The sequence below is a fragment of the Rhodococcus sp. NPDC056960 genome (assembly GCF_042674125.1).
In the GTDB taxonomy this organism is placed as follows: Bacteria; Actinomycetota; Actinomycetes; order Mycobacteriales; family Mycobacteriaceae; genus Rhodococcus_F.
The window spans coordinates 94,518-151,784 of the sequence record NZ_JBHURF010000023.1 but is presented as its reverse complement, the minus strand read 5'-3'; the positions used below and the strand labels follow the sequence as shown (position 1 = coordinate 151,784).

The window sequence follows — 57,267 nt, the reverse complement described above, 5'->3', positions numbered from 1 at the left end:
AGTGGTCGCGGTCGTTCTGCTCACGGCGTCCGCGGTCCATCTCGTCCGCGCTCGGAATCCTCTCGTCGACGTCCGCGTCCTCCGTGTCCGGACGTTGCGGACCACCGTCACCGGAGGTTCGCTCTACCGGCTGACGGTGACCGCCGTGCCGTTCCTGCTGCCGCTGCAATTCCAACTCGGGTTCGGCTGGACGCCGTTTCTCGCGGGTCTGCTGGTCGCGGCGCTGTTCGCCGGCAACATCGCGATCAAACCCTGCACGACGCCGCTGATGCGGCGGTTCGGCATCCGGCCGATCCTGCTGGTCAACGCCCTGTTGTCGGTTGGTTGCTTCGGGTTGCTCGCCGCGTTGAGCGCATCGACGCCCCTCCCCGTCATCGCCGCGGTCCTCTTCGTGAGCGGCGCTCTGCGGTCGGTCGGATTCACCGCCTACAACAGCCTCGCGTTCTCCGACGTCGATCGCGCCGACCTCACGCACGCCAACACCCTCAACGCCGCCGTCCAGGAACTCGCGGCCGGCCTCGGCATCGCGGTGGCGGCGCTCGCCCTCACCGTATTCACGCCGGTGGCGACCGCGTCCGATCAGGGGTTCGGGTCCGAATATTCCTGGGCCTTCGTCGTTCTGGGGGTCCTGATGCTCTGCACGGTGGTCGACACGCTGCGTCTGCCGCGCAACGCCGGGGCATCGGTCACGCGCTAGCAGCGCCTCGCACGTCCGCACGTCGGCTCGATTTCCGGGACCGCGGTGGTGACCCGTATGTCAGCTCATTTGATATGTGGTCCTAATGTCCAGACAAACTATTGACTTTCGGGTGTGACGCGTATTACATCTAAGGCACACGGCCAAGACGTCAACGGGCCGTTCGTCCCCCCGAGAGGAAAAGCAGATGAACTTCCCCAACCGGCGTCGTGCGGTAGTGCTGGCATGCGCGAGCGCCCTTGTGGTGAGCCTCGCGGCGTGCTCGAGCACCGGTGGCAAGCCGGACAGCAGTGGGTCCGGGATCGGTGCGGGTAGCGCCGACACCCCGCGCATCACCATCGCGATGGTCACCCACGCGGCACCGGGCGACACGTTCTGGGACCTGATCCGCACGGGCGCACAGGACGCCGCGGACAAGGACAACGTCGAATTGAAGTACTCGTCCGATCCGCAGGCCCCCAACCAGGCCAATCTCGTGCAGACCGCCATCGACTCCAAGGTCGACGGACTCGCCCTTACCCTCGCCACTCCGGAAGCGATGGCTCCCGCCGTCAAGAGCGCGCAGGACGCGGGCATCCCGATCTCCGCCTTCAACGCCGGCTACGGCGCCTGGAAGGACATGGGCGTCACGCAGTACTTCGGCCAGGACGAGACGATCGCCGGCCAGGCCGCGGGCGACCGGCTGAACCAGGACGGCGCCAAGCACGTCGTGTGCGTCATCCAGCAGCAGGGGCAGATTCAGCTCGAATCCCGTTGTGCCGGTGCCAAGCAGAACTTCCGCGGCACGTTCGAGACGCTCAACGTCAACGGTGAGGACATGCCGTCGGTGAACTCGACGATCGCCGCGAAGCTCCAGCAGGACCCGTCCATCGACGGCGTTCTCGCCCTCGGCGCCCCGATCGCACTCACCGCCGTCCAATCCGTCGGGAACGCGGGCAGCCCGGCCAAGGTCTACACGTTCGATACCAATGCGGCACTCGTCGACGCCATCTCGGACGGCAGCGTGCAGTGGGCCATCGACCAGCAGCCCTACCTGCAGGGCTACCTCGCCATCGATTCTCTGTGGCTGTACCTGAACAACGGCAACGTCATCGGGGGCGGCGGCCCGACACTGACCGGACCGTCCTTCATCGACAAATCCAACATCGACCGGGTCGCCGAGTACGCCAAGGCCGGAACCCGCTGAGCACGGCACTGACGGCGTAACGGAAGGAAAGTCATGTCCACACAGCAAGATCTGGACCTTGCCAGTCACAAGGTCGTCACCGACGAACGGGTGAAGGAGCAAAAACGCCTGCAACGGCTGCTCGTCCGCCCGGAAGTCGGATCCCTCTTCGGTGCGATCGCGATCTTCGTCTTCTTCATGATCGTCGCACCCCCGTTCCGCAGCCCCGAAGCCCTCGCCACCGTCCTCTACGCCAGCTCCACCATCGGAATCATGGCCTGCGCGGTCGCGCTGCTGATGATCGGCGGCGAATTCGACCTCTCCGCCGGCGTCGCCGTCACCACCAGCTCGCTGGCCGCGTCGATGATCGCCTACAACCTGCACCTGAACCTGTGGGCCGGCGCCGCCCTCGCCCTCGTCGTCTCGCTCGCGGTCGGGTTCTTCAACGGCTACCTGGTGATGAAGACGAAGATCCCCAGCTTCCTGATCACCCTGAGCTCGTTCCTCATGCTCACCGGCATCAACCTGGCCGTCACCAAACTGATCACCGGACAGGTCGCCACCCCCAGCGTCTCCGACATGCAGGGCTTCGACTCCGCCAAGAAGGTGTTCGCGTCCTCGTTCACCATCGCCGGGGTCTCCGTCCGGATCACAGTGCTGTGGTGGCTGCTGTTCACCGCCATCGCCACCTGGGTGCTGTTCAAGACCCGGATCGGGAACTGGATCTTCGCCGTCGGCGGCAACCAGGACTCCGCCCGCGCCATCGGCGTCCCGGTCACCAAGGTCAAGATCGGGTTGTTCATGACCGTCGGGTTCGCCGCCTGGTTCGTCGGCATGCACCTGCTGTTCTCGTTCAACACCGTCCAGTCCGGCCAGGGCATCGGCAACGAGTTCCTCTACATCATCGCCGCGGTCATCGGCGGCTGCCTGCTCACCGGCGGCTACGGCACCGCGATCGGCGCCGCGATCGGCGCGTTCATCTTCGGCATGACGAACCAGGGCATCGTCTACGCCGGCTGGAACCCGGACTGGTTCAAATTCTTCCTCGGCGCGATGCTGCTGTTCGCCGTCATCGCCAACAACGCCTTCCGCAACTACGCCGCCAAGAGGTGACCGCATGAGTACCATCGAACAGATGCCCGTCGATACCGAACCCGATGGGGGCGGCAAGATCCCGCTCATCGAACTCAAACACGTCGGCAAGCAGTACGGCAACATCATCGCCCTCGAAGACATCAACCTGCGGGTGCGGGCCGGTGAGGTCACCGGTGTGCTCGGCGACAACGGCGCCGGCAAATCCACCCTGATCAAGATCATCGCCGGCCTGCACCAGCAGAGTTCGGGTGAGCTGCTCGTCGACGGCGAACCCCTCACCTTCGACTCCCCGAAGGAGGCCCTGTCCAAGGGCATCGCCACCGTCTACCAGGATCTGGCGGTGGTGTCGCTGATGCCGGTGTGGCGGAACTTCTTCCTCGGCCAGGAACTGCGGAAGGGGCCGCTGAAGTGCCTCGACGCCAACGCGATGCGGGCCACCACCAAATCGGAACTGTCGAAGATGGGCATCGACCTGCCCGACGTCGACGCCCCCATCGGGTCGCTGTCCGGCGGCCAGCGCCAATGCGTGGCGATCGCCCGGGCCATCTTTTTCGGCGCCCGGGTCCTGATCCTCGACGAGCCCACCGCCGCCCTCGGCGTCAAACAGTCCGGGATGGTGCTGCGCTACATCTCCGCCGCCAAGGAACAAGGCTTCGGGGTGGTGTTCATCACCCACAACCCGCACCACGCCTACATGGTCGGCGACCACTTCGTCCTCCTCAACCGCGGCCGCCAGAAACTCGACTGCACCTACGACGAGATCAGCCTCGAAGAACTCACCCAGCAAATGGCCGGCGGCGACGAACTCGAAGCACTCACCCACGAACTGCGGCGTTAGGAACCGACAGAACGATGCGCCCGGCACGAGTGCCGGGCGCATCGGTCGTTGTAGGGCAGACCAGAGTAGGGCCGATCAGACCTTCGTCTTCGCTTTCGCCTGAGCGAGCGCGACGTCCTCCTTGTCGAGATCCAGCAGCGGGGTGCGGGAGTTCTCCTTCGCGGTGGACGCCGACGCCGCGGCGATCAGCGCGCAGACGGCGGTGAAGATCGCCACCGGCACCCAATTCTTGGGATCGGAACCGCGCAGGGCCTGGGCGATGGTGGGCGCGAACCCGGCGAGAGCGAATCCGAGCTGCGTGCCGATCGCCATGCCGGAGTACCGAACTCGCGACGAGAACATCTCGGCGTAGAACGCGGGCCAGATGGCGTTGGTCCCGGCGTAGACGCCGCCCATCAGCAGGATGCCTGCCAGGAAGATCAGTGTGACGTTGCCGGTGCCGATGGCCGAGAAGTAGAGGAAGATCCCGGCGGCCGAGCCGATCGCGCCGCCGATGAACACCGGCTTGCGGCCGATTCGGTCGGACAGCATGCCGAGGAGCGGCTGAGACACCAGGGCGACGGCGTTGGCGGCGATCGCGACCCACAGCATGGTGGTGCGGCTCATCCCGATCTCCGGAGTGGTGGCGTACGCGAGGCCGAACACGGAGAACACGGTGCTGACGACGGCGATGAAGGCGCAGAACACGACGCGGAGAACGTCGCGCCAGTGCGTGCGGAAGAGGTCGACGACGGGCAGCGGGGCGGGGGCCTCGTCCAGGGCTTCCTTGTTGGCGATGAAGATCTCGGGCTCTTCGAGCTTGCGACGCACGATGTACGCGACGACGAGGACGAGGAGGCTGCACCAGAACGGGACGCGCCAGCCCCAGCTGTAGAGGGTCTCGTCGGGCAGTGCCGCGACGGGGATGAACGCGAGGCTGGCGACGATGAAGCCGGCCTGGGTGCCGGTGAGCGTCCAGCTGCAGAAGAAGCCGCGACGGTGGGCGGGGGAGTGCTCGAGGGTGAGCGATCCCGCACCCGACTGTTCGCCGGCCGCCGAGACGCCCTGGCAGATGCGCAGGAGCACCAGGAGCGCCGGGCCGACCATCCCGGCCTGTTCGGACGACGGGAGACAGCCGATCAGGAAGGTGACGACGCCCATGAGCACCAGGCAGAACATCATCACCTTCTTACGTCCGGCGCGGTCGCCGAAGTGCCCGACGAACACGGCGCCGATCGGACGCGCGACGTAGGAGATGCCGAAGGTGGCCAGCGACAGCAGCAGCGGATTCTTCGATCCCTCGAAGAACACGTGCGGGAACACCAGCGCTGCAGCCGAGGCGAAAATGTAGAAGTCGTAGTACTCGAGCAGGCTGCCGAAGAAGGCGGCCTTCGCGGCCTTCTTCGCGTTGGTCGGATCGGCGTTGGGGTCGACGGGGGAGCGGCCCTTGCCGTCACCGTTTCGACCGGAGACTCCGGTGCCGTAGTCGATGGTCATCGATACTCCTGGGGAGCGAGGAATGTGAACACTGGCGGCTCGAATGAGCAGGTGTCCGTAGGTCGTGTAAGCAAGGTAACCCAGGTCACAGCCTTACGTCAATAATGGTCGAAATAGTTAGTTCAAACCTTTCCGGGCTGCTGTAGGTAGGCCAGGACGACGTCGCCGATCATCGCGCGCAGGTGGGGGCGGTTCTCCGCGCCGGTCAGATCCCAGTCGAACAGCGCCTTGAACGTGTACCGATTCGCCACCCGGAAGACGCAGTACGAGCTGATGAGCATGTGGATGTCCAGCGCCGTCGTGTCGGTGCGGAAGAGGCCCGCCTCCTGTCCCCGCTGGAGGATCCGCTCGAGCGTGCGGATCGCCGGGGCCTGCGTTTCGGGGAGCCCCTCGGCCTGGACGAGGTTGACGCCCCGATTCGTGTTCTCGATCGCAACCAGGCGGATGAAGTCCGGGTGCGCCTCGTGATGGTCGAACGTCAGCTCGGCCAGCGCGCGGATCGCCTCGGTCGGTTCGAGGTGGTCGACGTCGAGCTGGGACTCCTCGTACCGGATCTCCTCGTAGGCGCGCTGCAGAACCGCCCGGTACAGGCCGTCCTTGTCGCCGAAGTAGTAGTAGAGCATCCGCTTCGTGGTTGCGGTCTTGGCCGCGATCTCGTCGATGCGGGCCCCGGTCAGGCCCTTGTCGGCGAACTCCGTCATCGCCACCCGCAGGATGTTCTCCCGCGTCTTCTCGGGATTGCGCGTCCGTTTGACCGTCTCCTTCTCGGAGGTGGCGCCCGTCGTCTTGCTTCGTGTCATCGGTGGAACTCCTGCCTGTGCTGTCTTCCGCGCGGTATGGAGGTATGCTACCGTGACATAACTCACTAGATAGTTAATTAGTTCGCAGCCCTCTCCCGGAAGTGACCGCCATGACCCCTCGTGACCTCGACGCCCCCCTCGCCGCTCGCCCGTCGTACCTGTGTGGGCTCATCGGAACGGGGATCTCGAAATCGCTGACCCCGCCGCTGCACGAGGCCGAGGGCCGCGCGCAGGACGTCGGGTACGTCTACCGGATCCTCGACCTCGACACGCTGGGCACGGGCGTCGAGGGACTGCCGCAGCTCCTCGACGCCGCCAAGCTGCTCGGGTTCAACGGGCTCAACATCACCCACCCGTGCAAGCAGGCGATCATCCCGCTGCTCGACGACCTCTCCGACGACGCCCGCAGGCTCGGCGCGGTCAACACGGTGCACATCGACGGCGGGCGCCTGATCGGGCACAACACCGATTGGTCCGGGTTCGCGCGGAACATGGACGAGGGCCTCGAAGGCGCGCCCATGAACCGCGTCGTGCAGCTCGGTGCCGGTGGGGCCGGCGCGGCGGTGGCCTACGCGGCACTCACCCGCGGCGTCGGGCACTTCACGATCATCGACGCGGACGCCACGCGCTCGAAGGATCTGCGCGACTCGCTCGCCGAGCAGTTCCCGGATCGGGACATCGAGTCCGGCGACCTCTCGGCGGTTCCCGCCGCGGTCGGGGCGGCCCAGGGGCTCATCCACGCGACGCCGATCGGCATGGCGGCGCACCCCGGCATGGCGCTCGACGCCGCACTGCTGCGCCCCGACCTGTGGGTCGCGGACGTCGTCTACCGGCCGGCCGAAACCGAACTCCTCCGCCGCGCCCGGGAGATCGGCACCCAGACCCTCAGCGGCATCGGCATGACCATCGGTCAGGCGGTCGACTCATTCCGGATCTTCACCGGTCTCGAGCCCGACGCCCACCGGATGCGTGAGCACATGGGACTGCTCCTGCAGGCGGAGGACGCCGCCGCGCTCGCGGGAGCCTAGGCCACACCACGTCTCGTGGCGGAGACTGTGACGGTGAAGCTATTGCTGCTGGCCGACACCCACATCCCGAAACGAGCTCGCGACCTGCCCGACCGGGTGTGGGACGAGGTCGACCGCGCCGACGTGGTGATCCACGCCGGCGACTGGGTCGATCTCCCCGTGTTCGAGGCCCTGCGGGCGCGGTCGGCGCGACTCGTGGCGTGCTGGGGCAACAATGACGGCGACGACCTGCGCGCCCTGATGCCCGAGCGGGCCGACGTGACCCTGGCCGGGGTGCGCATCACCGTCGTCCACGAGACCGGGGCATCCGCCGGCCGGGAGAAACGGATGTCCGCCGCCTATCCCGACACCGACGTCCTGATCTTCGGGCACAGTCACATCCCGTGGGACACCACCACGGAAACCGGTCTGCGACTGCTGAACCCGGGTTCGCCGACGGATCGACGGCGCCAGCCGCACTGCACCTACATGACCGCCACCGCCCGCGACGGGGAATTCGACGACGTCGAGTTGCACCGGTTGTGACCGGATCCGGTCAGTAGGCCGTCAGCGGGACCACACCCGCGGTGCGGCCGAGGGAGTCGAGCACGTGCCCGCCCCTCTTGTACGTGTGCAGGCAGATGAACCTGTCCGTGATCGCGAGTGACGGGAGTTTGCGCGTGAGGCCCGCCTCGAACGGCGCGATCTCGGCGGCGGTCCGAAACCACATAGTGGCGACGATCGTCGATGTTCCCGTGACAGCCTCGACGACCCGGCATCTGGGCATGCGGCCCAACAGGTTTCCGGCCGTGTTCAGCTCGCCCGGCGGAACGGTCATCATGAACGTCGTCGGCACGATGGGCCCGACAAGTTCCGGGGCTCCCTCGCACCGCAGGGCGACGCGGCCCGACTCCGTCATCCTTTCGACTCGGCGGCGCGCCGTCGGCCCGGTGGTCCCGCACCGTGCCGCGAGATCGGTCCACGATTGCCGGCCGTCGGTGGCCAGAACCCGAAGCAGCGCACGGTCGAGGTCGTCGAGCGAGGACAACGGTGTCCGGCGGGTAGAGGCGGTCGGCCGCACCAGGCGAGTGGACTGGTCCAGGTCCAGGGCCTGCACCCGCCACCGCGACCCCTCCCGGTAGGTGGTCAGCGCGACCATCGACGTCACCGCCGTGATGCCGTCGATTCGTTCGATCCGCTCGTCGAGAAGCCCGGCGAGATCTGCGATGCCGGGAACGAATACGTCGAGAAGGAAGTCTGCGGTGCCCGTCGTGCTGGACACGGTCGCCACCGCCGGCTCGGCGATCAGCGCCCGGGCGACGTCGCGCTTTGCCTGCGGTCGGCAGTGGACGGCCAGGAATGTGGCACAACCCTGACGGACGAATGCGGGGCCGGGAACCACGGCAACCCACGCCGAACCGCGTTCGGTCAGCAGCTTCCACCGTCTCGCCAGCGTCTTCGGTGTATGCCCGAGCGTCTGGGCCAGCTCTGCCCACTCGACCCGCGGATTCAGCTGGAGGGCATCGGTGATGGTGAGATCGAGCTCCGTTGCCGCCTCTGGCGTTACATCCGGCATCGTGCGAAGCCTCTTCTGTCAGAAATCGGTCATCCTTCCAGATTAGTGAGGTGGGCCACCCACAGTAGTCGCAGCGCGGGTGCGCAACCTGGAACAACCAGGCACAGCGAAGTCGAGGTCGAGGATGCGAACAATATCGGTTGTGGGTGAGGACCTGAGGGGCAGGCAACTCCCGGTCGGGGCACTTCTGGGCTCGATGGCCACCGTCGAGCTGCTCAGCGGCGTCACGCAGGGCTATCTCACGCCACTGCTTCCTGCGCTCGGCGACAGCCTGCAGATCACGGCATCGGGACAGACCAGGATCTATCTGCTGTCCCAGTTGGCCTTCGCGATCTGGACACCGCTACTCGCCAAACTGGGCGATTCGTTCGGCTACCGCCGATTTCTCCGCCTCTCCATCGCGCTCGTCGCGGCCGGGTCCCTGATGATGGCGATCTGGCCGAGCGTGCCGACGATCTCGGTCGGTGTCGTGCTCCAGGGGGCGGTCGTGGGTTTCATGCCGCTGCTGATCGGGATCCTGCGACACCAGGCGCCAGCGAGTCGCCGCACCGGAGTCGGCCTCCTGGTCGGCGTCCTCACCGCGGCGGTCGGCATCGGCGGTGTCGTCTCGGGCTCCCTCGGTGAACGGTCGGCGACACTCGGACTGTGGGTCGCGGTACCCGTCGCGATCCTGGCCGTGATCGCCGGCTTCCTCCTTCCCGACGGTGCCCCACGGTCGGGCGGCCGCATCCCCGTCGTGTCCTTCGCCCTGCTCTCGATCGGTCTGGCCGGTGTGGTCGCCGCGCTGTCGCTCGGTGCGGACTGGGGATGGACGTCGGGCGCGACGATCGGATCGATGTGTCTGGGAGTCGTCGGGCTCGCCGCATGGATCGGCGTCGACTCGCGCGGGAAGTTCCCGATGGTGGATCTGCGTATGCTCGTCCACCCACCCGTGGCCGTCGTCTCCGGGGTCACGTTCTGTCTGGCCTTCTCGACGATCGGCTTCTTCGGCGCGAATGCGGTCTTCCTCGGATCGTCGCCCGGCGACAGCGGATTCGGGTTCTCCTACGGGCCTCGCGCGATCGCGCTCGTCGCACTGGCTCTCAACGTGTTCGCGCTGGCCAGTTCACTGTTCACCGCGACTATGCTGCGCAGACTCGGTGAACGACGCACCCTTGCCCTGTCGGGTGCGCTGATCGCCGCCTCCTACGGCAGCCTGCTCCTCTGGCACTCGACGGCGCTGCACTATCTCGCCGCCATCGCGCTGCTCGGTATCGGCTTCGGTGGCTATCAGGCGTCGACGCGCGCACTGTGCGTCGAGTCGGTCCCCGACCGCGAGACCGCCATGGCCGCCGGGATCAACGAACTCGCCCTCTCGATGGGTGCGGCGATCGGAGCGGCCGCCGTCGGCGCGATCCTGTCTGCGACCAGCACTTCGACGGGAGTGACACTGCAGTCCTACGTGTGGCTGTGGTGCGTGTGCGCGGCGGTCGCCCTCGTCGGGTCCGGCCTCGGACTGTGTTACCGGAAGGGAGTGACCCTCTCATGACGAACACGGGGACGCTCGTGCCAGCGGATGTGGCCGCGAAGATCGAGGCCGCTGTCGGCCGCTGGTCGGGCGCACTGATCTCACTGAGCCACAGCCTCCACCACGAACCGGAACTGGCCTTCGAGGAATATCGATCGGTCGCCAAGATCGTCGACCTCGCTGCGGGTGCCGGGTTCGACACGAAAACCGGCGCCGGGGGACTTCCGACCGCGTTCGTCGCGACGAAGGGCACCGGCGGCCTCACGCTCGGCTTCTGCGCCGAATACGACGCGCTTCCGGAGATCGGCCATGCATGCGGACACAACGTCAACGGCGCCGCCGCGGTGGGTGCGGCGATCGCGTTGGCGGAGGTTGCGGACGCCCTGGACGTCCGAGTCAAACTCGTCGGAACTCCCGCCGAGGAAGCCGGTGGTGGAAAGTCCCTCCTCCTGAGGGCCGGCGTCTTCGACGATGTCGCCGCCGCCATGATGGTGCACGCGGGCGGGCGGGACGAGGTCGGCGGATCGTCCCTGGCGATGAGCCAGTGGACGGCCGAGTACCGGGGGCGGTCCTCGCACGCCGCGACGGCGCCGTGGCTGGGCGCCAATGCGCTCGACGCGGTAGCGGTGGCGTACAACGCCGTAGGACTGCTGCGTCAGCAACTCGAACCCGGCGTCGTCGTGTCGATCATCGTCACCGACGGCGGGCAGGCCTGCAACGTCATTCCGTCGAACGCGCGAGTGACGGTCGAGATCCGCGCGACATCCACGACCACCCTGCGGCAGGTGCAGTCGAGAGTCCGGGCGTGCCTCGAGGCGGGTGCGCTCGCCACGGACACGGACGTCACCATCACACCGTGCGGCGAGGATTTCGCCGAACTGCGGCAGGACGAATTCATGACGCTCGCATACTCCCGCGCGCTCGGCACCCGAGGCCGGACCGCCCTGTCCCGGGCGGGTGATCACATCGCGTCCACCGATATGGGCAACGTTTCCCAGGTCCTGCCCGTCATTCATCCGACCATCGGGTACGACGTCGGTGATGCCGCACACCACACGGCCGACTTCGCGTCACACGGCACGTCCCCGTCCGCCGACGACGCGGTACGGGACGGGGCGATCGCGATGGCACTCGTCGGCGCGGAACTTGCCCTCGATCCACACGAGCGCACCCGACTGCTCGAAGCCATCCAGAATCTCCACCACCGAAAGGAAGAGGCAGTATGACCACCGAAGCCGTTGTGCGGCACGGGAAAGAAGATGCACGAGCGGAGAGGACGGTCGTGATCGGCGTCGGAGCCGTCACACCGGAGGACGTGCTCAGCGTCGCACGCAGAGGCGCCGGAGTGACGCTGTCCGAGGAAGCGCTGCGCGCGATGACCGAGTCACGTCAGCGCATCGAGCGCCTCGCCGAGGACCCGACTCCCGTGTACGGGGTGTCGACGGGTTTCGGGGCGCTCGCAACCCGGCACATTCCTCTGGCGCGGCGGGCGCAGTTGCAGCGCAGCCTGATCCGCTCGCATGCCGCCGGCAGTGGTCCGGAGGTGGAGCGGGAGGTGGTGCGCGCTCTGATGCTCCTGCGGCTGTCGACCCTGGCCACCGGCCGGACCGGGGTGCGTCCGGAGGTCGCGCAGGTGTACGCGTCGTTGTTGTCGGCGGGGATCACGCCGGTGGTGCACGAATACGGCAGCCTCGGGTGCTCGGGGGATCTGGCGCCGCTCGCGCACGTGGCGCTCGCGGTGATCGGCGAGGGCACCGTCCGGGACGCGGACGGCGAACTGCTGCCGGCCGCGGCGGCGCTGTCCGCCGCCGGGATCGCACCGGTGGTCCTCGAGGAGAAGGAGGGGCTGGCCCTGATCAACGGCACCGACGGCATGCTCGGCATGCTGGTGCTGGCGTGCCACGACCTGCACGCGCTCCTGCGGCTGGCCGATGTCACGGCGTCGATGAGCGTGGAGGGGCTGCTCGGCACCGACCGGGTGTTCGCCCCGGATCTGCAGGCGCTGCGGCCGCACCCCGGCCAGGCCCGCGCCGCCGCGAACATGGTCCGGTTGCTGGCGGGTTCGGAGATCGTGCGGAGCCACGCCAACCCGAGTTGCACGGTGGTGCAGGACGCCTACTCGTTGCGGTGCGCCCCGCAGGTCGCCGGTGCCGCGCGGGACACCCTCGCGCACGCGGAGCGGGTGGCGTCGTGGGAGTTGGCGAGCGCCGTCGACAACCCGGTGATCACACTCGACGGCCGGGTGGAATCGAACGGCAACTTCCACGGGGCGCCGGTGGCCTATGTGCTGGACTTCCTGGCGGTCGTGGTCGCGGACGTGGCGAGCATGAGCGAGCGCCGCACCGACCGGTTCCTGGATGTCGCCCGCAGTCACGGGCTGCCGCCGTTCCTGGCGGATGATCCGGGTGTGGACAGCGGCCACATGATCGCGCAGTACACGCAGGCCGCGATCGTGTCGGAGCTGAAACGGCTGGCGGCGCCGGCGTCTGTGGATTCGATTCCGTCGTCGGCGATGCAGGAGGATCACGTGTCGATGGGGTGGTCCGCGGCCCGGAAGCTGCGCCGGGCGATCGACGGACTCACCCGGGTGCTCGCCATCGAGGCGTTGACGGCCGCTCGGGGACTGGATCTGCGGGCCCCGCTCGCACCGTCGGCGGCGACGGGGGCGGTGCGGGATGCGATTCGCGGGCACGTCGCCGGACCGGGAACCGACCGTCACCTCGCACCGGAGATCGAGGCCGTCGTCACCCTCGCCGCCTCGGGCAAGTTGCTCGAGGCCGCGGAGGGTGCCGTGGGTGTGCTGGCCTGACGGCAGGCCCGCGTTGCTGCGTCAGACCCGTTCGAAGACCGCGGCGAGGCCCTGGCCGCCGCCGATGCACATGGTCTCGAGCCCGTAGCGGGACTCGCGGCGGTCCATTTCCCGCAGGAGGGTGGCGAGAATGCGACCGCCGGTGGCACCGACGGGGTGGCCGAGGGAGATGCCGGATCCGTTGGGGTTGAGGCGTGCATCGGTGGGGTCGAGGTCCCAGCTGCGGAGGACGGCGAGGGTCTGCGCGGCGAAGGCTTCGTTCAGTTCGATGACACCCATGTCGGACAGCGACAGTCCGAGCTGACCGAGGGCCTTCTCCGTCGCGGGCACCGGGCCGATGCCCATCGTGCGCGGCGGGACTCCGGCCACGGCCCAGGACGCCATCCTGGCGAGGGGCTTCAGTCCCAGTTCCTTCGCCTTCTCGGCGGTCGTGACGATGCACACGGCGGCGCCGTCGTTCTGCCCGCTGGCGTTGCCGGCGGTGACGGTGGAGGCGGAGTCGATCTTGGAGCGGATGGCGCGGAGCTTGGACAGCGACTCCACGGTGGTGTCGGCGCGCGGGTGCTCGTCCTTGTCGACGACGAGCGGGTCCGACTTGCGTTGCGGCACCGTCACTCCGACGATCTCCTCGGCGAAGCGTCCCGACTCCTGCGCGGCGACGGCCCGCTGGTGCGACTGCACGGCGAGCGCGTCCTGGTCTTCACGGCTGATGTCGAACTCGGCGCGCAGGTTCTCGGCGGTTTCGATCATGCCGCCGGGCACGGGGAAGTTCGCGCCGCCGGCGGTGACGCGGGCGCGGGCGAGCCGGTCGGCGAGTTGCACCCCTTCGCCCTTGACGCCCCAGCGGATGTTCGGGTTGGTGTAGAACTCGGCCTGGCTCATGGATTCGGCGCCGCCGGCGAGCACGAGGTCGTTGCCGCCGGACGCCACCTGCAGCACGGCCGTGATGACGGCCTGCAGTCCGGATCCGCAGCGGCGATCCACCTGCATGCCGGGGACGTCGATGCCGAGTCCGGCGTCGAGCGCGGCGATCCGGCCGATGGCCGGGGCCTCTCCGCCCGGGGACGCCTGGCCCAGGATGACGTCGTCGATCTGGCTGCCCTCGATGCCGGTGCGCTCGACGAGCGCCGTGATGACGGTGGCGGCGAGGCTCTGAGGGGTGATGTCCTTGAACACTCCGCCGAAGCGCCCGACCGGCGTTCGCAGGGGCTCGCAGATGACGACGTCACGCATGGAAAGACCTTTCATGAAGATTCCTCGGGCCCAGCGTCAGCGGTTGACGGTGGCGAGGTCCTGTTCGATGTCGGTTGCGGTGACCCGCAGCGACGGGATGAGATCGGAATGCAGATCCTCCAGCCGGTACCGCGCGGCCGGAGTGGAGATGTTCACCGCCGCGACGGTGAGCCCGGACGCGTTGTGGATCGGCGCGGCCATCGACCGCAGGCCCGCCTCGAGCTCCTGGTCGAGAACGCAGATGCCGTCCTCGCGCACCGCGAGAATCGCGGCCTTCAGTTCGTCTCGGGCCGTGATCGTGCGCTCGGTGAGCCGCTGGATGTCGAGCTTCTCGAGGTACTCGTCGAGCGCGTCGTCGGCCAGGCCGGCGAGCAGGACCCGTCCCATCGACGTGGCGTAGGCGGGAAGCCGGGTGCCGATGGTGATGCCCACCGTCATGATCCGGCTGACAGGTACACGGGCGACGTACACGATGTCGGCGCCGTCCAGGATCGACACCGACGACGACTCGTGCACCGTGTGGCTGAGCTTCTCCAGGTGCGGCTGCGCGACCTCCGGCAGCGACAGGCTCGACAGGTAGCTGTACCCGAGTTCGAGAACGCGCGGGGTGAGCCAGAACGCGGAACCGTCCGTGGCCACGTAGCCGAGTTCGACGAGAGTGAGCAGGAACCGGCGCGCGGTGGCACGGGTGAGGTCGGTGGCGCGGGCGACGTCGCTGAGTGTGCGCCGCTGATTCTGGTGGTCGAAGCAGCGGATCACGGCGAGGCCCCGGGCCAGCGACTGCACATAGTCGGGGGACGGGAGGATTTTCTCCGACGGTTCGGTTGCGGTCATGTCTGCAAATCCTTCACTGCCGGGTCGGCGGCCAGGTCGGCGAGGGCCTGCTTGCCGAGCGCGAATCCGAGATTGCTGTTGGGCACTCCGGCGTAGACGGCGGTGTGGAGGAGCACCTCGCCGATGGTGTCGGCGTCGACTCCCGCGCGCAGGGCCGCCCGGATGTGCATGTCGAGTTCATGCTCGTTGCCGACCGCGGTGAGGACGGCGATCGTGAGCAGCCGTCGCATCTCGTGGTCCAGTCCGGGGCGCGACCAGATGTCACCCCACGCGGTGCGGGTGATGAAGTCCTGGAACGGCGCCGTGAAGTCGGTGGTCCCCGCGACGGAGCGGTCCACGTGGGCGTCGCCGAGAACCGAGCGGCGCACCGTCATTCCCTGGGCGTGCGCGGCGCGGCGTCCGCGGGCGTACCCGCCGCCGGCGACGTGTTCGCGCAGCAGCGCCGTGACGGCGCCCGCCTGTTCGAGATTCGCGACGTGGGCGGCGGGGGAGAGCACCTCGAACCGGGCGCCGGTGATGCCGTCCGCGAGGATCTGCATGACGGACGGCGGGGTGGACGGATCCTCCTCGCCCGCGATCACCAGTGTCGGTGCGCTGATGCGGGGGAGGTCGGCGGTGAAATCCCAGTCGGCGAGAGCGTCGCAGCAGGCGGCGTATCCCTCGGGCGATGTGGACGCGATCATCTGGCGGTAGTGCCGGACGAATTCCGGGTCGCGTTTCGCGAGCCCCTCACTGAACCAGCGTGCGACGACGGCGTCCGCGAGCGACTCGGGGCCGTCGGTGCGTGACGCGGCCGCCCGCTCGATCCACGCCTGCGGTTCGCCGAACTTCGCGGCGGTGCACAGCAGCGACAGCGACAGCACCCGGCGGGGTGCATGCGCGCCCAGCCACTGGGCGATCGCCCCGCCCATGGACAGCCCGACGAAGTGGGCGGCGTCGACTCCGAGCGTGTCGAGCAGGGCGAGGACGTCCCCGGACAGGTCGCGGACGGAGTACGGCCCGTCCGGCGCCGGCGACTCCCCGTGACCGCGCTGATCGACGGCGACGACCCGGCATTCGTCGGACAGCGCCGCGATCTGCGGGTCCCACATGGAGCGGTTGGATCCGAGTGATCCGAGCAGAACCACGACGGGGGCATCGGCCGCTCCGTTGCGGGGTCCGGAGATTTCGTGTGCGAGTGCGACTGTCATCGCGTTCCTTCCCGGCCGCGGGTCACTGTGTCCAGTGCGCGGTCGACGATGTCGTGTGCGTGGCCGAGGTATCCGGCGGGGTCGAGCAGGGCGCGGATCTCGTCCGCCTGCAGGTATTCGAGGAGCCCCGGATCCTCGTCGAGGGAATGACCGCTCCGGCACGCGGCGGTGACGAGGTCGCGCGCGTCGTCGGTGCGGGTGGAGAGAGCACCGGTGACCCGTTCGGCGAGGAGCAGGCCTCCGGTGACGTCGAGGTTGCGGGCCATCGCGTCCGGGTGGACGTTCAGCCCACCGAGTGAATCGGCGATCCGGGCGACTGCCCCGCCGGTGAGACGCAGCAGGTCCGTGAGGGTTTCCCATTCGGCATGCCAGGCACCGGCGGCACGCTGTTGCTCGTGATCCATCGAACCGAGAATCGTCGCGACGAGTCCGGGGACGCGCCGTGCCGCCGCGCGGGCCGCGATGGCGGCCACCGGATTGCGCTTGTGGGGCATGGCCGACGAACCGCCGGGCGTCCCTTCGCTCACCTCGCCGATCTCGGTCGCGGACAGGAACACGAGGTCGGTGGCGATCTTCGACACCGCGCCCGCGGCCGTTCCGAGCGCCGACGCGAGCAGTGCGATGCGCGTGCGGTCGGTGTGCCAGGGCACGTCCTGACGGGCGAGGCCGAGTTCGTCGGCGAGGACGTCGGCGACGTCGAGGCCGTGCGGGTAGAGCGCCGCGGACGTTCCGGCGGCGCCTCCCAGCTGGACGGGGAGGGCGTCGAGTGCGTCGAACAGTGCGCGAGAAGCCCTGTGCAGCGCAGTCATCCACCCGGCGGCGAGCACGCCGAACGTGGTGGGCAGGGCCTGCTGGCCGAGGGTGCGGCCGGCGATCGGGGTGCCGCGCTGGGCCCGCGCCAGGGCCTCGGCGCACAGGACCGCCTCGTCGAGGGACGCCAGCACGTGCGCGCCCGCCCGACGGCACAGCAGCATCAGAGCCGTGTCGAGAATGTCCTGACTCGTGGCGCCCTTGTGGACGTGGCTTCCGGGCACGCCGGCACCGGCCACCTCGCCGCGGAGCAGTGTCACCAGCGGGATCACGGGGTTGCCGCCCGCGGCGGCCGCCTCGCCGAGGGCTCCGACGTCCACGGAGTCCTCGGCGACGATGCGTGCGAACACGGAGGAGATCGCGTCGGCGGACGCGGCGGGGATGACGTCGCATTTCGCCTCCGCCCGGGCCAGTGCCCCCTCGACCTCGACCATCGCGGTGACCCACGCCCGGTCGGAGAGCAGCGCCGACAACTCGCCGGCACCGAACGTCGGATCGAACAGGGCACCCCGGGATGTCTCCGGAGAGTTCACACGCGACACCTTTCTGGGTTTACAGCCGATTACAGGGCGAAGAACGGGGTTTCCCGTCCGTCCGTATTCTGCACGTGGATCGTCAGGTGATATCCGCGATCGGTCTTCTCCGCGATCAGCTTGGGGCGGTCGGCTTCCGGGACGGAGGAGAGGACGGGGTCCGAGGCGTGGGCGTCCGTGTCCTCGGGGAAGTAGAGGCGCGTGTACAGGCGCTCGAGCATGCCGCGGGCGAACAGTCCGACGTTGATGTGCGGGGCCTCGGCGGTGCCGTCCTCGGCGGGGAGAGCGCCGGGCTTGACGGTGTGCACGACGATCGTGCCGCTCTCGTCGGCGAACACGCGTGCCAGACTGCGGAATCCGGCGGGGGTCGCCTCGGCGGCACCGCGGGGATCGCTGGGACTGTTGAATCGGCCCTCGGCATCTGCCTGCCAGGTCTCGATCATCGCGTCGCCGATGGGCTGCCCGGCGCCATCGATGACGTTGAAGGACACGGTGATTCGCCCAGGCGCGTCCTCGGGAACGGTGTTGCCGCTGTTCTCCCACGTGGGGTACAGACCGATGTGGACGTACGGGCCGACGGTCTGGGACGGGGTGACGCCGAACGGCACCTCGTCCTGGCTCCTGGCGAAGACCGGGTAACGCGGGGCGTCGGGGTTCTGGGTGTCGATCATCAGTGGCCCTCCTCGAACGGGGTGGCGTCCTGACCGCGCAGGACGATGTCGAACTTGAATCCGACCGCCCAGTTCTCGCGGGTCTGGTCGTAGTCGAACGTGCTGATCATCCGCTCGCGGGCCGCTTCGGGCACCGAGTTGTAGATCGGATCCTGGAAGAAGAACGGGTCGTCGGGGAAGTACATCTGCGTCACCAGGCGCTGCGTGAATGCCTGACCGAACAGGGAGAAGTGGATGTGCGCGGGACGCCAGGCGTTGTGGTGGTTGCCCCACGGGTACGCGCCCGGCTTGATGGTCGTGAACTCGTAATGACCCTGCTTGTCGGTCAGGCAGCGCGCGACACCGTTGAAGTGGGGGTCGAGCGGCGCGGGCCAGGAGTCGTTCTTGTGGCGGTAGCGGCCGCCGGCGTTGGCCTGCCACACCTCGATGAGGGTGTCGGGGATGGGCTTCCCGGCGCTGTCGAGAACGCGGCCGTGGACGATGATGCGCTGTCCCTGGGCCTCGCCGCCGTTGGCGTGGGTCATGTCGTTCTCACCCTTGGCGACGTCCGCGTCACCGAAGACCGGACCGGTGATCTCGCCCAGTCGTTGCGGGATCAGGATCAGGTCGTTCTTGGGGCTGCGCAGCCGAGTCGTCTTGTACTCGGGGAACAGCAGCGGGGCGTTGGCTTCGTGCCCTGCTTGGTAGTGGGCTGGCAGATGCAGCATGGAAGAAGATCCTCACGTTCTCGATGTGAACAGTCGGCCGCTATTCGCACATAGTAGTCGTGTTCTGTGATCGGGCCAACAGGCGGGGCGCAATTTGTTCGCAATGTGGATGGGTGTTCACTACTCGAACATTTTGCGGTAGCCTGGGTCACATGGTCAACAAAGTCTTCGCAACGGCGGCCGAGGCCGTTGCCGACGTGCCCGACGGAGCCTCCCTCGCGGTGGGCGGTTTCGGCCTCGTCGGTATCCCCTCGGTCCTCATCAATGCCCTCCTCGCACGGGGTGCGACCGACCTCGAGACGGTCAGCAACAACTGCGGCACCGACGGTTTCGGTCTGGGTCTGCTCCTCGAGCAGCACCGGATCCGGCGCACCATCAGCTCGTACGTCGGCGCGAACAAGGAGTTCGCGCGGCAGTACCTGAGCGGCGAGCTCGAGGTCGAACTCACGCCGCAGGGCACGCTGGCCGAGCGCATGCGCGCCGGGGGAGCGGGCATCCCCGCCTTCTACACCCCCGCCGGTGTCGGGACGCAGGTCGCCGACGGCGGTCTCCCGATCCGCTACGACGGGCAGGGCGGCATCGCGGTGGCGAGCAAGCCCAAGGAGACCCGTGAGTTCGACGGGGAGTCCTTCGTCCTCGAACGGGCCATCCGCACCGACTTTGCGCTGGTCCACGCGTGGAAGGGTGACCGGCTCGGCAACCTCGTGTACCGCGAGACGGCCCGCAACTTCAACCCGGACGCCGCCGGCGCCGGTCGCATCACCATCGCGCAGGTCGAATACCTCGTCGAGCCCGGCGAGATCGACCCCGCCGAGGTGCACACCCCCGGCATCTTCGTCCAGCGTGTGGTCGAGGTCGGCAAGCAGGACACGGGAATCGAGAACAGGACGGTGCGGGCATGAGCTGGACGCGTGACGAGATGGCGGCCCGGGTCGCGGCCGAGCTCGAAGACGGGCAGTACGTCAACCTCGGGATCGGCATGCCGACCCTGATCCCCGGTCACATCCCGGCCGGCAAGGACGTCATCCTGCACTCGGAGAACGGCATCCTCGGCGTCGGGCCGTACCCGGCCGACGACGAGGTCGACCCCGAACTCATCAATGCCGGCAAGGAGACCATCACCGTCGTTCCCGGCGGCGCGTTCTTCGCCTCCTCGGATTCGTTCTCGATGATCCGCGGCGGCAGCGTCGACGTGGCCGTTCTCGGTGCGATGCAGGTCAGCAGCCACGGCGACCTGTCCAACTGGATGGTCCCCGGCGCCATGGTCAAGGGCATGGGCGGCGCGATGGACCTCGTGCACGGCGCGGGCAAGGTCATCGTGATGATGGATCACGTCACCAAGAAGGGCGAGCACAAGATCCTCGAGGAGTGCACCCTGCCGTACACCGGCAAGCGCTGCGTCCAGAAGATCGTCACCGATCTCGCCGTCATCGACGTCACCCCCGACGGGTTGCGGCTCGTCGAGACCGCGCCCGGTCACAGCGTCGAGGACGTCCAGGCGGCCACCGGCGCGAAGCTCCTGATCGACGCCACCGTCTGACCCCACCGCCCGTCGTTCCGGTGTGTCGCCGCCGTCGGCCCGTACTCTCTGGGCATGGGTGTGAGCGTGCGGGCCGCCACCAGATCCGACATTCCGGAGGTGACGCGGGTGCTCGCCGACGCGTTCTTCGACGACCCCGTGATGGTCTGGATGTGGCCGGACCCCGAGCGCAGGCGGCGCGGCCTGCCGAGACTGTTCGCGGTGGAGATCCGCCATCACCATCTCGCCGGGGGCGGAGCCGAACTGGCCGAGGACGAGAACGGCGTGGTCCGCGGGGCCGCCATGTGGGATCCGCCCGGCGGCTGGAAGCAGTCGACGGTGTCGTCGCTCCTCAGCCTGCCGGGTCTGATCCGGGCGTTCGGCCCGCGGTTGGGGGTCGGGGCCGCGGTGAGCGGAACCGTCGAAGACGCGCATCCCGTCGATCCCGTGCACTGGTATCTGGCGACGATCGGATCGTCGACGGCGGGACGGGGCGGTGGTTACGGGACGGCGCTGTTGCGGTCGCGGCTGGACCGCTGTGATGCCGAGGGCCTTCCGGCGTATCTGGAGTCGAGCAAGCGGGACAACATTTCGTACTACCAGCGGTTCGGCTTCGACGTCACCGGTGAGATCCGGATACCGGACGGCGGGCCGACGCTGTGGGCGATGTGGCGGGAGCCCGTCGCGACCCCTTAGGTTAAGCTCGGCAAGCCTTACCTAAGTGGTCGCATTTCCGGGTAGACGAGAGGGTCGCCGCATGAACGTGGGTCAACAGAGGATCGGCCTGAGCCGACGCGGATTCCTCGTGGGCACCGGGGGAGCGCTGCTCGCGTTCGCCGCGGCCTGCAGCAGCCCGGACGGCGGCGACGGCGGCGATGCGGCGTCGGGCCCCGTCATCGCCCACAAATACGGCGACACCCAGGTGCCGGTCGACCCGCAGCGCATCGTCAGCGTCGGCTACAACGACCAGGACACGATCCTCGCGCTCGGCGGCACCCTGGTGGGCACGTTCGACTGGTACGGCGACTACCCGTACGGCGTGTGGCCGTGGGCGCAGGACCTCCTCGGCACCGCGCAGCCGGAGATCGTGGGCACGGCATCCACCAACATCGACTTCGAGAAGGTCGCGACGGTCGGCCCGGACCTGGTGGTCGGCACCTACTCCGGCCTCACCCAGGCCCAGTACGACAAGTTCGGTGCCATTGCGCCGACGGTGGCGCAGCCGAAGGAGTTCGCCGACTACGGTGTCCCGTGGCAGGACCAGACGCGGATTCTCGGTGACACGCTCGGCAAGAAGGACAAGGCCGCCGAATTGGTGTCGTCCGTCGAGAAGCAGTTCGTCGACGTCCGCGCCGCCAACCCGGCGTTCGCCGGCAAGACCGTCCTCGTCGGTGCCCTGAAGGGGCCCGGGCAGTTCGGCGTGTACGGGCCCGAGGACCCGAAGGTCCGCTTCTTCACCGAACTCGGTTTCGTGAATCCGCCTGTGACCGAGCAGATCACCGGCAACTTCGCCGAGATCAGCACGGAGCAGCTGTCGCTGGCGAACGTCGATCTCCTCGTCTGGTACGCGGGCGGCGGTTACGGCGACAAGTTGCGCGCCGAACTCGACAACACGCCCATCTATCAGGAACTCGACGTGGTGAAGGCGGGGCGCACGATCACGCTCGAGGACGCCGCCGCCGAAGCGATGGCGTGGAGCACCGTCCTCAGCCTGCCGTACGCCTTGACCGAGATCCCGCCGCGGGTTGCGCCCCTGCTCGCCTGAGGCCCGATGTCCGACGGCCCGGGCCCGGTTCGTGATACGAACGACTCGTGACCGCGATTCCTGAACTTCACGCCGGAACTCCTTTCGACGATCTCGACGACTACCTCGCGCTCGGCCGCGTCGGCGGCCTCGTGCTGTCGCCGGACGGGCGACGACTCGTCGTCGCGCAGTCGACACTCGACGAGAAGTCGACCAAGTACGTCACCGCTCTGTGGGAGATCGATCCCATCGGCGGGTTCGCGGCGCGGCGGCTCACCCGGGGCCGCACCGGCGAATCCAACGCGACGTTCACCAGCGACGGCGATCTCCTGTTCACGTCCTCACGCCCGGCGCAGGACGAGGACGAACTCCCCGACGACCTGTGGCGGCTGCCCGCGCACGGCGGCGAGGCGGTGGTCGTCGCGCGGCGCGGCGGCGGCATCACCGGGGTCCGTGCCGCCCGGTGCGCCCCGCGGTTCGTCGTCACCACCGGCGTCCTGGGGGCGTCGGGCGAGCTTGCCGACGACGAGCGGGTGCGCGCCGAACGCAAGGAGAAGAAGGTGTCGGCGATCCTCCACACGGGGTTCCCGATGCGCTACTGGGACCACGATCTGGGTCCGGACGTGCCCCACCTGCTGTCCGCTCCACTGGACGAGCTCGACGAGAACGGGCACGAGCCCGCGTTGACCGACCTGACCCCGTTGCCCGGTCCGGCACTGCGGGAGGCCAATTACGCGCTGAGCGATGACGGCGCCTTCGTCGTGACGTCGTGGACGGTTCCCGGTCCGCTGGCGTCGATCCGGAACATCCTGGTGCGCATCGACACCGAGACGGGGGCACGCGCGGTCCTCGTCGACGACGCGGACGCCGACCTGTCGGATCCGGCGATCTCGCCGGACGGGCAGCGCGTCGTGTTCACGCGGGAATCGCACGCGACACCCGACTCCGCACCGCGGTTCACCCTGCACCAGTACAGCTTCGACACCGGTGCGGTGACGGAGGTGGCGCCGGGGTGGGATCGGTGGGCCACGTCCGTCGCCTGGTTGCCGGACGGTTCCGGCCTCCTGGTCACCGCCGACGACCACGGCCGCGCCCCGATCTTCCTGCTCCGCGACGGCGCGGATCCCACACTGGTCACGAGTGACGATTCCGCGTACACCGACCTGCAGGTGGCGCCCGACGGATCGACCGTGTTCGCGTTGCGGGCGTCCTACGCGACGCCGCCCCACCCGGTGCGCGTCGACCTCACCACCGGCGCGGTGTCGCTGCTGAAGGCGCCCGCCGAACTCCCCGAGCTGCCGGGCACGCTGACGGAGGTCCAGACGGTGGCCGCCGACGGTGCGGCGGTGCGGGCGTGGCTGGCGGTGCCGACGGGTGCCTCCACCCACGCACCGGTTCCGTTGGCGCTGTGGGTGCACGGCGGCCCACTGGGTTCCTGGAACACCTGGTCGTGGCGGTGGAACCCGTGGCTGCTCGTGGCGCGGGGATACGCCGTGCTGCTGCCGGATCCGGCACTGTCGACCGGGTACGGGCAGGAGTTCGTCGAGCGGGGCTGGGGAAAGTGGGGCAAGGCGCCGTTCACGGATCTCATGGCGATCACCGACGCCGCGGTGGCGCTGCCCGAGATCGACGAGAAGCGCACCGCGGCGATGGGCGGGTCGTTCGGCGGATACATGGCCAACTGGATCGCCGGACACACCGACCGGTTCGCCGCGATCGTCTCGCATGCCGGCCTGTGGGCGCTGGACCAGTTCGGCCCCACCACCGACGCCGCGTGGTATTGGCAGCGTGAGATGACCCCCGAGATGGCGGTGGAGAACTCGCCGCACCTGTATGTCGCGGACATCGCCACCCCGATGCTGGTCATCCACGGGGACAAGGACTTTCGCGTACCCATCGGCGAGGCCCTGCGCCTGTGGTTCGAGTTGCTGGCCGAATCGGGGTTGCCCGCCGACGACGAGGGACGCACCGACCACCGGTTCCTCTACTTCCCGGACGAGAACCACTGGATCCTCAGCCCGCAGAACGCGAAGGTCTGGTATCAGGTGGTGCTGTCGTTCCTCTCGGAGCACGTGCGGGGAGAGGACGCGGCGCTGCCCGAGATCCTGGGCCACTAGATCCTGGGCCACGAAGTTCGGGGTTGCCGGATCGGGCAGGGGCACGTGGCGTGGGCTCACGCCCGCGTCACGCGACCCCGGTCGAATTCCTTGCCACCCCAGACGCCGGTCTGCCCGGTGGCGCCGGCGAACAGTTCGCACCGCAACCGTAGCGGGCAGGAACGGCAGACGTCGCGCGCGTACGCGAAATCCTCTGTGGGGAAGGGGAACCACCGGTCCGGAGCCGGGTCGGCACGGCATGCGGCGTCCGCCCAGCCCGCCGGATCGTCGGACGCGGGCAGCAGCGTGGACAGGGACGTGTCCAGGACGTCGGTCATCGGAGATCTCCCCTTCCCGGGGACGTGCGGTCGGTGACGGTGAACGGTGGGATCTCGCGGCTAGACGGCCGCGAGATCCCGCCAGATCCGCCGCTGCGCCTTGTCGAGGTGCCACGGCGCCCTCGGCTCCCACAGGAGCGGCATTCCCGCCTCCTCCGGGGTGCGGTCGGCCTTCCTCGAATTGCAGGGTGCGCAGCAGGCCACGAGGTTGGCCCAGGTGTTGGGGCCGCCGCGGCTGCGGGGCAGCACGTGATCGATGGTCGTGGCGACCGGATCGGCGCAGTAGCCGCACCGATTGCGGTCGCGCCGGAACACCCCCGCGAACGTTGCGCGACTGCTGTCGGTCACCAGCGCGGAGTGCTCGACGTAGACGTACCGCAGCAGACGAATGGTCTGCGGCAGGCTGATCTCGACGTGTTGCGAGCGAACCGGGAACGGCGGTTCCCGATGGGCGACCGTCTCGGCCGCGCCGACACTGATCAGCACGACGGCTCGCTCCGCGGGAATCTCGCAGAGGGCCTCGAATGTGACGTTGAGGACCAGCACGTTCGTACGCGACCAGTTGCGGGCGTCGAGGGTGCTGCCGGGTGGGTTACGGGAGAAGTGCCTCACGGGAGTGCTCGGTTCTGTCGTCGGTTCACGGCGGTGGCGGCACGCCGGCGACGGTGTTCGGTGCGGGCGTGTCAGGCGGTGCGGCTGGGCTTCGAGACGGGCATGCTCCCGTGTTCGCCGCGCAGGCCGGACGGGAAGGGGAGGGCGGCATTCGTGCCGAACCGGCGCAACTGGGTGGCGCGGATGGCGGGTAGTGCGCGCATCGCCGACTTCCTTCCCGGTGTCGTCCGTGGACCGATCGAACATATCGAGCATGGCACAACGCGACGTCTGCGTCCTGGCATTTTTCGCGCCGTCGAACCCGCGGTCGGCGGGCTCGGGAATCGAACGGGATGCCGCGACACGTCCGATGGATGCGGTGAAGTCGCGGTTCTCTCGCTACGGTGTTCGATACGTACCCCGAATGAAGGAGACATCGTGGCACTTCCCCAGCTCACTGACGAACAGCGGGCAGCAGCTCTCGAGAAGGCCGCAGCCGCTCGTAAGGCACGCGCAGAGCTCAAGGACAAGCTCAAGTCCGGTGACATCACGCTGAAGCAGGTCCTGTCCAAGGCTGACGTCGACGACATCATCGGAAAGACCAAGGTCAGCGCCATCCTGGAAGCACTGCCGAAGATCGGCAAGGTCAAGGCCCAGGAGATCATGGCCAACTTGGAGATCGCGCCGACCCGCCGCCTCCGTGGCCTCGGTGACCGTCAGCGCGACGCCCTGCTGGCGCACTTCAGCTGACACGTTCTCCGGGCGCCCGCCCCGCGCCGTTTCGGCTGCGGGCGGGCGCCCGGTCGCGTCTTTCCGGCCTCGACACCGCCAAGTGCAACCTGAAGGTTGCGCTAGGGTCTGCCGATATGCAACCGTGGGGTAGCACATCGTCGAGAGGTGAGGGTGAACATGACCGTTCCGGATGCGTCCCAGGACGCGATCGAGCGCGAAATCCAGATCGACGCTCCCATCGATCGGGTGTTCCGGCTGGTGAGTGAACCCGGCTGGTTCATCGGCGACGGCAACCCCGGCAAGACGACCACCACCCGCGACGGCGACGTCTTCGTCGTGGACTTCCCGCCGTACGGGCGCTTCCCGATCCTTCCCGTCACGTCCGACGCGCCGCACTACGTGTCGTTCCGCGGCGGGGACGACCCTGCACAGCCCCTCGTGGAGGGCACGTCCACGCTGGTCGAATTCTTCCTGACCGAGCGCGAGGGTGGCACGCTGCTGCGCGTCGTCGAGTCCGGATTCGCCGCCATGTACCCGAGCGCCGAGCGTCGCGCGTCCGCCATTGAAGGCAATGTCGAGGGCTGGGAAATGCAGCTCGCATTCGCCAAACGGGACGCCGAGAGCGACTGACCTCAGGGGGCGGGGAACAATTCGTTGCCCGCCTTGACGATTCCTGCTGTGCTCGCGGCCGGCGCATCCATTCCTCGCTCGGAACGACGCTCGCCGTCGCCTGTGTGATCGCGGAGCGCGTCCGCTGAGTCCGCTGCCGCGCGTGTCCGGGAACACGACCGGCGCGCCGTCGTCGTGTCGCCGCGGATCGGCGTACCTTTCGATGCATACTCGACACTCTCGAGTGGTTGCCGCACGGCTGCGGCAGACGAACCGGAGGAATCCCTTGAACGACCACCACGTGCAGCTCTTCTCCGAGCTGCACAGCACCGCAGGATCCCAGGCCGCCGGAGAGGACGCCGCCGAGTCGCTGCGTCCCGTCGACCAGGAGCATCGCACCGCAACCGAGGTGCACCGCGCACTGTTCAGCGACCAGTAGCGGGGCGGTCCGGTAGCCCCGTCGTCGACCCACCGGCCGTTCATTAGACTCGACGGGTGACCAGTGCAGCTCCAGAAAATCCCCAGAACCGTGCCGATGCCCTCCCGAAGAGCTGGGAGCCCAGCTCCGTCGAGGCCGATCTGTATCAGGGCTGGGTAGACGCCGGTTACTTCCGGGCGGATCCCCGCAGCCCCAAGCCCGGTTACTCCATCGTGCTGCCGCCGCCCAACGTCACCGGCAGCCTGCACATGGGTCACGCCCTCGACCACACGTTGATGGACGCACTGAGCCGCCGCAAGCGGATGCAGGGCTACGAGGTGCTGTGGCTGCCGGGCATGGACCACGCGGGCATCGCGACGCAGACCGTCGTCGAGAAGCAGCTCGCCGCCGACGGCAAGACGAAGGAAGACTTCGGCCGCGAGCTGTTCATCGACAAGGTGTGGGACTGGAAGCGCGAGTCCGGCGGCACCATCGGCGGCCAGATGCGCCGCATCGGCGACAGCGTCGACTGGAGCCGCGACCGCTTCACCATGGACGACGGGCTCTCCCGCGCCGTCCAGACCATCTTCAAGCGCATGTACGACGACGGGCTGATCTACCGCGCCGAGCGTCTCGTCAACTGGTCGCCCGTGCTGCAGACCGCGATCTCCGACATCGAGGTGAAGTTCGAGGACGTCGAGGGCGAGCTGGTCTCGCTGCGATACGGCTCATTGAACGACGACGAACCGCACGTCGTGGTCGCGACCACCCGTGTCGAGACGATGCTCGGCGATACCGCCGTGGCCGTCCACCCCGAGGACGAGCGCTACAAGCACCTGATCGGGACGACGCTCGAACACCCCTTCACCGGCCGCGACATCCCGATCGTCGCGGACGAGTACGTCGATCCCGAATTCGGCACCGGCGCCGTGAAGATCACTCCGGCGCACGATCCCAACGACTTCGAGATGGGTCTGCGGCACAACCTGCCGATGCCGACCATCATGGACAAGACCGGCAAGATCGCCGACACGGGAACGCAATTCGACGGACTCGACCGCTTCGAGGCGCGGGTCAAGGTGCGTGAGGCGCTCGCCGAGCAGGGGCGCGTGGTCGCGGAGAAGCGGCCCTACCTGCACAGCGTCGGGCACTCCGAGCGCACCGGGGAGTCCATCGAGCCGCGCCTGTCGCTGCAGTGGTGGGTGAAGGTCGAGTCGCTCGCGAAGGCGGCGGGTGACGCGGTGCGCAACGGTGACACCGTCATCCACCCGGCCAGTCAGGAACCGCGCTGGTTCGCCTGGGTCGACGACATGCACGACTGGTGCATCTCCCGTCAGCTGTGGTGGGGGCACCGGATCCCGATCTGGTACGGCCCCGACGGTGAGGTCGCGTGCTTCGGACCGGACGAGACCGCCCCCGAGGGCTGGGTGCAGGATCCCGACGTCCTCGACACCTGGTTCTCCTCCGGATTGTGGCCGTTCTCGACCATGGGCTGGCCCGACAAGACCCCCGAGCTCGAGAAGTTCTATCCCACCAGTGTTCTCGTCACCGGGTACGACATCCTGTTCTTCTGGGTGGCGCGGATGATGATGTTCGGCACGTATGTGTCGGAGGACGACGCCGTCGCATCAGGCAAGTCCGGACCGCAGATGCCGTTCGAGGACGTGTTCCTGCACGGCCTCGTCCGCGACCAGTTCGGCAAGAAGATGTCGAAGTCGCGGGGCAACGGCATCGACCCGCTCGACTGGGTCGACCGTTTCGGCGCCGACGCCCTTCGCTTCACGCTGGCCCGTGGCGCGAACCCGGGCAGCGACCTGTCCGTGGGCGAGGACCACGCACAGTCCTCGCGGAACTTCGCGACCAAGCTGTTCAACGCCACCAAGTTCGCGCTCATGAACGGGGCCGCACCGGCTGCACTGCCCGCCCGCGGCGACCTGACCGACGCGGACCGGTGGATTCTTGACCGCCTGGAGCAGGTGCGCGGGGAGGTCGACGCCGCATTCGACCGGTACGAGTTCAGCAAGGCGTGCGAGGCGCTGTTCCACTTCGCGTGGGACGAGGTCTGCGACTGGTACCTCGAGCTGGCCAAGGTGCAGTTCGCCGAGAACGAGACCGTCGCGGCGACCACGAGGACCGTGCTCGGCAACGTCCTCGACGCCTTGCTACGTCTGCTCCACCCGGTGATCCCGTTCGTCACGGAAACCCTGTGGAAGGTGCTCACCGGCGGTGAGTCCGTCGTGGTGGCGCAGTGGCCGCAGTCGAGCGGTGCCGCAGCGGATTCGGTTGCGGCCCAGCGCATCGAGGACATGCAGCGGCTGGTGACGGAGGTGCGCCGCTTCCGCAGCGATCAGGGTCTCAAGCCCTCGCAGCGCGTGCCCGCACGGGTCGGCGGAATCGTCGAGGCGGATCTGGGCACCCAGCTCGCGGCCGTCACGTCGCTCGCGCGACTGACGGACCCGGAGGACGGGTTCACCGTGTCGGCCTCGGTGGAGGTGCGCCTGAGCAAGGCGACCGTGACGGTCGACCTCGACACGTCCGGCAACGTCGATCTCGGCGCCGAGAAGGCGCGGCTGGAGAAAGACCTCGCCGCGGCGCAGAAGGAACTCGCCGGCACCACCGCGAGACTCTCCAACGAGGCGTTCCTGGCGAAGGCCCCGGACGCGGTCAAGGAGAAGATCCGGACGCGCCGGCAGATCGCGACGGAAGAAATCGAACGCATCACCAAGCGATTGAAGGAGCTGGAAGGCGCGTGACCTCACCCGACTTCACGCCGGAGGAAGTCAGCCCCGTCGACCTCGCCGAGTTGACGCTGGTCGAGGCGGAACTCGACAAGCGGTGGCCCGAGACGAAGATCGAGCCGTCGTTGAGCCGGATCGCGGCGCTGATGGACATTCTCGGGTCGCCGCAGCACGGGTACCCGGCGATCCACGTCACCGGCACCAACGGCAAGACGTCGGTGACACGGATGATCGACGCGCTGCTCACGGCGCTGCACCGGCGGACGGGCCGCACCACCAGTCCCCACCTGCAGCTCGCGACCGAGCGCATCAGCATCGACGGACGCCCGGTGTCGCCGCGTCGCTACGTCGACACGTACCGGGAGATCGAGCCGTACGTGCAGATGATCGACCAGCAGTCGCAGGCGGCCGGCGGCCCGGCGATGAGCAAGTTCGAGGTGCTCACCGCGATGGCGTACGCCGCGTTCGCCGAGGCTCCCGTCGACGTCGCCGTGGTCGAGGTGGGTCTCGGCGGGCGCTGGGACGCAACCAATGTCATCGACGGGGAGATCGCGGTGATCACCCCGATCAGCCTCGATCACGCCGAATACCTCGGCGACGATCTCGCCGGGATCGCCGAAGAGAAGGCCGGGATCATCAAGAAGGGGCGCGAAGACGCCCTGGTGCCGCGCGACACCGTCGCGATTCTCGCCGAGCAGACACCGGAAGTGATGGACGTCCTGCTTCGCCGGGTCGTCGAGGTCGATGCGGCGGTCGCACGGGAAGGCTCCGAGTTCACGGTGCTCGCCCGGCAGATCGCCGTCGGGGGCCAGCAGCTGGAACTCCAGGGGCTCGGTGGCGTATACACCGACATCTTCCTGCCCCTCCACGGAGAACATCAGGCGCGCAACGCTTCCCTCGCCCTCGCCGCCGTCGAAGCGTTCTTCGGTGCGGGCCCCGAGCGGCAGCTCGACCAGGACGCGATCCGGGAGGCATTCGCCTCGGTCGTCAATCCGGGGCGACTGGAACGGGTGCGCAGCGCCCCGACCGTCTTCATCGACGCCGCCCACAACCCGGACGGGGCCCGTGCGCTCGCCGCCGCGCTGACCGGTGAATTCGACTTCCGCAAACTCGTCGGTGTCGTGAGTGTGATGGGGGACAAGGAGGTCGACGGCATCCTGTCGGCGCTGGAACCCGTGTTCGACGAGCTCGTGGTGACGCACAACGGTTCCGCGCGGGCCATGGACGTCGACGACCTCGCCAACCTCGCCGTCGCGAAGTTCGGCGACGAGCGGGTGGTGGTGGCGCCCACCCTCGCCGACGCGCTGGAAACGGCCATCGGGCTGGCCGAAGAGGTCGCGGAGCCCGGTGAAGCAGTGTCGGGTGCCGGCGTCGTGGTCACCGGATCCGTGGTGACCGCCGGTGTGGCCCGCACCCTCTTCGGAAAGGACCCAGCGTGAGCGAGTCAGACTCGAATGCTTCGGAACCGGAGTTCGGGCCGCCGACCAAGGACCCCTGGAAGGGGTTCCGCGGAGTGGTGGCCGGGTCCCTGATCCTGGAAGCGATCGTGGTGCTTCTCGCCCTGCCGGTGGTCGCGACCGTCGGCGGTGGCCTGACCTGGTGGTCGGGAACGTACCTCGTGGGGCTGGCGGTGCTCATGATCCTCGGCGCGGGCCTGCAGGGCCGCCCGTGGGCAATGAAGTACAACCTGTTGTTGCAGGTGGGGCTCCTGTTCGGTTTCTTCGTCCACGTGTCCATCGGCTCGGTCGGAGTCGTCTTCGCGATCCTGTGGGGCTACCTTCTGTATTTCCGCCGGAATGTCCGCCAGCGGATGGAGCGGGGCCTGCTGCCGGGGCAGCGCGGCTGACCATTTAGGCTGTCCGCCGTGACTGAGCGCACCCTGGTACTGATCAAGCCCGATGCCGTTGCCCGCGGATATGTAGGAGAAATCCTCGGTCGGATCGAGCGGAAGGGTCTGACGATCTCTGCGCTCGACCTGCGCACCGCTCCCGGCGACATCGCTGCGGCCCACTACGCCGAGCACGAAGGCCGCCCGTTCTACCCCGGCCTCCTGGAGTTCATCACGGGCGGACCGCTGGTGGCGGCCGTGATCGAGGGCCCCCGGGCCATCGCGGCGTTCCGGCAGCTGGCCGGCGGCACCGACCCGGTCGAGAAGGCGGTTCCGGGCACGATTCGCGGCGATTTCGGGCTCGAGGCCCAGGAGAACCTGGTTCACGGCTCCGACTCCGTCGAATCGGCCGAGCGCGAGATCGCTCTCTGGTTCCCCCACCTCGCCGGTAGCTGACCCCCTTCTTCACCCACCGACCACCTCTTCACCCCCCGAATCTGCCCGCCGGGCCGGCGGCGCATCACGTCAGGAACTTGTTCCAGACGGATAGGTGCGCCGCTGGCGCGGACTGCGGCACACGTGTGGGATACTGACAGTGGTCGGACCGCAATTTGAGCACCACGTGGCTTCGACCGGATGACACCACGGCTCGATGCCCTTCATCGCTGCCCCTGCGTCAACGGGAAATACCTGGACGTATCGGCACGCTGGATGATCAGGCGCTCGCGCCGTGGATGACGGCCATCCGCAAGGCACCACATGGGTGTGCAGTGAAAACGGACACTGCATGCGCTGTGGAGCGAGACCAGACAATCTCGCGCTCACACCTGGGGCGCGAGTACACACACTGCGCCCTCGCGTGGCCGCGTGACATTCCCCGAGACGGGGAGTGGACGCGCCCGGGGGCTGAGGAGATTACGTGGCCGATCAAGCGCCGCCCACAAATTCAGAGCCGAACGATACGGCCACCGCCGGGAAGGCGGTTCCCGATCTTCCGGAGAAGATTCGCGTTCACGCCCTCGCCAAGCTGCTGGGCGTGACGAGCAAGCAGGTTCTCGCCGAGACCGCGGCCCTCGGAATGGAACTGCGCAGCGCGCAGTCCAGCCTGCAACGTGACATGGCCTACCGTGTTCATGCAGCTCTTTCACCTGCGGAAACCGCACCCGAATCGCCCGCGGCAGCAGCCGAGGCGCCCGCGGTCGCGGAGCCGGCCGTCGAGGCACCGGCCGCCGAGCCGGTTGTCGAGGTAGCTCCGGAACCGATCGCTCCCGAACCGATCGCTCCCGAAGTCGCGGAGGAAGCGGCGGCCGAGCAGGCCGCGGCTCCGGAGGCGCCCGCCGCGGAAGCTCCCGCGGAGGAAGCCCCCGCCCCGGAAGCCGACAAAGCCCCGGAAGCTCCCGCCGAGGAGGCCGCACCGTCCGAGCCCGACCTCGCACCCGACCTGTTCACCACCGCGTCCTACCAGGCCGAGGCGCCCGCTGCGGAGCCTGCCGACGAGACCCCGCCCGCAGTGTCCCAGGTCCCGCTGTTCCTGCAGCCCGACCTCGCGGCGGTCGAGACCCCGCCGCGTCGCCGCCGCAGTCGCCGGGATGCCGGGACGCCGGACGTCACCACCGAACAGCCGCCCGCCGCCGAAACGCGTGACGAGGTGGCCGAGCCCGCGAAGACCGCCGACACCGGCACCGCCGACACCGAATCGGAAGAGTCCGACGTCGACGGCGATCAGCCGCGCCGTCGTCGCCGGGGCCGCCGCGGCCGCGGTCGGGGACGTGGGGAGCAGCTCAACGAACAGGACACCGACACCGAGACCGACGGCGCCGAGGCGGAGGAGGCCGCACGGGAGTCCGCACCGGAGGAGAAGGGCGCCGACAAGGCGGCCCGCGAGCCCGAGGACAAGCCGAAGAAGGATTCCGACGAGAAGCCCGCGGAGGCCGAGCAGGCCGACGTCGACCAGGCTGGGGAAGACGAGACCGGCGAGGGTGACTCCGACGGTTCGAGCCGACGTCGCCGTCGCCGTCGCCGTCGCAAGTCCGGTGGCGAGTCGGGCGAGACCACGTCCGAGGACGATCCGCCGAACACCGTCGTGCACGAGCGCGAACCGCGTAACAAGAGCCGCTCGAAGGACGAGGTCCAGGGCATCACCGGGTCGACCCGGCTCGAGGCGAAGCGTCAGCGTCGCCGCGACGGTCGCGACGCGGGCCGCCGCCGTCCGCCGATCCTGACGGAGTCGGAGTTCCTGGCCCGCCGGGAGGCCGTCGACCGCGTGATGGTCGTCCGCGACCGCATCGCCTCCGGACAGCCGCACGCCACGACGCAGGTCGCGGTCCTCGAGGACGGCGTCCTCGTCGAACACTTCGTCACGGCGTCGGCGTCGGCGTCGATGGTCGGCAACGTGTACCTCGGACGCGTCCAGAACGTGCTGCCCAGCATGGAGGCGGCGTTCATCGACATCGGCCGCGGTCGCAACGGTGTGCTGTACGCCGGCGAGGTCAACTGGGAGGCCGCCGGGCTCGGTGGCAACTCCCGCAAGATCGAGCAGGCTCTCAAGCCGGGCGACCAGGTTCTGGTCCAGGTCAGCAAGGATCCGGTCGGACACAAGGGTGCCCGGCTGACCACGCAGATCAGCCTCGCGGGCCGCTTCCTCGTGTACGTGCCGGGCGGCACGTCCACCGGGATCAGCCGCAAGTTGCCCGACACCGAACGTAAGCGCCTCAAGGACATCCTGCGCGACATCGTGCCCGCGGACGCCGGAGTCATCATCCGGACCGCGTCGGAAGGTGTCAGCGAAGAGGAACTCGCGCGCGACGTGAAGCGACTGCAGGACCAGTGGGCCGGGATCGAGACGCAGGCGGCCAAGGCGGAATCCGGCAAGTCGGGGAACCCGCAGGCGCTGTACGAGGAGCCCGACCTCCTCGTGAAGGTCATCCGCGACCTGTTCAACGAGGACTTCTCCAAGCTCGTCATCGAGGGGGAGAAGGCCTGGTCGACGGTCGAGTCGTACATCAAGTCGGTGGCACCCGACCTCCTGCCGAGGCTCGAGCAGCACACCTCGGACAACAGCATCGACGTCTTCGAGGCGCACCGCATCGACGAGCAGCTGGCCAAGGCACTCGACCGCAAGGTGTGGCTGCCGTCCGGCGGCACCCTCGTGATCGACCGCACCGAGGCCATGACCGTGGTCGACGTCAACACCGGCAAATTCACCGGTGCCGGGGGAAACCTCGAGGAGACCGTCACGCGGAACAACCTCGAGGCAGCCGAGGAGATCGTGCGGCAGATGCGCCTGCGCGACATCGGCGGCATGATTGTCGTCGACTTCATCGACATGGTCCTCGAGTCGAACCGCGACCTCGTGCTGAGGCGCCTGACCGAGGCGCTGGGCCGCGACCGCACCCGCCACCAGGTGTCCGAGGTGACGTCGCTGGGCCTGGTCCAGATGACGCGGAAGAAGCTGGGCACCGGGTTGGTCGAGGCGTTCTCCACCACGTGTGAGCACTGCCACGGCCGGGGCATCGTCGTCCACGCGGAGCCGATCGAGGTGAAGACCTCCGAGGACAGCGGTTCGCGCGGGTCGTCCCGTGGCGGCGACTCCGGTGGCTCCCGCAAGAAGCGGGGACGCGACAAGTCGTCCGGAGGGGACACTTCACAGCCGGCCGCACACGACGAGACGCCGACGGTGGACGCCACCGTCAAGCGGGCGCACCCGGTCGCTCTCGCGATGGCACACCACCATCACGAGGAGGAGGCTGCGCACGCACATCCCGCACCCGAGTCCGAGCCGGTGGCCGCGGCTGCCGAGCAGCCGGCCGCGGAGACGGCGCCGGCAGCCGACGTCCCCGGCATCGAAGAGGCGGTGGCCGAGGCCCCGGCAGCGGTGGCGGCGGAAGCGGTCGTGGTGCCCGAGGTCGAGGTGGCGGTCACCGAGGAAGCCGTCGTCGCCGAGCCCGTGGTGGAAGAAGCCGTGGCGCAAGAGCCTGCGGTGGAGGAGCCTGTGACACCGGAGCCGGTCACCCCGGAGCCGGCGGCCCCGGCGCGCCGCCGGAGTCGTCGGGTGTCGAGGGCGGCGGCCGCGCCGGTGTCCGAAACCCCGAGTGCGGGCACCGTGTTCGTGATCCCGACACCGGAGCACGATGTGGAGCACGCACCGGAACCGGCCATGTCGGCGTCGACCGTGAGCGGACCTTCGGCACCGTCACCCGACGGTGCGGATTCGCAGGCAGCGCCGCGCAGGCCGCGTCGCCGCCGCGCCGCGGCGCGTCCGGCGGGCCCGCCGGTGGACGCCGACAACTGACGAGGGACCTCGGGAAGGCAATCGGCACCGGTTTGTACGTAACGGTTGCCTTCCTGTAACCTTGACCAGTCGCTACTCGGCGATGAAGGTCAGCTGTGCCCTCACCTGTGAAGGCTGCGCGACCTCGGCCGAGCTAGCTGTCACACCAGACCAGTCGCGCACACTGTGGCGCGAGCAAGTTCGAAGAAGCAAGGGGTAGCCCTCCGATGGCAACGTACGCGATCGTCAAGACCGGCGGAAAGCAGTACAAGGTCGCTGTTGGTGACCTCGTCAAGGTCGAGAAGATCGAGGGTGAGCCCGGCACTGCTGTCTCGCTTGCTCCCGTTCTCGTCGTCGACGGATCCGATCTGACGACCGACGCCGACAAGCTGGCCAAGATCTCGGTCACGGGTGAGGTCGTCGAGCACACCAAGGGCCCGAAGATCCGGATCCACAAGTTCAAGAACAAGACCGGCTACCACAAGCGTCAGGGCCACAGGCAGAAGCTGACGGTCCTCAAGGTCACCGGTATCAAGTAGCTAGAGCTTCAGAGCTGATTTCACCCGAGGAGGGTCAAGAACATGGCACATAAGAAGGGTGCATCCAGCTCCCGTAACGGTCGCGATTCCAATGCTCAGCGACTCGGCGTGAAGCGTTTCGGCGGCCAGTCCGTCAGCGCCGGCGAGATCCTGGTGCGTCAGCGCGGAACCCACTTCCACCCCGGCGTCAACGTCGGCCGTGGCGGCGACGACACGCTCTTCGCGCTCTCTGCCGGTGCTGTCGAGTTCGGCACCAAGCGTGGACGCAAGACCGTGAACATCGTTCCGGCGGCGGCAGAGGCCTAGTCCTGCCGCGAGTATGCATCGTCCCGTGAGGGGCGTTTCAAGCTCCCAATAGGGGCGGACCTGGGTCGAGATACCCGGTCCGCCCCTATTGTTTGTTTCAGAGTGAGATCAACACAATTGACTGAGGAAGGATCCGGCAGTCATGTCCCGATTCATTGACCGCGTCGTGCTGCACGTCAGCGCCGGAAAAGGCGGCAATGGCTGCGCCTCCGTACACCGGGAGAAGTTCAAACCGCTCGGTGGCCCGGACGGCGGCAACGGCGGGCGTGGCGGTGACGTCGTCCTCGAGGTGGACGGCAACGTCCACACCCTCCTCGATTTCCATTTCCACCCCCATGCGAAGGCCACCAACGGCAAGCAGGGGATGGGCAGCAATCGCGACGGCGCCCAGGGCGACGACCTTATCCTGAAGGTCCCCGACGGCACCGTCGTCCTCGACGAGGACGGCCGCATCCTCGCCGACCTCATCGGTGTCGGCACCCGTTTCGAGGCCGCCCAGGGCGGCCGCGGCGGACTCGGGAACGCGGCCCTGTCCTCCAAGGCGCGCAAGGCTCCGGGCTTCGCCCTCCTCGGTGAGGACGGTGTGGAGCGCGAACTCGTCCTCGAGCTGAAGTCGGTGGCCGACGTGGGGCTCGTCGGATTCCCGTCGGCGGGCAAGTCCTCGCTCGTGTCCGTCCTGTCGGCTGCGAAGCCGAAGATCGCCGACTACCCGTTCACCACCCTCGTTCCGAACCTCGGTGTCGTCTCGAGCGGCGACACCACGTTCACGGTGGCCGACGTGCCCGGGCTCATCCCCGGCGCCAGCGACGGCCGCGGGCTCGGACTGGACTTCCTGCGTCACCTCGAGCGGTGCGCCGTGCTGGCCCACGTCGTCGATTGCGCGACCCTCGACCCCGGCCGCGACCCGATCTCCGACATCGATGCGCTCGAGGCCGAACTCGCGGCGTACAAGGGCGCGCTGTCCGGGGACACCGGACTCGGCGACCTCGCGGACCGCCCGCGGATCGTGATCCTGAACAAGGCCGACGTGCCGGAGGCGGCCGAGCTGGCCGAGATGGTGACCCCCGACCTCGAGGCCCGCGGATGGCCGATCTTCACGATCTCTGCGGTCAGCCGAGAAGGATTGCGTCCCTTGACGTTCGCGTTGGCGAAGCTGGTCGCGGACTACCGTGAGGCGCACCCGAAGGCCGCGCCGAAGCGTCAGGTGATCCGCCCCGTGATCGCCAACGAGAACAGCTTCAGCGTCGTCGCCGACCCCGAGATCCCCGGCGGGTTCATCGTCCGCGGCACGCGGCCGGAGCGCTGGGTGCGGCAGACGCAGTTCGACAACGACGAGGCCGTGGGTTACCTCGCCGACCGCCTGGCGCGGCTCGGCGTGGAAACCGAACTCGTCAAGCAGGGTGCGGAACCGGGCGCGTCCGTCACGATCGGAGACGTGAGCTTCGACTGGGAGCCGCAGACACCTGCCGGCGTCGACCTCACCAGAACCGGGCGCGGCACCGACCCGCGTCTGGACCAGGTGGAGCGCATCGGCGCGACCGAGCGCAAGCACGCATCCAGGGTTCGTCGCGGTCTCGAGGGCCTCGACCCCGAAGACCAGTGAGCGCCACCCGGCGCACGGTCGCGTCGGCGGGCAGCATTGTCGTGAAGATCGGATCGTCCGCGCTGACCAGCCTGGTCGGCGGGCTCGACGTCGGTCGACTCGACGCGCTGGCCGACGCGATCGAAGCACGGATGCGTGCCGGTTCGGACGTGGTCGTCGTGTCCTCCGGGGCCGTCGGAGCGGGCCTGGCCCCGCTCGGGCTGACCAAGCGGCCACGTGACCTGGCGACGAAGCAGGCCGCCGCGAGCGTGGGCCAGCTGGCGCTGGCCCACGCCTGGGGCACGTCCTTCGCCCGGTACGGGCGCACGGTCGGGCAGGTGCTCCTCACCGCGGACGACATCGCCCGCCGCGCACAGCACCGCAACGCGCAACGCACCCTCGACCGCCTGCGCGCCCTGCACGCGGTCGCGATCGTCAACGAGAACGACACCGTCGCCACGGCGGAGCTGCGATTCGGTGACAACGACCGGCTCGCGGCGCTCGTCGCGCACCTGGTCGGCGCGGACGCGCTCGTCCTGTTGTCGGACGTCGACGGGCTGTACGACGGCGACCCCCGCAAGGGCAATGCGACTCTGATTCCCGAAGTGAACAGCCCCGAGGATCTCGACGGGGTGGTCGCGGGCTCGGGCGGCGCCCTCGGCACCGGCGGGATGGCGTCCAAGCTGTCGGCCGCGCGCCTCGCGGCCGATGCCGGGGTGCCCGTACTGCTCGCCGCCGCGTCGGACGCGGCGTCGGCGCTGCGGGACGCCGGGGTGGGGACGGCGTTTGCGGCGCGGCCGTCGCGGTTGTCGGCGCGCAAGTTCTGGGTGCGCCACGCCGCGGACGAACAGGGGATCCTGCACATCGACGAGGGTGCGGTCCGCGCCGTCGTCACCAAGCGGCGGTCGCTGCTGCCCGCGGGCATCACCGGGGTGTCGGGGCGGTTCTACGGCGGCGACGTCGTGTCACTCCTCGGTCCCGAGGAACGCCCCGTGGCCAGGGGCGTGGTGGCCTACGACTCCGCGGAGATCACCGACATCCTGGGCAAGTCGACGCAGGAACTGCCCGCCGAGATGCAGCGTCCCGTGGTCCATGCGGACGACCTGGTGCCGCTCTGACGCTCAGGCGGGCAGCGCGGACGACGCGTCGAGCAGCGCGGTGAGTGCCTCGGAGCAGCCGGCGTGGACGGTGAGCGTGGCGAACTCGTCGCCGCGCGTCGTCCCCCGGTTGACGATGGCGATCGGAATTCCGAGTTTCGCGGCGCGGCGCACGAACCGCAGTCCCGACATGACGGTGAGCGACGACCCGGCCACCAGCAGCGCCTCGGCCTCGTCCACCACGTCGTAGGCGGCGGCGACCCGCGGTTTCGGCACGGATTCGCCGAAGTACACGATGTCGGGTTTCAGCAGTCCGCCGCACGCCTCGCAGTCGACCATCCGGAAATGCTCGGTGCTCGCGATCACCGCGTCGGCGTCCGGTGCGATCTCCACTCCCTGTGCGGCAGCGACGGTTTCGGCGAAACCGGGGTTGGCCCGCTCGAGCCGGTCGGCGAGCGTCGCCCGCGAGATGAGGGCGTCGCAGTTCAGGCACCGGACCTGGGCGTACGTGCCGTGCAGGTCGATCACCCGGCGACTGCCTGCCTTCGTGTGCAGGAGGTCGACGTTCTGAGTGATGACCGCGCTCGCGACGCCCGCCCGTTCGAGGCCCGCCAGGGCGCGATGCCCGGTGTTGGGGCGCGCGGCGTCCATGTGCCGCCATCCCACGTGGTTCCGCGCCCAGTAGTGGCGCCGGAACTCGGGGTCACCGGTGAACTGCTGGAACGTCATGGGATTGCGCGGCGGCGAATCCGGACCCCGGTAGTCGGGGATACCGGAGTCCGTCGAGATGCCGGCGCCGGTGATCACACACAGCCGCCGGCCGCCGAGTACGTCGATCAGTCGGTCGAACACGCACTCCAGAGTAGCGAAAGCTCAGTATCCGACGACAGGATCGATCAGCGCGGTGAGATTCTCGCCCGCGACGAAACGAGTCACGTTCAGTGCCACGTGCTCGGCGAACGCCGGCGGACGGACCGACGGCGGGTTGGAATCGTGTGGGGTGATGATCACGTTGGGCAGGTCCCACAGCGGGTGACCGTCGGGAAGCGGCTCCGGATCGGTGACGTCGAGCCCCGCCCCGCCGATGGTGTTGTCCCGCAGCGCCTTCACCAAGGCATTGGTGTGGACGAGGGAGCCGCGCGCCACGTTGATCACCCACGCGGTCGGCTTCATCTGGGCGAACTCCGCGGCCCCGACCAGATGGTGCGTGGCGTCGGTGGCGGGAGCGCCGAGCACGAAGTGATCCGCGCGGGCCCACACCTCGCCCAGGCGGGTGGTGGGGAGCGTCTCGATCGCGCCCGGTACGGGGCTGCCGGAGCGGTTCACCGCGATGACGTCGGCCCCGACACCCGCGAGCATCGGGATCAGCGCCTTGCCGATGCCGCCGGCACCCACGATGGCGACCGTGGTGCCCCGCAGGGTGCCGATCTTCGAGAAGAACTCCTGCTGGCGCCAGGTCTTCGCCTCGAGGTGCTCAGGGAGTGCCCGCACCCCGGCCAGCAGCAGCGTCAGCGCGTGCTCGGCGACGGTGGCGGCGAACGCGCCCGCCGCGGACGTCCACAGCACGGTGGAGTCGGGTCTGATCACCTTCGCGGCGAACCACTCCTCCACGCCCGCGGAGTTCAGTTGCACCCAGCGGATGTTCTCGGGCAGCGGGTCCGGGAACCCGATCGGACCAGTGGTCCAGACCAGGGCGTCAGCGGACTCGAGGGGGGCCACACGGGCACCGCCCCGGCGCACCGCATCCTCGAGGAGCGGGTCCGGGGCGGGTCCGATGGCGATGGCTGGAACAGCAGCGTCGACGACCATGGGTCGAACTTACGCGGGAACCTCGATCAAGGGGTAGACACCATTTTCGTCGTGGACCTCACGGCCGGTGACGGGCGGGTTGAACACGCACAGCATGCGCATCTCGGTGTCGGGTTCCACGCGATGACGCTCGTGACCGTTGAGCAGGTACATCGAACCGGGGCCGAGTTCGTAGACCTTGTCGTTGTCGAGGTCGATCAATTTGCCGGTCCCCTCGACGAGCCAGACGGCCTCGACGTGGTTGGCGTAGTGGAACTCGTTGACCGAACCCGCTTTGATCGTGGTCTCGTGGAACGAGAAACCCACTTTGTCGCCGCCGAGGATGATGCGCTTGCTGCGCCAGTTGCCGTCCTCGCTGGTGATGTCGCGCTCGGTGTCGGTGATTTCTGCGGTGGTGCGAACGATCATGGCAGTGTCAGTCCTCTCTCTAGCTGCAAACCTTGCTGGTGGCGTCGGTGAGAATCGCGAGGCCGTGGTCCAGTTCCTCGTCGGTGATGGTGAGCGCCGGCAGGAGCTTGACCACCTCGTCGGACGGGCCCGAAGTCTCCGCGAGCAGCCCCTCGTCGAACGCGAGTGCGCACACCTTGCCCGCCTTCTCCGGCTCGTCGAACACGAGGCCCTGGACGAGACCGCGGCCGCGGGTGGAGACGGAGCCTTCGAACTGGTTCGCCAGGTCGGTGAACGCCTGGTGGATCTTGTCGCCCTTGGCCAGCGTCGACTTGTGCAGGGTGTCGTCGGACCAGTAGTGGTCCAGGGCGACCTTCGACGTGACGAACGACGGGTTGTTGCCGCGGAACGTGCCGTTGTGCTCGCCCGGACCCCACACGTCGAGTTCGCGCTTGAACAGCGTCAGCGCCATCGGGAGCCCGTAGCCGCCGATCGACTTCGACAGGCACACGATGTCCGGAGTGATGCCGGCGATCTCGAACGAGAAGAACGGGCCGGTGCGTCCGCATCCCATCTGGACGTCGTCGACGATCAGCAGGATGTCGCGCTCGGCGCACAGGTCGGCGAGGGCACGCAGCCACTCCGGGCGGGCGACGTTGACGCCGCCCTCACCCTGCACCGTCTCGACGATCACGGCGGCCGGACGGTTCAGGCCACTGCCCGAGTCGTCGAGCACCCGGGAGAACCAGTGGAAGTCCTCGGTGACGCCGTCGAAGTAATTGTCGAACGGCATCGGGGTGGCGTGCACCAGCGGGATACCGGCGCCGGCACGCTTCATCGAGTTACCGGTGACCGACAGGGCGCCGAGCGTCATGCCGTGAAAAGCGTTGGTGAAGTTGATGATCGACGAACGACCGGTGACCTTGCGGGCCAATTTCAGGGCGGCCTCGACCGTGTTGGTGCCGGTGGGTCCGGGGAACTGGACCTTGTAGTCGAGACCTCGCGGTTTCAGGATCTTGTCCTCGAACGTCTCGAGCAGTTCGCGTTTGGCCACGGTCGACATGTCGAGACCGTGCGTGATGCCGTCGCCGACGATGTAGTCGACCAGCGCCGACTTCAGGACCGGGTTGTTGTGGCCGTAGTTCAGCGAACCGGCGCCGGCGAAGAAATCGAGGTAGTCGCGGCCGTTCTCGTCGCGGATCCACGATCCCGACGCCGACTCGAATACGGCGGGCCAGCCGCGGCTGTAGCTGCGAACCTCGGACTCGAGGCTCTCGAAGATGTTCGTATCAAAAGTAGTCATGTTGCTGCATTCCTCCGGGGCATGCTCTTAGCCGATCGTGTACAGATCTTCGGCTTCGTGTCCATCGGGAAAATCATTAGGGGAGAACAGATCTTGCTTGTTGATCGCCGTATCTCGGCGACGCGCCAATGCGGTGAACAGCGCGATCGACGCTTCGTTGTCGGGGCTGATCGTCGTCTCGAGGTGGGTAATGCCCTCGGGCGCAAGTCGATCGAGCAGCGCGCTCAGCATGCGACCTGCAATTCCCTTGCCGCGCTGGTCTGCGTCTACGGCAACTTGCCAGACGAACAGCGTCGCTGGGGATTCGGGGCGGATGAACCCCGTGACGAACCCCACGACGCGCTCGTCGACGACTGCGACGACCGACGAGCGGCTGAAATCTCTGCACCACAACAGGTATGCGTAGCTCGAATTGAGGTCGAGCACTTCCGTGTTCCTGGCGATCTCCCAGAGCCGGACTCCGTCAGTGATCTCGGGACTTCTGAACAACACCGCGTCCGGCGCGGTGGTCGGGTTAGCACTCTTCTGCACAGGCGTCATTGGAAATTCGAACCTAACAACCATCCCCTTCGATTTCACGTGCGTCGCGAAATTGGACAGTTCAGGCGGCAGAGCTTTGCAGGTGAGACGTGCAAAGTGATGCTCATCACATTATGTAACTTTTGGGTAAACCGCAAGCGACACACTTCGCCTATTTGAGACTCGCGAGCGCGAAGGGGAGGACGGACGTGGCGCCCGCGGCGAGGACCGTTCTGGCCGCCATCGTGAGGGTCCAGCCGGTGTCGGTGAGGGTGTCGACGAGCAGCACCGGACCGGCGCCGTCGGGAAGGCCCGGGGCCTCCCACGCGTCGACGAGCCCGGCCACCCGGTAGGCGGAGTTGGCCGCCGACACCGGCGGATGCTCCGGGCGCAGCCGCAGAACTCCCAGGTCGGTCAGGCGTCCGACGGCCGCGAGCTGCCCCGCGATCGAGGCCGACAGGAGCGGGTGCGTGGCCGATTCGACCGCCATGACCGCGGTGGGCCGCTCGGCCCAGTCCCAGGACGCCAGCACCTGGATGCAGGCCTTCAGGACGGCGTCGGGCGCCGGTCCGTCCGGTTCGTCGAGGAGGGAACGGAGCCGCTGACCCCAGCCCAGGTCGGACAGCCGGCCCAGGACGCGCCCCGGTTCGGGGCCGTCGGTGATCTTCCCGGACAGCTTCACGCCGAGCTTCGCGAGTCCCGTGGGCCACTGTTTACGGGGCGCCAGATCCACACCGGGCCGCTCGAGGCGCGATCTGGTCTGTTGCACCGCCTCGGCGTCCACGGTCGCGTCGTGGCGCACTCCGGTGCAGTTGTCGCAGCGCCCGCAGTCCGAGGTGCCCGCAGCCAGGCCCGGATCGTCGAGCTGCTCGCGCAGGAACGCCATCCGGCACGTGGTGATCCGCTGGTAATCGATCATCGCCTGCTGCTCGGACTCGCGGGCCCGCTCGAGACGCTCGTAGCGGTCGGCGTCGTACGTCCACGGCTGCCCGGTGCCCACCCAGCCGCCGCGCACCCGGCGCACCGCACCGTCGACGTCGAGGACCTTCAACACCATCTCCAGGCGCGTGCGCCCCAGCTCCACCAGAGGCTCGAGCGCCTGCGTCGACTGCGGCCGGTCGGTGTCGAGAACCTCGATCACCCGGCGCACCACATGCTCCCGGGGGAACGCCACGGACGCGAAATAGCTCCAGATCTGCTTGTCCTCGGATCCCGGCAGCAGGATCACCTCGGCGCGGTCGGTGGAGCGTCCCGCACGCCCCACCTGCTGGTAATAGGAGATGGGGGACGACGGTGCGCCGAGGTGCACGACGAACCCCAGGTCGGGCTTGTCGAACCCCATTCCCAGCGCGGACGTGGCCACGAGGGCCTTGACCCGGTTGCCGAGCAGATCCTGTTCGAGGCTCTCCCGCTCGGCGGCGTCGGTCTGCCCGGTGTACGCGGCGACCGTGTGGCCCTGCTCCGACAGCAGGCTCGCCAGGTCCCGCGCCGCCGACACGGTGAGGGCGTAGATGATGCCCGACCCGGGCAGGCTGTCGAGCTTCTGGGCGAGCCAGGCCGCGCGGGCGGTGGCCTCCGGAATCTGGACGACCGACAGGTGCAGCGATTCGCGTTCGAGGCCACCCCGGAGGACGAGGGTTTCCGCGCCGCCGACCCCCAGCTGCGTGGAGACGTCGGAGACCACGCGGTCGTTCGCGGTGGCGGTGGTCGCCAGCACGGGGATGCCCTCGCCGAGCTCCGCGATCAGTGTGCGGATCCGCCGGTAGTCGGGACGGAAGTCGTGCCCCCAGTCCGACACGCAGTGGGCCTCGTCGACGACGACCAGTCCCGCGTCGGCGGCGAGGGAGGGAAGGACCTGGTCCCGGAAGTCGGGGTTGTTGAGGCGTTCGGGACTGACCAGCAGTACGTCGAGTTCGTTGTCGGCGACCCTCGAGTGGATCTCGTCCCACTCGGTGACGTTTCCGGAGTTGATGGTGGCGGCACGCACACCCGCTCGCTCGGCCGACGCCACCTGGTTCCGCATCAGGGCCAGGAGCGGCGAGACGATGACCGTCGGACCGTGCCCGTGCGCGCGCAGTAGCTTCGCAGAGATGAAGTAGACCGCCGACTTGCCCCAGCCCGTTCGCTGGACGACCAGCGCCCGTCTGCGGCCCACCACGAGCGCCTCGATCGCCGTCCACTGGTCGTCGCGGAGGGTGGCGTGCTCGCCTGCCAGTTCGCGGAGCAGCCGTTCGGCCTCGTCACGGAGTGCGGGTGCGGTGGCGGTCGTCATGCCCCCCATGGTGCACGAGAGGGGTGACATCGACGAGGCCGGCGGAGGTCCGGGGGCCGCCTCAGCCGGGCAGGGCCGCCTCGATCTCGGTGACGGTCGGCGACGACGTGGACGCGCCGCGGCGTGTGGTGGCGAGCGCGCCGGCCGTGCACGCGAACGGGACCGCCGCGGTGGGCCCGCGCAGCCAGGACACGGCGAGGGCACCGGCGAACGCGTCCCCGGCGCCGGTCGTGTCGACCACCGCCACCTCGGGGGAGTCGGCGTGGAGCGTGACGCCGTCGCCGCCCGCGTAGTCGGCGCCCGCCGGTCCCCGGGTGGTCACCAAGTGGGCGACGGCGCCGGTGACGTCGGCGCCGAGTTGCGCGGACTCGGTCTCGTTGAGTAGCAGCACGTCGACCAGTTCCACGAGTTCGCGCGGAAGGGGTTGCGCCGGGGACGGATTGACCATCACGACGGTGCCGTGCGCCGCGGCGTGCGCCGCAGCGGCCACAACGGTGCCGAGCGGGATCTCGAGTTGGCAGAGCAGGACGTCGGCATCGGCGACCGCCGCGAGCTCCGCGGGTGTCAGGTCCACCACGGTGCTGTTCGCACCCGGGACCACGACGATGCAGTTCTCCCCGGCGGCGTCGACGGTGATCGCCGCGATCCCGCTCGGCCCGTCGACCTCCCGCAGGAAACGGATGTCGACTTCCGCGTCGACGAGAGCCTGACGCAGGTCGAGCGCGAACACGTCGGACCCGACCGCCCCGATGAACGTCACGGCCCCGCCGGCCCGTGCCGCGGCGATCGCCTGGTTGGCGCCCTTTCCACCGGGGGTGGCGGCGAAGGTGCTGCCCAGGATCGTCTCCCCGGGCCCGGGCAACCGCTCGGTCACCGTCAGTAGATCCATGTTGACGCTGCCGACCACGGCGACCCTGGGAGCGGACATATCCCGAGACTAGCGTCTACGTGGATCTCATACTGTCTGCCACTTGCGTGGCTGGCGTGGGAGATGGACGTGTGTCACGGCTACCCGCATCACCGTGAGGTGGTACGGGTTCGACCGTGTCCCACACCGACGCTCGAGGTGCAGGAACACATCTGTTCGGAGTCACCCCCACCCGCGGTGTCACGGTGGGCAGGCTGTGTCGGACCCGGCGATGCCGCGGCCGACGCAGGGTGGGACCGTTTTTGTCGCGGCACCGGCGCACCGGCGCGTGCTCGGCGACCCGGATTGCGGGCAGCTGCCCCCGCCGCCGGGTCGCTTTGTCTTTGCCGAGCAGGGCGCGTTTGGCCAGGTTGACCCCGGCGATATGGTCGCGGTTGCCGCCGACCAGGCAGCCCGGGCACCATGCGGTGTGGTAGCCGCCGGGGCGCGAGAGGGGTGCGTCGCAGCCCGGACACTGCGCGGAGGATCCGCGGGCCGGCACCGAGACCACCGCGATTCCCACACCCGCGGCGGTGTGCGCGAGTGAGGTGACCGCTTGGCGGCGGGCGGACTGCGCGGCCCGATTGTTGTTGACCCGGCCGTGCCCGCGGGTCTCGAGGGTGGTGAGGTCCTCGACCGCGATCACCCGTGCGCCCGCCGCCTCGGCGTAGTCGGTGACCTGGCGGGCGAAGTGGAATCCCAGTTCGCGGTTGATCTTGCCCCTCTTGATACCCACCGCGGTGCGGTGGGCGTCGAGGACGGCGATCTTCGCCTCCAGCCGGGTGCGGACCTCGGGTGCGGCGTTGGTGGCGAGTTGCGTCAACCGGGCAGCTTTGCGGTGCAGCATCTCGCCTTCGGTCTGTAGGCGGGCCAGTTTGGTCCCGAGGCCGCGGTCGTCGTACGTCCAACCCCGAAAGTCCGAGGACAGCCCGTCCGGGGTTTCGGTGGTGATGGCGGCGGCACCGAGCGTGGCCGGGGACCAATCGACCCCCACCGCGACGGTGGCCGATCCCAGGTCACAGTCGGGGACGAGTTCGGTCGCAGCGCACCGCCAGAGTAGACCGCGGTGGTCGAGAACCAGGGTCGGTAGGTGCCAGTCGGTGATCGCCCGGCCGTGCAGGTGTGCGGGGATGGTGGCGGTCAGCCGGACCCGGCGCCACTGCGCCCGGCCCGCCGGGGCGGGGCTGGTGGGCAGCTTCACCGTCAACACCAACTCTCGATCTGCCGCTGTGAGTTGTGCGAGCTGCCGATCGGCGGCGGAGAGTCGGGCCATCGCGCTCGTCTGCGGTGGTGCCTGCATGTCGGTGATCCGCAACCGGCCGGCCGGCACCGCGTCGCCGTCGCGGCGGGCGCGCGCGGTGAGCTGCCGCACCACGCCCCGGGCGTATCCGGCCGGGAGGTACTCCGCCGCTGCGGTGGGTGCGGCGATGCGGCCTGTGGCCGGGTCGAACCGCTGAGAGAGCGACGCCATCGCGGTGTCCCGGTACGCCAGAGTCCGCAACGTGCCTACTGCCTGCGCGGTCACCACTCGCGTGACACGCGAGGGGACGTAGAGCCCGTCCGGGTAGTGCGGGTTCCAGCCCAGGCGGGCCGCAGCGACATGGCCCTGCATCGGGAGCCTGCGGCCCTGGCGGTCCACGCCGGCGGTGAGGACATCGAACGTGGCCGGTTGCCACAACCGCGACAGCAGCTGCGCTTCGGCGCCCGAGACCAGGTCGAGCAACCACCCACCCGGGTGTCGACGTCGTCGAGCCCGATCCGCTCACCGGTGCCGTCATCGACAGCGAGGTAGGGGCGGGTGGTGAACGAGAACTGCCGCACCGCAGGCAATCCGGTATCGGCCATCAGCTCGCCCACCTCAAAGCCCCGACGTCATCCATCAGCTCCCCACCCGAGACTGTGTCCCCATCCCCACCGACGGTCTCGACTCTAACGCCGACCACCGACACGTCACGCTCGATCCACGCCACCCCGAAACCCGCGCCAACCGATCCCGCCACCACTGGCACCACCGCGACCCGGCCGGTGGCCGCGTCGTCGAGCATCCGATGTCACGCCCGCTCGAGTCTCCCCCCGCAGACCGGAACCAGATTCTTGGCAGGCCCGGTACACGGTGCCGGTGGCACGCTCACGCAACATCGTTTCCTGATCGGCGAGTGAGGATTCCTGACCGGCCGCGCCGGACACCCGGCAAGACAACGCTTCCGACCTCACGGCCCGAACGCTCTCCTGTGCAGGTCGACCCAGAGTGACGTCGCGGTCCTCCCGATCGAAGACTCTCGCTGACCGGAACGTCTACGCCGAGGGGCCCACGACGCGGCCCTCCAGACCCCACCACGGACATGCTCAGGTTGCCGCCACCTCACCGTTGCGCAGGAACCGACAGCAATAGGAAGGTCAGGAAGCATTAGAAATTACGTCAACAGTTGGAAGCCTCGCCCTTGCGGCGGAGGCGCTTCAGGATGCGCCGGGCTTCGGCGTCCGTGGCCACGGCGGGCGGCGAACCCTCCAGCGGCTTGCGGGCGGTCTCGGAGATGAGCAGCACCGCGACGCCGCCGACGACCGCGGCGACCATCATGTACATCGGCGCGACGAGGTCGCTGCCCGTCGCGTCCTGCAGGGCCGTGAGGACCAGGGGAGTGGTGCCCCCGAAGATCGACACCGCGAGGTTGTATCCGATCGCCAGGCCGCCGTAGCGGATTCCGGTGGGGAACAAGGCGGGAAGGACCGACGGGAAGACGCCCACGAAGAGCAGCAGCAGCCCGCCGAGGATCGCGAGGCCGAGGAAGACGGTGAAGTAGTTGCCGACCCCGATCAAGAGGTACGCGGGCAGCGACAGCGCGAAGAATCCGACGAATCCCGCCAGCAGCAACGGTTTACGACCCACCCGGTCGGACAGCTTTCCGACGAAGCTGATGCCGACCATCATGATGAGCATCACGACGATCATGAGGACCAGGCCGTGCGACTCGTCGTAGCCGAGCGTGTTCGACAGGTACGTCGGCATGTAGCTGAGCAGGCCGTAGTGCGCGATGTTGTAGGTGGCGACCAGGATGACGCACAACACGAGCGGGCGCCAGTTCTCCACCAGGGTCTCGCGCAGTTTTCCGCCCGTGGATTCGTCTGCGAGCGAACGCTCTTCGGCCTGCTCCATCTGCTGGAACGCGGGCGTCTCCTCCAGTCTCAGCCGCAGGTAGAGGCCGATCAGTCCGAGTGGACCGGCGAGCAGGAACGGGATCCGCCACGCCCAGTCGACGAGCGCGTCGGCGCTGACGACGGTGCTGATGATGGTGACCAAGCCTGCGGCCGCGACATAGCCGGCGAGGGTCCCGAACTCGAGGAAGCTCGCGAAGAAGCCGCGGCGCTTGTCCGGTGCGTACTCGGCGACGAAAGTGCTGGCGCCGCCGTACTCGCCGCCCGTCGAGAATCCCTGCACGAGCCGGAACAGCACCAGCAGGATCGGCGCCACGAGGCCGATGGAACCGTAGCTCGGGATCAGGCCGATCGCGAACGTGCTGCCCGCCATCAGGATGATCGTCGTGGCCAGCACCTTCTTGCGGCCGATCCGGTCGCCGAGCGGACCGAAGAACAGTCCGCCGAGCGGGCGGACCACGAAGGCCGCGGCGAATATCGCGAACGTGGACAACAGCTGTGCGGTACCGCTGGCCTCGGGAAAGAAGACCTTGCCGATGGTCGTCGCCAGGTAGGCGTACACGCCGAAGTCGAACCACTCCATGGCGTTACCGAGCATGGTGGCCTTGACGGCCCGTTTGACGGAGGCCTCGTCGGTGACTGTGACATCAGGTGATTCGGCCACCTCGGCCGAGGTGATCGAGTGGTCTGGTGCATTCATGTCGAGCGCTCCCCAGCGCAGTTATCACCCGCGCGGGGCACGTACCTGATGCACGCATCTTTTCGTCGCCCGCACGGCGATTGCTGGTCGGGTCGGCAACCCACGGCCCTTCGGCGCGATGCGGCCCCCGCCGATCGGCTCTGGCTCATGGCTCGGTCCCGCCCACCGTCCGGGGTGCGGGACTACCAGCTGTAAGAGCGATTACCGTAGCAAAGGATCGGGGGGCTTGTCGGCCCGAGCGTCAGTACGCCCGAGCGTATTGCGCCGGAATCTGCGGCGTCACCTGGGCATTCAATTCGAGTGCGGCTTTTCGCGGCCAGTACGGGTCGCGCAGCAGTTCGCGCCCGAGGAACACGGCGACGGCTTCGCCCGAGTCCACGATCCGCTCGGCCTGCTCCGGTTCGGTGATGAGCCCGACCGCGGCGGCCGGGACCGTGGTCTCGTTCTGGATACGACGGGCGAACGGGACCTGGTACCCGGGCGCCACGGGGATCCGCGCCGAGGCGACGCCGCCGCTGGAGACGTCGACGAGGTCGACCCCGAGGTCGGCGAGCGCCTGCACGAGGGCGACGGTCTGGTCCGGCGTCCAGCTGTCCGCGTCGAGGCCGGGCTCCTCCGACACCCAGTCGGTGGCCGAGACCCGGACGAAGACGGGCAACTCGGCGGGCCACACCTCGCGCACCGCCTCGACGACCTCGAGCACCAGCCGGATGCGTCCGGCGAAACTGCCGCCGTACTCGTCGGTGCGGTGATTGCTGAGCGGTGACAGGAACTGGTGAAGCAGATAGCCGTGTGCCGCATGGATTTCCACGACTTTGAAGCCGGCCCGGGACGCCCGCTCGGCGGCGGCGGCGAAATCGGCGACCACCTTCCGGATGTCTTCCGTCGTCGCCTCGGCGGGTGGGGTGTGATCGCCGAATCCGATCGCGCTCGGCGCCACCGTCTGCCACGCCAGCTGATCGTCGCCGGCGAGGCTCCCGCCCCCGCGCCACGGGACGTGCGCGGACCCCTTCCGCCCGGCATGACCGAGCTGGATACCCGGCACCGCGCCGAAGTCCTCGAGCTGCGCGTTGATCTCCGCGAATGCCCGAGCCTGAGTGTCGTTCCAGATACCGAGGTCGGCCGCGCTGATGCGGCCCTCCGGGCTGACGGCCGTCGCCTCGGTGAGGATCAGTCCGGCGCCGCCGATGGCGCGGGTCACCAGGTGCGTCCGGTGCCAATCGCCCGGCACCCCCACGTCACGTCCCGTCACGTCGGCCGAGTACTGGCACATCGGCGCCATCCACACCCGGTTGGGGACGGTGACTCCACGGAAGGTGATGGGCTCGAACAGCACGCTCACTACAGCACTCCTGCCTCTGATGGTCTCGACCAGTCGCAACCTGCGCGGGGGACGAAATCATTCCCGATCGTTCCCGCCTCGCGCATAGCGGGCCCTTCCCGCTCCGCGGGGTATCGGACTCGGTATATAGGCTGTGTTCATGACTGCAGTGACCTCCACCTCGTCGGCCGGTGCCACGGTGGATACCCGTGAAGCCGTCCACGCAGCGGCCCGTCGCGCCCGCACCGCGTCGCGGGTCCTCGCGCTGCTCACCACCGCACAGAAGGACGTGGCGCTCCACGCGGCGGCCGATGCCGTGCTCGCCGCGGCCGACGACATCCTCGCCGCCAACGCCGCCGACATCGAGGCGGCCCGGGCGTCGGGCACCGAGGACTCCCTCCTCGACCGGCTGCGGCTGACGCCGGAACGGATCGAGGGAATCGCGTCCGGGCTGCGTCAGGTCGCCGGACTGCCCGACCCGGTCGGTGAGGTGGTGCGCGGCTCCACACTGCCGAACGGTCTCGAACTCCGTCAGCTGCGTGTTCCGCTCGGCGTGGTCGGCATGGTCTACGAGGCGCGGCCCAACGTCACCGTCGACGCGTTCGGGCTGGCACTCAAGTCGGGCAACGCGGCCCTGCTGCGCGGGTCGTCGTCCGCGGCGAAGTCGAACGCGGCGCTGGTCGAGGCACTGCGGGCGTCGCTGGCGGCGCAGGATCTGCCCGAGGACGCGGTGCAGTTGCTGCCGAGCGAGGATCGCTCCAGCGTGACGCACCTGATCCAGGCCCGCGGGCTGGTGGACGTCGTCATTCCCCGTGGCGGCGCCGGCCTGATCAACGCCGTGGTGCGCGACGCGACGGTCCCGACCATCGAGACGGGCGTCGGCAACTGCCACGTCTACGTTCACGCCGCGGCCGACCTGGAGATGGCCGAACGGATCCTGCTCAACTCCAAGACGCGACGACCGAGCGTCTGCAACACCGCCGAGACGGTGCTGATCGACGCCGCGATCGCCGAGACGGCCGTCCCGAAGCTGCTGCAGGCCCTCCAGATGCACAGCGTGACCGTCCACGGGGATCTGCCCGGACTGGTGCCTGCGACCGAGTCGGACTGGTCGGAGGAGTACCTCACCCTGGATGTGGCGCTCAAGGTGGTCGACGACCTGAACGCCGCGGTCGAGCACATCGACAAATACGGAACCGGGCACACCGAGGCCATCGTCACGGCGGACCTCGCGGCCGCCCGCGAATTCACCGCCCGGGTCGACGCGGCCGCCGTCATGGTCAACGCGTCCACCGCGTTCACGGACGGCGAACAGTTCGGATTCGGCGCCGAGATCGGGATCTCCACGCAGAAACTGCACGCGCGCGGTCCGATGGGTCTTCCCGAACTGACCTCCACCAAGTGGATCGTGTGGGGTGACGGGCACACCCGCCCGGTCTAGACCTGCGCCGGACGTCCCTTCCGTCGAGCCACTCGGCCCGTAACCCCTTCCGAAAGGAGCGAGCGTGGACCGCGCGCTGCCCACCACGACGCCGTTCTTCGCGAGCGTCGACGACGTCATCGCCCGGCTCGCCGAAACCGGGTACCTGTCCGACAAGGGCACCGCGACCGCGGTGTTCCTCGCCGACCGGCTCGGGAAACCCCTGCTCATCGAGGGTCCCGCCGGAGTCGGCAAGACCGAACTCGCGCGTGCGGTGGCGGAGACCACCGGCGCCGAGCTGGTGCGGTTGCAGTGCTACGAGGGCGTCGACGAGGCCCGCGCGCTCTACGAGTGGAATCACGCGAAGCAGATTCTGCGCATCCAGGCCGGCAGCGACCACAGCTGGGACGCGACCAAGGCGGACGTCTTCTCGGAGGAGTTCCTGCTGTCGCGGCCGCTGCTGACCGCGATCCGGCGCGAGGACCCGACGGTGCTGTTGATCGACGAGACCGACAAGGCCGATGTCGAGATCGAAGGCCTTCTCCTCGAGGTGCTCAGCGATTTCGCCGTCACCGTCCCCGAACTGGGCACCATCACGGCCACGCGCAAGCCGTTCGTCGTCCTCACCTCCAACGCCACCCGTGAGCTGTCGGAGGCCCTCAAGCGCCGCTGCCTCTTCCTACATCTCGACTTCCCCGACGCCGACCTCGAGCGGCGGATCCTCGCGAGCCGCGTGCCGCAGCTTCCCGAGGCGGTCGCGGAGCAGCTGGTCAAGACGATCCGCGTGCTGCGCGGCATGCAGTTGAAGAAGCTGCCGTCGGTGGCCGAGACCATCGACTGGGGCCGCACGCTCCTGGCGCTGGGGCTCGACACCCTCGACGACGACGCCGTCCGCGCGACGATGGGGGTCGTCCTCAAACACCAATCCGATCAGCTGCGGGCAGCTGCCGAGCTGCGACTGAACTGAAGGACTCCCCATGGCTGCTGGTGGTCCACTCGCGTCCCGGTCGAAGCCGGGCGGTCCCGCCGCGCCGCACGGCCTTCCCGGGCATCTCGTCGACTTCGTCGAGGCGTTGCGGCGGCGCGGCATCATGGTCGGACCGTCCGAGACGGTCGACGCCGGTCAGGTCATGGCCGTCCTCGACCTGCTCGACCGGGAATCGCTGCGCGAGGGTCTCGCGTGCGCGCTGCTGCGGCGGCCCACCCACCGGCCCACGTTCGACGCGCTGTTCGAACTCTGGTTCCCGGCCGCGGTCGGACACCGCGCGGACGGGGCGATCGACACGAGCCTGCCGCGGAACGCCAAGGGTGACATCGACTACGAGGCGCTGCGCGAGCTGATCGTCGAACTGCTCACCGACGGATCGCCGGAGGCGATCGAACTCACCGAGCTCCTCACCGCGCAGATGGTCGAGGAACTCGGGCAGTACCAGTCGGCGAACGGTCCGTCGTTCTCGGCGTACCAGGCGTTGCGCGACGTGGCGCCGGAAACCCTGCTGAAGAAGATCCTCGACGGACTGCTCGGCAATCAGGAGGCCGGCGGGGCCAGGAGCACGGAAAGCTACGAATCCGAGGTGGCCAAGCGCACCGCCGCCCAGCGGATCGCCGACTTCCGCAAGATGATCGAGAAGGAGACGCGGCGACGGTCCGCCGAGAACCTCGGCAAGGAGCGGGTGGCGTCGTACGGTGTGCCCCGGCTGGCCGAGGAAGTCGACTTCCTGCGAGCCTCCGACGCGGAACTGACCGCGCTGAAACGCAACGTCACCCCGCTCGCCCGGCTGCTCGCGAGCCGCCTGGCCGTGCGGCGCAGCCGCAACCGGGCCGGTTCGATCGATTTGCGGCGCACCCTGCGCAAATCGATGTCGACCGGGGGAGTGCCCATCGACCTCGTCCAGCGCAAGCCCCGGCGGGCGCGGCCCGAACTGGTCGTGATGTGCGACGTGTCGGGGTCGGTCGCCGGGTTCAGCCACTTCACGCTGCTGCTCGTCCACGCACTGCGCGAACAGTTCTCGCGGGTGCGGGTGTTCGCGTTCATCGACACCACCGACGAGGTCACCCGGTTCTTCGACGCCGGCGCCGACCTCGGCAGTGCCATGTCGCGGATGATCCGGGAAGCCGACCTGGTCGGTTACGACGGTCACTCCGACTACGGCAACGCGTTCGGGGTGTTCGCCGAGCGGTTCACCCAGAGCATCACGTCGCGTTCGTCGCTGCTGGTGCTCGGCGACGGCCGCAACAACTACCGGGACCCGAACCTGGAGGCCCTCGCCCGGCTCGTGTCGGTGGCGAAACACGCGCACTGGCTCAACCCGGAGCCCCGCGGACAGTGGGGATCGGGGGACTCGGCGGCCAAGGTGTACAACGAGGTCATCAGCATGCACGAATGCCGATCCGCTCAGCAGCTGGCGTCGGTGGTCGCCGGGTTGCTGCCGGTGTGAACACGTAAGCTCGACACTCGTGGAACAGGGAGCAACGGGCGCACGTCGGCGCCGCCTGGGAGTCATGGGCGGCACCTTCGACCCCATTCATCACGGTCACCTGGTGGCGGCCAGCGAGGTCGCCGACCGATTCAGCCTCGACGAGGTCGTGTTCGTGCCCACCGGCAGGCCGTGGCAGAAGCAGGGCAAGGGTGTCAGCCCAGCCGAGGACCGGTACCTGATGACGGTCATCGCCACCGCGTCGAATCCGCGATTCTCGGTCAGCCGGGTCGACGTCGACCGGGAGAAGGTCACCTACACCGTCGACACTCTGCGGGATCTGCGCAGCTACCACCCGGACGCCGAGCTGTACTTCATTACCGGTGCGGACGCCCTGGCGAGTATCCTGTCCTGGCAGGACTGGGAGGAACTGTTCTCGCTGGCGAAGTTCGTCGGGGTGTCACGTCCGGGATTCGATCTCAACACCGAACATCTGGCGGGTCATCTGGAGGCGTTGCCCGAGGACGCGGTCACATTGATCGAGATCCCGGCTCTGGCGATCTCCTCGACGGAATGTCGGCGGCGCGCCAGTCGCCACCGGCCTGTGTGGTACCTCGTGCCGGACGGTGTGGTCCAGTACATCTCCAAACGGAACCTGTACCGGCCACCGGACTCCGAGCGCCTCGACGGCGCGACGACGATGTCCGAACCGGCGCCGGACAAGACCAAGAGTTAGTCAGCACTTTTCGAACGAACTGGGAGAACATCGCGTGAGCGCAACGACCGAAGCCATCGAGATGGCACGCATCGCGGCAGTGGCTGCCGACGAGAAGCTGGCCTCCGATGTGGTGGTGCTCGATGTTTCCGAGCAGCTCGTCATCACCGACTGCTTCGTCATCGCCTCCGCGCCCAACGAGCGCCAGGTGAACGCGATCGTCGAGAACATCGAAGATCGTCTGCGTGAGGCAGGTCACAAGCCGGTGCGTCGTGAGGGCACCCGCGAAGGCCGTTGGGCACTGCTCGATTTCGTGGACGTCGTCATCCACGTCCAGCACAACGAGGAGCGCAACTTCTACGCCCTCGACCGGCTGTGGAAGGACTGCCCGACCGTGCCCGTCGAGGGTCTCGGGCAGCAGGGTCCGGCAGGCACGAACGGCGCGGGTGCCGCCGAGAGCACCGGTGCGGGTGCCGCCGAAAATGGGGAGTCCGAACGGTGACGGATGCTCCCCGTGCCCCGCGGCGTCTGATACTGCTCCGCCACGGGCAGACCGAGTACAACGCCGACAACCGCATGCAGGGTCAGCTCGACACCGACCTGTCGGAGCTGGGGCGCTCGCAGGCCCGCGCGGCCGCGGCCGCGCTGGTCGGTCGCAGGCCGATCTCCATCGTGTCTTCCGATCTGCGCCGCGCCTACGACACCGCCGTCGAGGTCGGCGACAACGCCGGCCTGCCGGTGCAGATCGACGAGCGACTCCGCGAGACGCATCTCGGGGACTGGCAGGGGCTCACCCATCTTGACGTCGACGCCCGAGCCCCCGGCGCACGCGCCACATGGCGGGGCGACGCGACGTGGGCGCCGCCCGGCGGGGAGAGCCGGATCGACGTCGCGCGGCGCAGCAAGCCGGTGGTCGCCGAACTCGTCGAGAAGCACGAGGACTGGGCCGACAAGCCGGTGATCCTGGTCGCGCACGGAGGATTGATCGC

General features: G+C 68.6%; 53 protein-coding genes and 1 pseudogene (2 of these 54 running past the window's edge). 32 read left to right on the top strand and 22 right to left on the bottom strand.

Annotated features, from left to right (window positions below; all coding sequences use genetic code 11):
• The 4 genes from ACFTWF_RS31985 to ACFTWF_RS31970 all read left to right on the top strand — a co-directional run.
• On the top strand, positions 1-697 hold the 3' portion of the coding sequence (locus tag ACFTWF_RS31985) for an MFS transporter (protein ID WP_378465110.1). 665 nt of this gene lie to the left of the window's left edge; only the last 697 of its 1,362 coding nucleotides appear in the window; its start codon lies beyond the left edge, outside the window; it ends in the stop codon at positions 695-697.
• Positions 698-884: 187 nt separating this feature from the next.
• Positions 885-1,883: a substrate-binding domain-containing protein gene (locus ACFTWF_RS31980; RefSeq protein WP_378465109.1), complete on the top strand. Its 999-nt coding sequence runs from the start codon at positions 885-887 to the stop codon at positions 1,881-1,883.
• A 33-nt stretch (positions 1,884-1,916) separates the two neighbouring features.
• On the top strand, positions 1,917-2,975 hold the full coding sequence (locus ACFTWF_RS31975; RefSeq protein WP_378465108.1) for an ABC transporter permease: 1,059 nt from the start codon (positions 1,917-1,919) through the stop codon (positions 2,973-2,975).
• Between the two features lie 4 nt (positions 2,976-2,979).
• Complete coding sequence (locus ACFTWF_RS31970) at positions 2,980-3,795, top strand: ATP-binding cassette domain-containing protein (RefSeq protein ID WP_378465107.1); 816 nt, start codon at positions 2,980-2,982, stop codon at positions 3,793-3,795.
• 75 nt (positions 3,796-3,870) lie between these two features.
• On the opposite strand, the gene ACFTWF_RS31965 is transcribed toward ACFTWF_RS31970, so the two are convergent.
• Together ACFTWF_RS31965 and ACFTWF_RS31960 are read right to left on the bottom strand one after the other, a co-directional pair.
• Entirely contained in the window at positions 3,871-5,271 is a 1,401-nt protein-coding gene (locus ACFTWF_RS31965; RefSeq protein ID WP_378465106.1) for an MFS transporter, read from the bottom strand.
• A gap of 122 nt (positions 5,272-5,393) precedes the next feature.
• Complete coding sequence (locus ACFTWF_RS31960) at positions 5,394-6,071, bottom strand: TetR family transcriptional regulator (RefSeq protein WP_378465105.1); 678 nt, start codon at positions 6,069-6,071, stop codon at positions 5,394-5,396.
• A 110-nt stretch (positions 6,072-6,181) separates the two neighbouring features.
• On the opposite strand from ACFTWF_RS31960, the gene ACFTWF_RS31955 reads away from it, so the two are divergent.
• Positions 6,182-7,099 carry a shikimate dehydrogenase gene (locus ACFTWF_RS31955; RefSeq protein WP_378465104.1) on the top strand — a complete coding sequence of 306 codons (918 nt, stop codon included), beginning with the start codon at positions 6,182-6,184 and terminating at the stop codon, positions 7,097-7,099.
• Positions 7,100-7,132: 33 nt separating this feature from the next.
• Complete coding sequence (locus tag ACFTWF_RS31950; protein WP_378465124.1) at positions 7,133-7,624, top strand: metallophosphoesterase family protein; 492 nt, start codon at positions 7,133-7,135, stop codon at positions 7,622-7,624.
• A gap of 10 nt (positions 7,625-7,634) precedes the next feature.
• Here the strand turns inward: ACFTWF_RS31950 and ACFTWF_RS31945 are convergent, their stop codons facing one another.
• A complete protein-coding gene (locus ACFTWF_RS31945; RefSeq protein ID WP_378465103.1) occupies positions 7,635-8,654 on the bottom strand; it encodes an Lrp/AsnC family transcriptional regulator in 1,020 nt (339 codons plus the stop codon).
• 124 nt (positions 8,655-8,778) lie between these two features.
• Between ACFTWF_RS31945 and ACFTWF_RS31940 the strand changes: the two genes are divergently transcribed.
• The 3 genes from ACFTWF_RS31940 to hutH are packed head-to-tail and all read left to right on the top strand — an operon-like array spanning position 8,779 to position 12,970.
• Positions 8,779-10,182, top strand: a complete 1,404-nt coding sequence (locus ACFTWF_RS31940; protein WP_378465102.1) for an MFS transporter — start codon at positions 8,779-8,781, stop codon at positions 10,180-10,182.
• Positions 10,179-11,387 carry an amidohydrolase gene (locus tag ACFTWF_RS31935; protein ID WP_378465101.1) on the top strand — a complete coding sequence of 403 codons (1,209 nt, stop codon included), beginning with the start codon at positions 10,179-10,181 and terminating at the stop codon, positions 11,385-11,387. Before ACFTWF_RS31940 ends, ACFTWF_RS31935 begins: the two co-directional genes overlap by 4 nt.
• Positions 11,384-12,970 (top strand): histidine ammonia-lyase, encoded by a 1,587-nt coding sequence (gene hutH, locus ACFTWF_RS31930; RefSeq protein ID WP_378465100.1) that lies wholly within the window; start codon positions 11,384-11,386, stop codon positions 12,968-12,970. The genes ACFTWF_RS31935 and hutH overlap by 4 nt, the downstream gene beginning before the upstream one ends.
• A gap of 21 nt (positions 12,971-12,991) precedes the next feature.
• On the opposite strand, the gene ACFTWF_RS31925 is transcribed toward hutH, so the two are convergent.
• Genes ACFTWF_RS31925 through pcaH form a run of 6 tightly spaced genes read right to left on the bottom strand, consistent with a single transcriptional unit; the run spans position 12,992 to position 18,948 of the window.
• Positions 12,992-14,203 carry an acetyl-CoA C-acetyltransferase gene (locus ACFTWF_RS31925; protein WP_378465123.1) on the bottom strand — a complete coding sequence of 404 codons (1,212 nt, stop codon included), beginning with the start codon at positions 14,201-14,203 and terminating at the stop codon, positions 12,992-12,994.
• A gap of 36 nt (positions 14,204-14,239) precedes the next feature.
• A complete protein-coding gene (locus ACFTWF_RS31920; protein WP_378465099.1) occupies positions 14,240-15,037 on the bottom strand; it encodes an IclR family transcriptional regulator in 798 nt (265 codons plus the stop codon).
• The gene (gene pcaD, locus ACFTWF_RS31915; protein WP_378465098.1) at positions 15,034-16,227 is read right to left on the bottom strand and encodes a 3-oxoadipate enol-lactonase; all 1,194 of its coding nucleotides are present in this window, start codon (positions 16,225-16,227) and stop codon (positions 15,034-15,036) included. Before pcaD ends, ACFTWF_RS31920 begins: the two co-directional genes overlap by 4 nt.
• The gene (pcaB, locus tag ACFTWF_RS31910) at positions 16,224-17,570 is read right to left on the bottom strand and encodes a 3-carboxy-cis,cis-muconate cycloisomerase (protein WP_378465097.1); all 1,347 of its coding nucleotides are present in this window, start codon (positions 17,568-17,570) and stop codon (positions 16,224-16,226) included. The genes pcaD and pcaB overlap by 4 nt, the downstream gene beginning before the upstream one ends.
• Before the next feature lie 29 nt (positions 17,571-17,599).
• Positions 17,600-18,241, bottom strand: coding sequence for a protocatechuate 3,4-dioxygenase subunit alpha (gene pcaG, locus ACFTWF_RS31905; RefSeq protein WP_378465096.1), 642 nt, complete (start codon positions 18,239-18,241; stop codon positions 17,600-17,602).
• Positions 18,241-18,948, bottom strand: coding sequence for a protocatechuate 3,4-dioxygenase subunit beta (gene pcaH / locus ACFTWF_RS31900; protein WP_378465095.1), 708 nt, complete (start codon positions 18,946-18,948; stop codon positions 18,241-18,243). Before pcaH ends, pcaG begins: the two co-directional genes overlap by 1 nt.
• Before the next feature lie 152 nt (positions 18,949-19,100).
• Here pcaH and ACFTWF_RS31895 point away from each other — a divergent pair, with 152 nt between their 5' ends.
• The 5 genes from ACFTWF_RS31895 (at position 19,101) to ACFTWF_RS31875 (ending at position 24,328) form a co-directional block, all read left to right on the top strand.
• The gene (locus ACFTWF_RS31895; protein ID WP_378465094.1) at positions 19,101-19,850 is read left to right on the top strand and encodes a CoA transferase subunit A; all 750 of its coding nucleotides are present in this window, start codon (positions 19,101-19,103) and stop codon (positions 19,848-19,850) included.
• Complete coding sequence (locus ACFTWF_RS31890; RefSeq protein ID WP_378465093.1) at positions 19,847-20,488, top strand: CoA transferase subunit B; 642 nt, start codon at positions 19,847-19,849, stop codon at positions 20,486-20,488. The genes ACFTWF_RS31895 and ACFTWF_RS31890 overlap by 4 nt, the downstream gene beginning before the upstream one ends.
• A gap of 54 nt (positions 20,489-20,542) precedes the next feature.
• On the top strand, positions 20,543-21,163 hold the full coding sequence (locus ACFTWF_RS31885; protein WP_378465092.1) for a GNAT family N-acetyltransferase: 621 nt from the start codon (positions 20,543-20,545) through the stop codon (positions 21,161-21,163).
• A 61-nt stretch (positions 21,164-21,224) separates the two neighbouring features.
• Entirely contained in the window at positions 21,225-22,232 is a 1,008-nt protein-coding gene (locus tag ACFTWF_RS31880; protein WP_378465091.1) for an iron-siderophore ABC transporter substrate-binding protein, read from the top strand.
• A gap of 47 nt (positions 22,233-22,279) precedes the next feature.
• The gene (locus tag ACFTWF_RS31875; protein ID WP_378465090.1) at positions 22,280-24,328 is read left to right on the top strand and encodes a prolyl oligopeptidase family serine peptidase; all 2,049 of its coding nucleotides are present in this window, start codon (positions 22,280-22,282) and stop codon (positions 24,326-24,328) included.
• Positions 24,329-24,384: 56 nt separating this feature from the next.
• On the opposite strand, the gene ACFTWF_RS31870 is transcribed toward ACFTWF_RS31875, so the two are convergent.
• From ACFTWF_RS31870 to ACFTWF_RS31860, 3 genes are all read right to left on the bottom strand, one after another.
• On the bottom strand, positions 24,385-24,645 hold the full coding sequence (locus ACFTWF_RS31870) for a WhiB family transcriptional regulator (protein ID WP_378465089.1): 261 nt from the start codon (positions 24,643-24,645) through the stop codon (positions 24,385-24,387).
• A gap of 60 nt (positions 24,646-24,705) precedes the next feature.
• Positions 24,706-25,257 carry an HNH endonuclease gene (locus ACFTWF_RS31865; protein ID WP_378465088.1) on the bottom strand — a complete coding sequence of 184 codons (552 nt, stop codon included), beginning with the start codon at positions 25,255-25,257 and terminating at the stop codon, positions 24,706-24,708.
• A gap of 71 nt (positions 25,258-25,328) precedes the next feature.
• Complete coding sequence (locus ACFTWF_RS31860; protein WP_378465087.1) at positions 25,329-25,460, bottom strand: hypothetical protein; 132 nt, start codon at positions 25,458-25,460, stop codon at positions 25,329-25,331.
• A gap of 214 nt (positions 25,461-25,674) precedes the next feature.
• On the opposite strand from ACFTWF_RS31860, the gene mihF reads away from it, so the two are divergent.
• From mihF to proB, 12 genes are all read left to right on the top strand, one after another.
• Positions 25,675-25,986 (top strand): integration host factor, actinobacterial type, encoded by a 312-nt coding sequence (gene mihF, locus ACFTWF_RS31855; RefSeq protein WP_005248100.1) that lies wholly within the window; start codon positions 25,675-25,677, stop codon positions 25,984-25,986.
• 153 nt (positions 25,987-26,139) lie between these two features.
• Positions 26,140-26,598 (top strand): SRPBCC family protein, encoded by a 459-nt coding sequence (locus ACFTWF_RS31850; RefSeq protein WP_378465086.1) that lies wholly within the window; start codon positions 26,140-26,142, stop codon positions 26,596-26,598.
• Positions 26,599-26,863: 265 nt separating this feature from the next.
• Complete coding sequence (locus ACFTWF_RS31845; RefSeq protein ID WP_378465085.1) at positions 26,864-27,016, top strand: hypothetical protein; 153 nt, start codon at positions 26,864-26,866, stop codon at positions 27,014-27,016.
• Between the two features lie 56 nt (positions 27,017-27,072).
• Positions 27,073-29,748, top strand: a complete 2,676-nt coding sequence (locus tag ACFTWF_RS31840) for a valine--tRNA ligase (protein WP_378465084.1) — start codon at positions 27,073-27,075, stop codon at positions 29,746-29,748.
• Complete coding sequence (locus ACFTWF_RS31835; protein ID WP_378465083.1) at positions 29,745-31,172, top strand: bifunctional folylpolyglutamate synthase/dihydrofolate synthase; 1,428 nt, start codon at positions 29,745-29,747, stop codon at positions 31,170-31,172. Before ACFTWF_RS31840 ends, ACFTWF_RS31835 begins: the two co-directional genes overlap by 4 nt.
• Positions 31,169-31,579 carry a DUF4233 domain-containing protein gene (locus ACFTWF_RS31830; protein ID WP_378465082.1) on the top strand — a complete coding sequence of 137 codons (411 nt, stop codon included), beginning with the start codon at positions 31,169-31,171 and terminating at the stop codon, positions 31,577-31,579. The genes ACFTWF_RS31835 and ACFTWF_RS31830 overlap by 4 nt, the downstream gene beginning before the upstream one ends.
• Positions 31,580-31,597: 18 nt before the next feature.
• Positions 31,598-32,017, top strand: coding sequence for a nucleoside-diphosphate kinase (ndk, locus tag ACFTWF_RS31825; protein ID WP_378465081.1), 420 nt, complete (start codon positions 31,598-31,600; stop codon positions 32,015-32,017).
• A gap of 463 nt (positions 32,018-32,480) precedes the next feature.
• Entirely contained in the window at positions 32,481-35,852 is a 3,372-nt protein-coding gene (locus tag ACFTWF_RS31820) for a translation initiation factor IF-2 N-terminal domain-containing protein (protein ID WP_378465080.1), read from the top strand.
• A 206-nt stretch (positions 35,853-36,058) separates the two neighbouring features.
• Positions 36,059-36,370, top strand: coding sequence for a 50S ribosomal protein L21 (rplU, locus tag ACFTWF_RS31815; protein WP_005248081.1), 312 nt, complete (start codon positions 36,059-36,061; stop codon positions 36,368-36,370).
• A gap of 42 nt (positions 36,371-36,412) precedes the next feature.
• The gene (gene rpmA / locus ACFTWF_RS31810) at positions 36,413-36,676 is read left to right on the top strand and encodes a 50S ribosomal protein L27 (protein WP_005248077.1); all 264 of its coding nucleotides are present in this window, start codon (positions 36,413-36,415) and stop codon (positions 36,674-36,676) included.
• A 142-nt stretch (positions 36,677-36,818) separates the two neighbouring features.
• Complete coding sequence (gene obgE / locus ACFTWF_RS31805) at positions 36,819-38,279, top strand: GTPase ObgE (protein ID WP_378465079.1); 1,461 nt, start codon at positions 36,819-36,821, stop codon at positions 38,277-38,279.
• The gene (gene proB, locus ACFTWF_RS31800) at positions 38,276-39,376 is read left to right on the top strand and encodes a glutamate 5-kinase (protein WP_378465078.1); all 1,101 of its coding nucleotides are present in this window, start codon (positions 38,276-38,278) and stop codon (positions 39,374-39,376) included. Before obgE ends, proB begins: the two co-directional genes overlap by 4 nt.
• A 3-nt stretch (positions 39,377-39,379) precedes the next feature.
• Here proB and ACFTWF_RS31795 read toward each other — a convergent pair whose 3' ends face one another.
• From ACFTWF_RS31795 to ACFTWF_RS31750, 10 genes and pseudogenes are all read right to left on the bottom strand, one after another.
• The gene (locus tag ACFTWF_RS31795) at positions 39,380-40,207 is read right to left on the bottom strand and encodes an NAD-dependent protein deacetylase (RefSeq protein WP_378465077.1); all 828 of its coding nucleotides are present in this window, start codon (positions 40,205-40,207) and stop codon (positions 39,380-39,382) included.
• Between the two features lie 21 nt (positions 40,208-40,228).
• The gene (locus ACFTWF_RS31790) at positions 40,229-41,164 is read right to left on the bottom strand and encodes a D-isomer specific 2-hydroxyacid dehydrogenase family protein (RefSeq protein WP_378465076.1); all 936 of its coding nucleotides are present in this window, start codon (positions 41,162-41,164) and stop codon (positions 40,229-40,231) included.
• Positions 41,165-41,173: 9 nt separating this feature from the next.
• A complete protein-coding gene (locus tag ACFTWF_RS31785) occupies positions 41,174-41,572 on the bottom strand; it encodes an ectoine synthase (protein ID WP_005248060.1) in 399 nt (132 codons plus the stop codon).
• Between the two features lie 19 nt (positions 41,573-41,591).
• A complete protein-coding gene (gene ectB / locus ACFTWF_RS31780; protein ID WP_378465075.1) occupies positions 41,592-42,854 on the bottom strand; it encodes a diaminobutyrate--2-oxoglutarate transaminase in 1,263 nt (420 codons plus the stop codon).
• Between the two features lie 27 nt (positions 42,855-42,881).
• Positions 42,882-43,394, bottom strand: a complete 513-nt coding sequence (ectA, locus tag ACFTWF_RS31775; protein WP_185724609.1) for a diaminobutyrate acetyltransferase — start codon at positions 43,392-43,394, stop codon at positions 42,882-42,884.
• A gap of 151 nt (positions 43,395-43,545) precedes the next feature.
• Positions 43,546-45,645: a RecQ family ATP-dependent DNA helicase gene (locus ACFTWF_RS31770; protein WP_378465074.1), complete on the bottom strand. Its 2,100-nt coding sequence runs from the start codon at positions 45,643-45,645 to the stop codon at positions 43,546-43,548.
• 61 nt (positions 45,646-45,706) lie between these two features.
• A complete protein-coding gene (locus ACFTWF_RS31765) occupies positions 45,707-46,573 on the bottom strand; it encodes a ribokinase (RefSeq protein ID WP_378465073.1) in 867 nt (288 codons plus the stop codon).
• Positions 46,574-46,589: 16 nt separating this feature from the next.
• A pseudogene (locus tag ACFTWF_RS31760) lies at positions 46,590-48,397 on the bottom strand (zinc ribbon domain-containing protein).
• 574 nt (positions 48,398-48,971) lie between these two features.
• Positions 48,972-50,405: an MFS transporter gene (locus tag ACFTWF_RS31755; protein ID WP_378465072.1), complete on the bottom strand. Its 1,434-nt coding sequence runs from the start codon at positions 50,403-50,405 to the stop codon at positions 48,972-48,974.
• A gap of 241 nt (positions 50,406-50,646) precedes the next feature.
• The gene (locus ACFTWF_RS31750) at positions 50,647-51,747 is read right to left on the bottom strand and encodes an NADH:flavin oxidoreductase/NADH oxidase (protein WP_378465071.1); all 1,101 of its coding nucleotides are present in this window, start codon (positions 51,745-51,747) and stop codon (positions 50,647-50,649) included.
• A 139-nt stretch (positions 51,748-51,886) separates the two neighbouring features.
• Between ACFTWF_RS31750 and ACFTWF_RS31745 the strand changes: the two genes are divergently transcribed.
• From ACFTWF_RS31745 to ACFTWF_RS31720, 6 genes are all read left to right on the top strand, one after another.
• Positions 51,887-53,167, top strand: a complete 1,281-nt coding sequence (locus ACFTWF_RS31745) for a glutamate-5-semialdehyde dehydrogenase (RefSeq protein ID WP_378465070.1) — start codon at positions 51,887-51,889, stop codon at positions 53,165-53,167.
• A gap of 64 nt (positions 53,168-53,231) precedes the next feature.
• Positions 53,232-54,113, top strand: a complete 882-nt coding sequence (locus ACFTWF_RS31740; RefSeq protein WP_378465069.1) for an AAA family ATPase — start codon at positions 53,232-53,234, stop codon at positions 54,111-54,113.
• 10 nt (positions 54,114-54,123) lie between these two features.
• Complete coding sequence (locus tag ACFTWF_RS31735) at positions 54,124-55,584, top strand: VWA domain-containing protein (protein ID WP_378465068.1); 1,461 nt, start codon at positions 54,124-54,126, stop codon at positions 55,582-55,584.
• 19 nt (positions 55,585-55,603) lie between these two features.
• Positions 55,604-56,299: a nicotinate-nucleotide adenylyltransferase gene (nadD, locus tag ACFTWF_RS31730; protein ID WP_378465067.1), complete on the top strand. Its 696-nt coding sequence runs from the start codon at positions 55,604-55,606 to the stop codon at positions 56,297-56,299.
• Between the two features lie 34 nt (positions 56,300-56,333).
• Positions 56,334-56,780 carry a ribosome silencing factor gene (gene rsfS / locus ACFTWF_RS31725; RefSeq protein WP_378465066.1) on the top strand — a complete coding sequence of 149 codons (447 nt, stop codon included), beginning with the start codon at positions 56,334-56,336 and terminating at the stop codon, positions 56,778-56,780.
• A protein-coding gene (locus ACFTWF_RS31720; RefSeq protein WP_378465065.1) for a histidine phosphatase family protein crosses the window boundary here: on the top strand, positions 56,777-57,267 show its 5' portion. Its footprint extends 169 nt past the window's final position; the window shows 491 of its 660 coding nt (coding positions 1-491); the start codon lies at positions 56,777-56,779; the stop codon falls past the right edge of the window. The genes rsfS and ACFTWF_RS31720 overlap by 4 nt, the downstream gene beginning before the upstream one ends.

Excerpts from the sequence above, each read along its gene's own strand:
- obgE (WP_378465079.1), top strand. The coding sequence starts at position 36,819 with ATGTCCCGATTCATTGACCGCGTCGTGCTGCACGTCAGCGCCGGAAAA.
- ACFTWF_RS31790 (WP_378465076.1), bottom strand. The coding sequence starts at position 41,164 with ATGGTCGTCGACGCTGCTGTTCCAGCCATCGCCATCGGACCCGCCCCG.
- ACFTWF_RS31890 (WP_378465093.1), top strand. The coding sequence starts at position 19,847 with ATGAGCTGGACGCGTGACGAGATGGCGGCCCGGGTCGCGGCCGAGCTC.
- ACFTWF_RS31880 (WP_378465091.1), top strand. The coding sequence starts at position 21,225 with ATGAACGTGGGTCAACAGAGGATCGGCCTGAGCCGACGCGGATTCCTC.
- ectA (WP_185724609.1), bottom strand. The coding sequence starts at position 43,394 with ATGACGCCTGTGCAGAAGAGTGCTAACCCGACCACCGCGCCGGACGCG.
- ACFTWF_RS31925 (WP_378465123.1), bottom strand. The coding sequence starts at position 14,203 with ATGCGTGACGTCGTCATCTGCGAGCCCCTGCGAACGCCGGTCGGGCGC.
- ACFTWF_RS31920 (WP_378465099.1), bottom strand. The coding sequence starts at position 15,037 with ATGACCGCAACCGAACCGTCGGAGAAAATCCTCCCGTCCCCCGACTAT.
- pcaD (WP_378465098.1), bottom strand. The coding sequence starts at position 16,227 with ATGACAGTCGCACTCGCACACGAAATCTCCGGACCCCGCAACGGAGCG.
- ACFTWF_RS31965 (WP_378465106.1), bottom strand. The coding sequence starts at position 5,271 with ATGACCATCGACTACGGCACCGGAGTCTCCGGTCGAAACGGTGACGGC.
- ACFTWF_RS31770 (WP_378465074.1), bottom strand. The coding sequence starts at position 45,645 with ATGACGACCGCCACCGCACCCGCACTCCGTGACGAGGCCGAACGGCTG.
- ACFTWF_RS31755 (WP_378465072.1), bottom strand. The coding sequence starts at position 50,405 with ATGAATGCACCAGACCACTCGATCACCTCGGCCGAGGTGGCCGAATCA.
- ACFTWF_RS31745 (WP_378465070.1), top strand. The coding sequence starts at position 51,887 with ATGACTGCAGTGACCTCCACCTCGTCGGCCGGTGCCACGGTGGATACC.
- ACFTWF_RS31870 (WP_378465089.1), bottom strand. The coding sequence starts at position 24,645 with ATGACCGACGTCCTGGACACGTCCCTGTCCACGCTGCTGCCCGCGTCC.
- ACFTWF_RS31885 (WP_378465092.1), top strand. The coding sequence starts at position 20,543 with ATGGGTGTGAGCGTGCGGGCCGCCACCAGATCCGACATTCCGGAGGTG.
- ACFTWF_RS31960 (WP_378465105.1), bottom strand. The coding sequence starts at position 6,071 with ATGACACGAAGCAAGACGACGGGCGCCACCTCCGAGAAGGAGACGGTC.
- ACFTWF_RS31980 (WP_378465109.1), top strand. The coding sequence starts at position 885 with ATGAACTTCCCCAACCGGCGTCGTGCGGTAGTGCTGGCATGCGCGAGC.
- ACFTWF_RS31785 (WP_005248060.1), bottom strand. The coding sequence starts at position 41,572 with ATGATCGTTCGCACCACCGCAGAAATCACCGACACCGAGCGCGACATC.
- rplU (WP_005248081.1), top strand. The coding sequence starts at position 36,059 with ATGGCAACGTACGCGATCGTCAAGACCGGCGGAAAGCAGTACAAGGTC.
- ACFTWF_RS31860 (WP_378465087.1), bottom strand. The coding sequence starts at position 25,460 with ATGCGCGCACTACCCGCCATCCGCGCCACCCAGTTGCGCCGGTTCGGC.
- ectB (WP_378465075.1), bottom strand. The coding sequence starts at position 42,854 with ATGACTACTTTTGATACGAACATCTTCGAGAGCCTCGAGTCCGAGGTT.
- ACFTWF_RS31935 (WP_378465101.1), top strand. The coding sequence starts at position 10,179 with ATGACGAACACGGGGACGCTCGTGCCAGCGGATGTGGCCGCGAAGATC.
- pcaH (WP_378465095.1), bottom strand. The coding sequence starts at position 18,948 with ATGCTGCATCTGCCAGCCCACTACCAAGCAGGGCACGAAGCCAACGCC.
- ACFTWF_RS31940 (WP_378465102.1), top strand. The coding sequence starts at position 8,779 with ATGCGAACAATATCGGTTGTGGGTGAGGACCTGAGGGGCAGGCAACTC.
- ACFTWF_RS31945 (WP_378465103.1), bottom strand. The coding sequence starts at position 8,654 with ATGCCGGATGTAACGCCAGAGGCGGCAACGGAGCTCGATCTCACCATC.
- hutH (WP_378465100.1), top strand. The coding sequence starts at position 11,384 with ATGACCACCGAAGCCGTTGTGCGGCACGGGAAAGAAGATGCACGAGCG.
- ACFTWF_RS31765 (WP_378465073.1), bottom strand. The coding sequence starts at position 46,573 with ATGTCCGCTCCCAGGGTCGCCGTGGTCGGCAGCGTCAACATGGATCTA.
- ACFTWF_RS31895 (WP_378465094.1), top strand. The coding sequence starts at position 19,101 with ATGGTCAACAAAGTCTTCGCAACGGCGGCCGAGGCCGTTGCCGACGTG.
- ACFTWF_RS31955 (WP_378465104.1), top strand. The coding sequence starts at position 6,182 with ATGACCCCTCGTGACCTCGACGCCCCCCTCGCCGCTCGCCCGTCGTAC.
- pcaG (WP_378465096.1), bottom strand. The coding sequence starts at position 18,241 with ATGATCGACACCCAGAACCCCGACGCCCCGCGTTACCCGGTCTTCGCC.
- ACFTWF_RS31970 (WP_378465107.1), top strand. The coding sequence starts at position 2,980 with ATGAGTACCATCGAACAGATGCCCGTCGATACCGAACCCGATGGGGGC.
- ACFTWF_RS31975 (WP_378465108.1), top strand. The coding sequence starts at position 1,917 with ATGTCCACACAGCAAGATCTGGACCTTGCCAGTCACAAGGTCGTCACC.
- rpmA (WP_005248077.1), top strand. The coding sequence starts at position 36,413 with ATGGCACATAAGAAGGGTGCATCCAGCTCCCGTAACGGTCGCGATTCC.
- ACFTWF_RS31735 (WP_378465068.1), top strand. The coding sequence starts at position 54,124 with ATGGCTGCTGGTGGTCCACTCGCGTCCCGGTCGAAGCCGGGCGGTCCC.